The sequence below is a fragment of the Providencia sp. UF-183 genome, assembly GCF_058246155.1.
The window spans coordinates 1-57,671 of record NZ_JBSICD010000010.1 but is presented as its reverse complement, the minus strand read 5'-3'; the positions used below and the strand labels follow the sequence as shown (position 1 = coordinate 57,671).

Here is a 57,671-nt window from a genome sequence, read left to right as displayed (position 1 = left end):
ACCGTTTCCCAGAAGATCAACTCAAAAAAATGAGCGGGCAAGAGGATGATGACTGTTATGACAGCTCCATTGCCTATACCGATGCATTTATTGAAAAACTATTGCAGAAAATAGACGGTAAACCCGCCACACTGATGTTTTTTGCTGATCACGCCCTTCAGCGTTTAGACAGTGATGGTGATATTCATTACCACCATGGTGTGAATAATCCGAGAAAAGAAGCTTATGAAATCCCATTATTTATTTGGTACAGCCGAAGTACGCCAGAATATACATTAACGGAAAAAGCGTTAAATAGTCCCTACTCAACGGCGAATAACTATTGGTTAATCAGTGATTGGTTAGGTATACGCCATCAAGCCTCGCAAGGCTGTTTATCGCCCCTACGTGAATGTTATCAACTGGATAAAGACATTCACGTAATTGATGGTAACCGAAACTTATTATCCATAAATCAATTACCAACAGAAGCGATAGACCCACAATAAAACTCGATATTTTGCTAATCTTTGCCCATAGTTAACGCATTGAGTTTCATCTAAATATCGAGGCTTTTATGTTTGAGTTAACTTTTTTACGTGAATTATTAGGCTCTAGTGTTCACGTGCTTCAATTGCTATTAGAAGCTATTTCGGTTATCTGTGTGATTATTGGTTTAATCAAAACATTGATTGTGTGGTTCCGTGTCAAAATCGCGCGAACTGCACGTTATTGTTTTGGTGACTGGCTAGCTACTGCGTTGGAATTTCAGTTAGCCGCAGATATTTTAGCGACCACGGTTGACCCTGATTTAGACAGCCTGATCAAATTAGGTATCATCGCCGTGATCAGAACGTTCCTGAACTATTTTTTAGCAAAAGAATTAGAGCACCAGCCACAACAACATCCCCACAAAACACAATAAATTACCGAGCCCCTTTAACGAAAAAAGCCTGCACAACATTCATGTGCAGGCTTGATAAAGCTCGGTATTCGTTTGTAATTACAGTAAAATTCTCAACATACGACGCAGCGGTTCAGCCGCACCCCATAACAGTTGGTCACCAACTGTAAAGGCAGACAAATACTCTGGGCCCATGTTCAATTTACGCAGGCGCCCTACAGGCGTGCTTAGTGTGCCAGTGACTGCCGCGGGTGTTAGCTCGCGCATAGTAATTTCACGGTCATTCGGCACTACTTTCACCCAGTCATTATGAGAAGCCAGCAGCTGCTCAACCTCTTTTAATGGGATATCTTTTTTCAGTTTTAAGGTGAAAGCTTGGCTATGACAACGCAGTGCGCCAACACGAACACATAAACCATCTACTGGAATGATGTTATTACCTGTTGCTAAGATTTTGTTGGTTTCCGCTTGGCCTTTCCACTCTTCACGGCTTTGGCCGTTTTCCAGCGCTTTATCAATCCACGGAATTAAACTGCCCGCTAATGGCACACCAAAAGCATCCGTTGGCATTGTGCCGCTACGGGTAAAGTCGGTCACTTTTTTCTCGATATCTAAAATTGCGGATGCTGGGTCTTGCAGTTCTTTTGCCACTTGCGTGTGTAATGAACCCATTTGCGCTAACAATTCACGCATATTACGTGCACCTGCACCTGATGCCGCTTGGTAGGTGGCAACAGATGCCCATTCAACCAAATTATTGGTGAATAAACCGCCCAGAGACATTAACATCAAGCTCACCGTACAGTTACCGCCAACAAAGGTCTTAACGCCTTTATTTAATCCATCTTGGATGTGTTGGTTATTCACTGGGTCTAAAATAATAATCGCATCATCTTTCATACGTAATGAAGATGCCGCATCAATCCAATAGCCATTCCAGCCAGATTCACGCAGTTTCGGATAAACATCATTGGTATAGTCACCACCTTGACAGCTAATGATAATATCCAATGCCTTTAGTGCGTCAATATCAAACGCATCTTGTAACGTACTGCGGTGGCCGCCGTAAGTGGGTGCTTCTGCACCATGTTGTGAGGTCGTAAAGAACACAGGACGAATTCCATCAAAATCACGCTCTTCAACCATTCTCTGCATCAGTACAGAGCCAACCATTCCTCGCCAGCCAACAAATCCTACATTTTTCATTTCTATTCACCCTGTTTGTTTAATATTTTACCAAGAAATTTCCAGTTCCGACTCAAGCCCTCTTAGATGCTGCCATTTTTATCATTCATCGGGCATTCTCATAAGTTGAAGCTAGAAATTTTTCGGATGTATTAAACCTGACAAAATATGCCCCAGTGTGCAAGTGAATTTCATCACTATTAACTGAATGATTAGTAACAAAACTAATGATCGACGAAATATCTGAATATTTTTTCCAAATTGGAAAATTGCCTTTCACCATTTATCCCTACATAGAGCCTACTCAGATAAGTAAAATCAAGCTAATTATCATAGAAATGGGTCTTGCACGATGAACAAATATGTCCTTTTTAGTTTTTGGATAGTGTTAATTTATCCAATTGGCGTTGACCTGCACCTACCAGGCCTTCCCCTTATTGCTGCGGACCTAAAAGCCAGTGAAAACCAACTACACACGGCATTTTCCATTTATCTAGCGGGTATGGCATCAACCATGCTCATCGCCGGCTGGTGTGCCGATCATATAGGTAGAAAACCCGTTCTCTTGATTGGAACACTGCTGTTTACCATTGCATCCGTAATGGTGGGCACGGCATCAACCGTTTCTGTCTTTCTAGGCGCTCGTTTTTTGCAAGGGATTGGGGCAGGTTTCTGTTATGTCGTCACCTTCGCATTATTACGTGACGTCTTGCCGGCTCAGGCAAGAACTCAGATTTTATCTGCAATGAATGGTATCACGTGCATTGCTCCTGTCCTTGCCCCAGTTATCGGTTTTATTCTTTTACTGTTCTATCACTGGTCCGCAATGTTCTATTTCATGGCAGCTTATGCAGCACTCAGCTTTGTTTTCTGCTTGGTTTCTATTAAAGAGACTAAACCTGTAATTTCCACAATGGAAAAGTTACCACAATCAAATGAGCAATTATTTAATCAATTATTTCTTTCTCGTTTAGTTATATCCTGCCTCGGAATGGCTGTTATTCTAACCTATGTCAATGTTGCACCTATCATCTTAATGACTAACATTGGTTTTACGGCAGGGGAATTTTCAACGTCAATGGCGTTACTGGCTGTAGTCAGTATGGTGACATCATTCTCAATGCCTAAATTAATTTCCTTATTTAAAAATCAATCCATCCTATATACTGCACTCAGTTTATTTTTACTTAATGCATTAATACTATTGGTTTTTATCAATTATCTTAACCATATAGCTCTGTTATTTATCGTATTTGCATTCTGTGGTGCTGGGTTTTCAATGTTATTTGGGATCATTATGAGCCAAGCCTTATCTCCCTTTACTCAGCGTGCTGGATTGGCCAGCTCAGTATTAGCTATAGGGCAATTAAGCTTTGCGTCATTGTATATTTGGATAATGGGTTGGGTTGGCATATCGTCTTTAAATATGCTTTTAATTATCTTATTAGCGACAGGTATGATTGGGTTCACATTACTCAAAATACCTGTTTCCCAAGCGAAGAGTGAGGTTGCTATCTATGAATAAGATATTGCATCGATTAGACTTAAACTTACTGATTATTTTGCAATATCTTCTTGAAGAACGTAGTGTTAGCTTAGTGGCGAACCGCTTATCTGTTACGCCTTCTTCAGTGAGTAAGTCATTGGCAAAACTACGTGATTGGTTTGGTGACCCCTTATTTATTCGAAGTCCGCAAGGGTTAGTTCCAACCCCGCTAATGCACCAAATTGAAAAGTCACTACCTGAATTTTTAAATTTATCAAACTATATAGCCAATATTCGCGATACAGAAAAACCCAAAGGGATCAACTTCCGTCTAATGATGGAAGCGCCTCTTAATCTCATCATGCTACACGACTTATCATTAAAAATATTGAATCAATACCCTGAATCAAGTGTAAGAGTCCATGATTGGGATTATAACTCCCTTGCAAGTATCATTGCTGGTGATGCTGATATCGGTGTTTTAGGTCGGGAAAGTCATCACAAATCAAAAGAGTCCATTAAATTAATTCCAGATATTCTTAATTTTGAAATACTCTTCACTGACAGGCCTCTCGCTTTTGTGCGGCGGGACCATCCACTTCTAAAGGAAGAATGGAATTTAACTAACCTTCTGAAATACCCACATATTAGCACTGAATACAGCAACCGCATTCCTTGGGCTTTAGATGACCTACTGCAAAGTATACAGCTCGCTCGTCATATTCATTTATCATACTCATCATTTGAACAATCATTATTAATGGCATCTCATTCAGGGCATTCATTGGTCACCTGTGCGCCAAGTTATTGCCAACATTATGTCAATCAATTCAAACTCAATTTAGTATGCCTTCCGATCCCTATCGACGAAAGTTTGTACCAACAACTCGATATTCCTTTTTTAATGTTGTGGCATAAACGAAATGCCTATAACTCCAAGACATTATGGTTAAGAGAGCAAATTAGAACCGGTGTTTCTGCTTTTATGAATGGAATATAACGGATTGTTATTTAAAAGACTGAGATGTACGAAATATATCCATACATCCCAGATTTATCAAAATACAGGGAATTGAAGCGCAGATTTAACGTTTTTTCTTACAGCCTTGTACTGCTTTAAAACGCGGATTGGTTTTACAAATCACATACACACGCCCACGGCGGCGAACCACTTGGCAATCTGGGTGGCGTGTTTTTGCTGTTTTTAATGAACTCAACACTTTCACGTTTACTTATCCTCTGTTTGCAGAAAACGCCCAAAACGCTTCTGAAATTGTGCAGTTTTCCCTTCTTGGGAGATTAATTTCTGTTTTCCGGTATAGAATGGATGGGATTGAGAAGAGACGTCCAGTGTGACATACGGGAAAATTTCGCCTTCAAATTCAATCGTTTTTTCAGTTTTAATCGTTGAACCCACTTTGAAATAGGCATCCGCACTGGTGTCATGGAAAACCACTGTGCGATATTGAGGATGGATCCCTTGTTTCATAATAACCACCTAAATGTAATGTTATAATATAACAATACACCGTTTAGAAATGGCGTGCAATTATTTTCTTTATCTAAAGAGAAAAGAGAAAAAGACTGGCGTTATTTTTCTAATAACGCCAGTGAGTTGAGGTGAAAATCAAAAACCTTAACGATAACCTTGTGATAGCGGAACTTCAGGATCTGGCTCACCGGTGATACGGTTTCTTAAATCGCGACGAATAATCTCAATTGACCAAAACCAAATTAAATGGCCAAAAATTTCAGAGACATTTTCGTACCAAGGTAAGTCTAAAAGTGGTGGTGTTAAGCCCATTAAAGGGAATGAAATCATATGGACAAACAACTGAGCTAATGCCCCAGCTAACAAGCCTTGCCATAATTTAATTTTTGGAAAAATCTCAGCAACGATGCAATAACCTATCGCAAAGACTAATGAAAATAGAATATGCGTCACGCCAACCCAATTAAAGACATGCCCCGCAAAGGTGTACACAGCGGCATTGGGATCCACCATCCCCAACCAGTCCCTTAAAAAAACATACGGTGGATTGAGGAAATTACGCGAGCAATCAACTTGCTCTGCAACGCGGATCAGCGTTTCAGGTGAACAAGCCACATTAAACATATCAGTTGGGCTGCGTGGAGGCAAAGGCACTTCAGCTCCCCATTTCACAAATGCAGAAACAATCCCACTGATAATACCGACAAAGAAAGCAACACCATAACGGCGACGTTTTTTTTCTGTGATATAAAAGAATCCCCGAGCCATAGAACCTCTTTATTTGACTTAAGTTTTTGAGATCCATTTATTCTCTTTTTATGAACATCCGTAAATGATGTAAATCAATAAAATAATAATCACTGATAGAAATAATTACCGCCCTAATTGCACCTCTAGTTCACTGAACAAAAATAAAAACCAAAACGATAATTTCTCTAGCCATAATCTTTTGTATAATTAAACCATCACATACGATCATTTAATTGTTTATCAAGTGGATACGTCATTACCGGTGATAAACACACCATTTGGGGAAGATGAAAATGTATTACGGCTTTGACATGGGCGGAACCAAAATTGAACTGGCAGTCTTTGATAATGAACTTAATCAAGTCTGGCAAAAACGCGTTCCTACCCCCAAAAATGACTATCAAGCGCTGCTGGATGTCTTTCTTTCACTCACCCAAGAAGCCGATGAAAAATTCAATTGCCAAGGGAAAATTGGCGTTGGTGTTCCCGGCATTGTGAATCACGCAGAAGGCACCGTATTTACCACTAACGTCCCTGCTGCACAGTACAAGCCGCTGATCCATGACTTAGCCAATACTTTACAACGCCCGGTAAAAGTAGAAAACGATGCCAATTGCTTTGCCTTATCCGAGGCTTGGGATCCTGAATTTAAGCGCTATCCAACCGTGCTAGGGTTGATTTTAGGTACCGGAGTTGGTGGTGGATTTGTCATTAATGGCAAAGTGCTATCAGGGAAAAATGGTATTGCAGGCGAGATTGGTCATATGAATCTCAGTATTCGAGCCGCAAAATTATTAGGTGACACGGTTCCTGAAATAACCTGTGGCTGCGAACAGACAGGTTGTTTCGAGACTTACCTTTCAGGGCCTGGGTTTGAACGTATTTATGCCGCATTTACTGGGGAAAAACGCTCTGCGATTGAAATTATTGAGCGATACCATCAACAAAGCCCTGAAGCGGTTGAACACGTTGAGCGCTATATGTCTGTGCTCGCGATGTTTATGGGGCAGGTCATTACAGTTTTTGACCCTGATTTAGTCGTCTTCGGCGGTGGGTTGTCGCAATTTGAAGAGATTTACCAACGTTTGCCTGAAGTACTTCCTCAATACCTATATGGCATTGCCACTTTACCTGCCATTGAAAAAGCCCGCTATGGTGATTCTGGCGGGGCTCGTGGCGCGGCTTTCCTCAACTTAATCGACTAGTTTTCCTTTCTGACTCCTTGGCAATTGTCTGCCAAGGAGTATATTTACCTTTATTTTTAGATGATAATCATTATCATCCATTTACGAATGGTGATAAAATAAACCAATATCAGTAGGTTTGGTTATCGTTACCATTTTAAGAATAACCTCAGAAAATTATAACGAGAAAACAGCAAGATATTATTAAATATCGGCGATAAAGACTTGTCTGATACAGCTTTTGGCTAAAAACGCTATTATTGCGTTACATACAATGAGGCCACAAACAAAGCATCTGCCATTAACCCGAAACAACAATAAAGAGAATACCTTATGGGATTGTTTTTCCAGAGTAGTTTGATGTTTCCCACCATTATTTTTAGTGGTTTGCTCATTATTGTTCTTTTTTATTGGCTATGTGCCGCGTTCGGCTTACTTGATATTGATGTCTTCAACATCGATACTGAATTTGATGCAGGGCTCGACGCTACGGGCTTTGCTGGCTGGCTCACTAAACTGGGCTTAGCCGGAATTCCGGTCACCATTATTCTAACCTTATTTACGCTATTTGGCTGGGTAATCAGCTACTTCTGCGTTTATGGTTTTATCCGTTTTATTGATTCAACTTTATTACGCTATCTTGTTGGCTTTGCTGTATTTGCCATCACACTGTTTATTTCCCTTCACCTCACCGCCTTGTGCTTAAAACCCGTTCGTAAAAAACTCGTTAGCCTTAATAAGCCGAAAACTGTACATCAGCTTATTGGCAAATTAGCAACCGTGCGTTCAGGGTCAGTGAGTGAACAAAATGGGGAAGCGACGCTGGAAGACGGCGGTGCAGGGTTAATTTTACAGATACGCGCACCGTCAGACGAGAATTTAAAACGGGGCGATCGGGTTGTCATTATTAGTTATGACGCGCAGTCCCACAGTTACCAAGTCGTGACGGAAGATGAATTTCGTCATTAATTTTCACGATATAGACAATAAACCTTTGCTTGCCTATTTAAAATAACGACCACGTCGGAACCTATGGAGAAGAAATATGGATTTGGCTGCATTAATGCCCTTTTTAACCATTATTGGCGGGATCATCGTCATTATTTTAGGCTTCTTTGGATTATTTAAAGCCTTCTATATCAAAGTCCCACAAGGTACCGCGTTGATTGTGAACGATATGTCGTCACAACCCAAAGTGCATTTCACCGGAGCGCTGGTTTACCCTGTTATCTACAAAAAAGAATTTATGCGCATTTCCCTTCTCACGTTAGAAGTGGATCGCCGTGGTAAGGACGGTTTGATTTGCCATGATAACTTGCGTGCAGATATCACCGTTGCCTTCTACTTACGTGTAAATGAAACCACCGAAGACGTCCTAAAAGTGGCAAAAGCCATTGGGGTCGACCGCGCTTCTGACCACCAAGCTGTCAGCACCTTATTTAGTGCAAAATTCTCTGAGGCGCTAAAAACAGTCGGTAAGCAGTTTGATTTAGCAAAACTTTTCGAAGACCGCCAAAACTTCCGTGACCGTATCGTTGACGTGATTGGTAAAGACCTTAATGGCTATGCATTAGAAGACGTTGCCATTGACTACTTAGAGCAAACACCAAAATCTGCCCTTGATCCAAACAATATCTTTGACTCCGAAGGTATTCGTAAAATCACTGAAATTACCGCTATCCATAACATTGAAACTAACCAAAAAGAACGTGACCAAGAGTTAGCGATTCAAAAGAAAAATGTGGAAACGCGTGAAGCGAGCTTAGCCTTAGAGCGCCAACAAGCCGATGCAGAAGCACGTCAAAAACGTGAAATTGACAATATTCGTTCTCGTGAACAAGCAGAAACACTGCGTGTTCAAGAAGAAGAGCGCCTAAAATCGGAACAAGCACGTATTCAAACTCAGCAAGAAATTGAAATTCGTGAAGAAAACCGTATGCGTGAAGTTGAAGTTGCTCAACAAAACCGCACCCGTGCTGTTGCCATTGAAGAAGAGCGCGTTAGCCGTGCACGTGAGCTGGAAATCGTTGCTCGTGAACGCGAAGTTGAACTGCAACGCATTGAAAAAGAAAAAGCCTTAGAAGAAGAACGCAAAAATATCTCGAATGTGATCCGCGAACGTGTTGCCGTTGAAAAAACCGTGGCACAAGAAGAAGAGCGCATTAAAGAAGTCCGTGAAGTTTCTGAAGCTGAACGTATGCGCCAAGTCACGGTCATCAATGCACAAGCAGAAGCAGAAGAGTTATTAGTTCGCCAAGTGAAAAGAGCTGAAGCCGATGAAGCCAGCGCAAAACACAAAGCGGAAGAAATCAGCACCATGGCACAAGCCGAATTAGAAGCCTCCGCCAAACAAGCGGAAGCGAAAAAACGCTTAGCAGAAGGGATTGAGGCAGAACACGCTGCGTTAGGTTTAGCCGAAGCACGCGTTCGCCAAGCAACTGCTGAAGCCGAAGAAAAAGAAGGTTTAGTGCTTGCCAATATCACCGCTGAGAAACTGTTAGCCGAAGCCCGTGGTTTGAAAGAAAAAGGTTTAACCGAAGCGCAAGTGATGGAAGCCAAAGCGAAAGCAGAACAGCAACAAGGCCTTGCGGAAGCGAAAATTCTCGAAGAGAAATTAGCGGCACAAGCGCGTGGTGAAGAGCAACAAGCTAACGCGAAAGAAAAATTAGGTTTAGCAGACGCGAAAGTCCTTGAAGAGAAACTGGCGGCACAAGCACGCGGTGAAGGCCAATTAGGTTCAGCACAAGCAGAAGTTATCCGCCAGCGCCTGAAAGCCGAAGCTGACGGTTTAACCGACAAATTCAAATCTATGGATCACCTCAGCGACACCGCACGTTCCCATGAAGAATTCCGTATGCGCCTTGAAAAAGAATTTGAGCAATCCATGGCCTCTATTGATGCAAACAAAGAAATTGCCCGTGAGCAGGCAGATGTCTTGGCCGCAGCGCTTAGCAAAACTAACATCGAAATTGTCGGTGGCGATGGCAGCTTCTTCAATACCTTCTCTAAAGCACTTAGCCTAGGTAAGGCTGTTGATGGCTTCATGGATAAAAGCAGCTTCGCTAAAGAAAATGTCGAAAAGCTGATTAACCGCAGCAAAGAAGATAAAAAAATCGATGTAGCGGCTTTACTGAAAAACCCTGAAGTTCAAGACCTTATCAATGGTTTTATGGCTGCTAAAGGCGCAGGCCAATTAGCAAAAACGGTAACGGCGAAACCCGTTCCACCCACTGATGACCAACTTTAGTTAATCAAAATCTGAGGGGGCCTTTTTGCCCCCTATTGCCTTTGTTTTTTAATCCATCTTAAGGGAATTCGCTGCACCATGTCAGATTTTCAGGAAACGGATCGCGAGCAAGAAATACTCGATAGCGCTGTTGCAGAAGGGGGCGCTTATGAAATATTACGTAAGCGACTGACCGAACAAGGCCAGCAACTTCATCAAAAAGCGACACAGCTCAATGAAAAACGCTTAGAAGAATTTGGCCAAAGCCAAATGGATATTATTGGGCGTATTCGTATTCGTACTGAAAATAACTGCCAAGCCCGAGATATTATTCGCGTGGGTGAATGGTTGTTATTTGGTTATAACGTTTTCCTTGGATTAAAAAAAGAAACGCACCTTGATGATGTGTTTTCATTGTATCGTTTGATTGAAAATGACGGTGAATTTGACGTTGAAACCGTCGACAATGAAGATACCTTTTTAAATGACACCCGCTTTGTTCAGGATTTTACTGAGCTCTATACCTATTATAAAAACACCCAATTACTGCAACTTGTTGAGCGTGATGGCAAGCTGTTAGCGAGCTTCCAAATAGGCGAGCGCATTACCGATGTACGCGTTTTTCGTTGGTCGATTTCAAGCGATAAACAGCGTATTGAATACATTGATAATCGAGGGGAGCGTGATATCGCCCTCCCTCCTGCTTATGACTTTGAGTGGCAAAAAACCACTCGCGAAGATACCGTAAATGGCCGTTACCCGCACATTAATATCCTCGATACCGTATTCGTTGAAACCATCGGTGGCGACTTAACAATCAAGTGTGAAAATAACACAGAAGATGGTTTAGGAATTTACCGTGAAGTGGTGCTGGATAAAAACCAGTCCCTCGATGATGCGCAAATTGAATATGCCCAAACGGGCAGTTTGATTATTTTAAAGATTTTGCCTTATCGGGAAGAAAGCTGGCGTTATCTGGTTTACAACACTCTGACCCAGTCTGTGCAGCGCATTGACGCCATTGGGCAGGCTTGCGTTCAACTCCCTGAAGATCACGGTATTATTTTCCCCGGTGGCTATTACCTGCAAAATGGTGAATACAAAACCTTTGAGCAACCAATGGATGGTATGCGTTTTCGCCGTTTACGTCGCTCACCCAATGGGGAAGACGTTTTATACGTTTTTTATTCGCCGAACCAAGGCCGTATCGCACTTTTCAACTATAACCTGATTGAACGTACCCTGTCCGTTCCATTGATTGGGCACGGCTATGCCATGCTTGAAGATGGTAAAATGGTGCTGTTTGAAGGCGAAGGGGAAGAAGCCACCCGCGTACACCCAATGCAAGTATGGCAAACGCCTTTTTACTCCGATGAGTTTGCGGACAAACAGCCTGCTCGAGGGGGCTTTTTTGGCCGAATTGGTAATGCAGATTTAGTACGCGGTATTTCTGAAATATTGCATGTTGCCAAAGAGATTGAAGGCAATCAGGTCTCTATCACCCGCTATGAGCAACTCAGCCAGCAACCTAAAAACTTGTTGGATTTGTACTACTGGTTTAGCGATGAGCAATGTTTAGAAATTGGTAAGTTACTCAAAGAAATCACGCAAACCAGTGAATTAGTCCTCGATGAGTATGAAAAGGTGGAGAGCATCCGCCAGCAGTCAGCTAAATCGATGAATGAGGCCGTTAGCCGGCAAAAATCGCTCTTAGCACTCACATTACCCGACAGCTGGAATGATATTCAGCAATTTGTAGATGGTTTAAATGCCCTAAACGCACAGCGTGGGCACTTGATTTCGCTGCGTGAATTTCGCTATATGGATTTAGAAAAACTCAGCGAAATGGAAGGCGAAATTGAAAAAAATCAACAATATGTCTCCCAAGAAACCGCCGTTTTTCTCGCTAGCGATAAAGCACTACAACCTTTCAAAGCACAATTAACGGTTTTTGAAGAACAAACCGAAAAAGCGCAAAACAGCGCCCAATTAGATATCCCAATGAACGACATGGAAAAAATGTCAGCTGATTTGGATATGTTATCGAATTTAATGGCATCACTGTCATTCAATGATGTGACGCAGCAAACCCATATCATTGATTCTATTTCACAAATTTATGCGCAGTTGAATCAGTCACGGGCTCGCTTACAACAAAAGCGTAAGTCCCAAACCAGCGTTGAAACTGTGGCGCAATTTGGCGCACAATTCCGCTTATTTAGCCAAGGGATCACCAACGCATTGTCCCTTGCGACAGACCCAGAGCGTTGTGATGATCAGCTATCAAGATTACTGGTTCAATTAGAAGAGTTGGAAAGCCAGTTTAGTGGCCACGATGAGTTTCTTGATGATATCTTAGCCAAGCGCGAAGAATTACTCGAAACCTTTGAATCCCATAAACAAATTCTCATTGATGACCGCCAGCGCCGCGCACAAAACCTATTAACGGCCGCCGATCGCCTACTCGATAGCTTGCAACGCAGAACAACCCGTCTGCAATCTCAAGATGAGCTAAATGCCTTCTTTGCCTCAGACCCGCTTGCGTTAAAAACGCGAGAAATCATCGAAAAACTGCGGGAAATTAACGACAACGTTAAAGCTGATGATATTGATGCACGCTTAAAAGCGTCTCGCGACCAAGCGATCCGCATTTTGCGTGATAAAACCGATATTTTTGAAGATGGCGGTAACGTCATCAAATTGGGTCGCCACCGCTTTAGCGTCAACACGCAAGAGTTAGACCTGACTATTTTGCCTAAAAATAACCAACTTTGGGTATACCTCACAGGCACCGATTTTCAAGAACCAATTGAAAATGCAGAACTCGCGCAGTTACAGCCCTATTGGACAGCAACATTAGAATCTGAGTCAGAGACGGTTTATCGCGCTGAATACCTTGCTTATTCAATTATTTACTCAGCCGCTAAGCGCCAAGATGAACTCAGCATGGCGTTGTTAACCAGTGCGTTAACGTCCCCTGAGAAGCTGGAAAAAATCGTGCGCGATTTTGCAGGCCCGCGCTATAAAGAAGGCTATGAAAAGGGTATTCACGACCACGATGCCATTGCTATCTTAAAAAAATTAATTCCAATTGGTGAGAGCGCCGATCTCCTGCGTTATAGTCCTACTGCGCGGGCAATTGCCGCTATTTACTGGGAAACCGCTCAAAACGAAGAGTTTCCCGCACTTTGGCCTGAACGCGCCAGAACCGCGATGAATATTCATCAGCTGTTCCATAATGATAATGCCTTACTTGACCTACAAGCGGAAATTGAAGCCAATATCAGTTTGTTTTTACAAGATAATCCAATCCAGTGCCAAAGTTATGAACAAACACAAGCTGCGGAATACCTCAGCTTTGCATTAGCACGGACACCGATTGAATTGGTCTACAGCAAATATGCAAAAGAACTGGTTTTAGCATTACAAGACCGCTTAGAAGAAGCCCACATGTGGCTTGATTTCAATCGTTCCCAGCAAAATTTAGGTACGCGCTACGCTCAACGTTGGTCATTGATTCAAAATTGGCTGCAAGGGCTGTGCTCAACCCCTGAATTTGCACATCTGGTGCCTTATATACCGGGTGCAATTGCCATTATCATCTTAGATAAAGTGGCTTCAGCCCGTTACAGTGAAGCAGACCTTTACTTTAAAGTCAGTGGCTTACTGGGGGAACACCCAACCATTGAAAACCAAACACTGTCACTCAGTTTGGATAATTATTTTAGTCGGATGCGCGGGCAGCGAAAACGCTTTATCCCTGAGTTCCGTCAATACCAAGCTTTGCGCCAACGTATCGTCACAGAGGAACGTAGTCGCTTAAAACTGCATGAATTTAAAGCGAAGCCATTAAGTTCATTCGTCCGTAACAAGCTAATTAATGACGTCTATTTACCAATTATTGGCGATAACATGGCGAAGCAAATTGGCGCACTCGGTGAAGGGAAACGTACCGACCTCATGGGGCTCTTGTTAATGATTTCCCCACCAGGTTACGGTAAAACCACCTTAATGGAGTACGCAGCCGATCGCTTAGGGCTGATTTTCATGAAAGTGAATGGCCCTGCTCTGGGTCATGATGTGCTTTCCCTTGACCCTGCACAGGCACCGAATGCCACCGCAAGGCAAGAGCTGGAAAAACTCAATTTAGCCCTCGAAATGGGAAATAACGTCATGCTGTATGTGGATGATATCCAACATACACACCCTGAATTCTTACAGAAATTTATTTCCCTGTGTGATGGAACACGGCGTATTGAAGGGGTTTGGAAAGACAAAACCAAAACCTACGATATGCGAGGTAAGAAATTCTGTGTTGTGATGGCAGGGAACCCCTATACCGAATCAGGTGAAGTGTTCCGTATCCCTGATATGTTAGCCAACCGTGCCGATATCTATAACCTCGGGGAGGTATTAGGCGGGATGGACGATGCTTTTGCATTAAGTTATATCGAAAATAGCCTGACTTCGAACCCCGTTTTAGCCCCTTTGGCACTAAGAGATCTCAATGACTTGTATCTTCTTGTGGATAAGGCCATGGGTAAATCGGTTTCAACCAATACACTGAGCTACCCTTACTCCGATGCTGAAATTAATGAAATCACTTTAGTCATCAAACAATTAATTAAGCTTCGTGACATTGTATTGAAGGTTAATCAACAATACATTGCCAGCGCCGCTCAGTCGGATAAATACCGCACTGAGCCTGCATTTCGTTTGCAGGGCAGTTACCGAAATATGAATAAACTCAGCGAAAAAGTCTCTTCTGTTATGAATGATGAAGAGCTAGAGCGGCTATTAGATGACCACTACCTCGGTGAAGCCCAATTGCTGACTACGGGTGCAGAGGAAAATTTACTCAAACTCGCAGAGTTACGAGGAACACTGACCGAAAAAGAAGCCGCACGTTGGCAGCAAATCAAGAAAGACTTTATGCGCCATAAAGCCCTTGGTGGTGATAATGCAGATATTGGTGATCGGGTGGTTGTCCAGCTCGCCTCTTTAGTCGAAAGCGTTCAAGCATTAGGTAAAGTGGAATGAAATACCCCCGCGTGACGCTATTAGTGGCTTTAGTTGCCCTATTAGTTGGCATTCAGCTGGTTAATAGCTTAACCGCGGGTGGGCTAATTCATTTTGGTATTATCCCTCGCACTGTCAACGGGCTGGTGGGTATTCTGTTTGCCCCTTTTATTCACGGAAGTTGGGATCACTTACTCAGTAACCTTCCCCCACTGATTATACTCAGCGCTCTATTACTCCACCACACCGTCAAATTTTATCTCGTTGCATCGCTCTTTATTATTGTTGTGGGAGGTTTGCTGGTGTGGCTAGTGGGTCGCAATGCCGTGCATGTCGGTGCAAGTGGCTGGGTTTTTGGCTTATGGGGGCTGTTGATTGCCCAAGGTTTTTTACGCCGAAAATTCGCTGACATCGCCATCGCATTGTTAGTGCTATTTTATTTTGGTGCAATGGCGAGCGGCTTATTACCCGTTCATCAATATATTTCGACAGAATCCCATATTGCTGGCGCGTTATCAGGTATTTTGTTTGCTTGGATAATCACTAAAAGGGAAAAAAGCCGTCAGCGCACTGAAATACGGTAAACACAGCGCCCTGCTCCCTCTAACAAATACTGTTCACGTTCAATACTTACCTCTTTACCTATCACTTCTTGAAAGAGCGCTAATTCCGAGCGGCAAAAATTTTGGCAAGCCGTTGCGGCGGCGCAAATCGGGCAATGGTTTTCAATAAAAAGCCAATCTTCTCCCTCTTGCTCCACTTTTGCCATGTAGCCTTCTTCGCTGCGTACTTCAGCTAATGCGGCAAGGCGCTCTGCTAACGGTAAGTTTAGGCAGCGGGTGATATATTTTTCACGGCTTTCAATCTCTCGTTGGTGAATAAGTTTTTCCAAGCCATCATCACCAAAAATAGTCCGAACAGAATCAATCAGCTGCAACGCAAGCTGAGCATGGGTGTCAGGGAAACGCTGATGCCCCAATTCGGTTAACACCCAATTTTGCCGCGGCCGACCAGCGCCTGTTTGTGATAAACACTGGGCGCCTTCAACTAACCCCATCGATGTCAGTTTTTGAATATGTTGCCTTGCGGCTTCCCCTGTCATATTTAAATCGTTGGCTATCACTGACGTCGAAATCGGCCCTTTGGTTTTAATACAAAACAGCACTTTATCGACGGCTTGTGTTAGATTTAAATTATCAAAGTAATTACTTGCATTAATCATTATGCGACTCTATTATCCAAGCTGTTACTTGGATAATACCTCTTTTTTCCCTATTCCGTCTAGCGGGTCTCTTTATGAGCAATGAAACATCGACCTTACCACAGGCTAAGTGGGCTGATTTACTCAGCGGTACCAATGCATTACTGACTATCGCCCTTACCGGGGGCGTTGCCTTACATGCTATCAATATTTATATCGTCACCACAATCTTACCCAGTGTCGTTAATGATATTGGTGGTCTCGAATATTATGCATGGAATACGACCTTATTTGTAGCCACCTCAATTGTCGGATCTGCGCTTTCAAGCAAAGTACTCAATAGCTTTGGGCCCAAGTTGGCGTATTTAATCGCCCTCACCCTCTTTTCACTAGGCTCCATTTGGTGTGCAACCTCCCCCTCAATGTTGGTGTTATTGGGAGGACGTGCATTGCAAGGGCTCGGCGGGGGGATTTTATTTGCGCTCAGTTATGCCTTAATCCGCATCGTCTTTACCGAAAATTTATGGTCTCGAGCCATGGGCGTTGTGTCTGGAATGTGGGGAATCGCCACATTATGCGGCCCAGCTATTGGGGGAATTTTCGCACAAGGCGGTCACTGGCGCTGGGCATTTTGGGCGTTACTTCCTGTTGCGGTATTTCTTTCCGTTATTGTGATTAACCAATTACCTAAAAAACAATCTCAAACACCACAAAATAACAAGATACCGTTCTTGGCAATTTCATTATTGGTCATTTCAGTGCTCGCCATTTCCATTGGTAGCCTGTCCGATAAGCTGTTGATAAATATTATCGGTTTAATTATTGGTATTGCCTTGCTAGTTACGATGGCACGTTTAGATGGTAAAAATGGAAAACGGCTTTTACCCACAGGCAGTTATTCGCTGAAAAGCCCACTTGGCGTCATTTTCTTAACCATGTGTTTGCTTGTTGGCGGCATGACAACTGAAATCTATGTGCCTTATTTCTTACAAACAATCCATCACTTCTCACCACTGTCTGCTGGGTATTTAACCGCAATCATGGCGGCAGGCTGGACTATTGGTGCACTATTTAGCGCCAATAAAACAGGGGCAATTGTTCTGAAGATAATCCGAACCGGTCCGGTCATCATATTTGTCTCTCTGATTGTGTTAGCCGTTTTAACCCATAATCAGCAGCTTATCGAGTCATTACCGCTATTTATTGTGTATTTAGTCGCAATGATGGGGGTCGGCCTTGGGATAGGCGTTTGCTGGCCTCACCTTGTTCTACGTGTTTTTAATGCAGCTCCAGAAGGTGAAGAAAACTTAGCATCTTCATCCATTATTACAATCCAACTGTATGCGACAGCCCTTTCTGCTGCTTTGGTTGGCGTGGTCGTGAACAATAGCGGGTTAATGAATCCAGGAGGAATTGTAGGCGCACAACAAGCCTCAATTTGGCTGTTTGCGTTATTCGCTCTTAGTCCATTATTAGCTATCTTTTTGATCCGTAAAGTGAAGTAAAAAAAGGGAGCTAATTGCTCCCTCTTTCTAATAAACTGATGACGTCTTTTTTGACCGCAAGAAAGCAGGCAAAACGATAATGCTGATTAACAAAACAAATATCGTTGCGACCATGACCGCTAAAAATGCATGGTCAAAAGCAATATTTGCCTGATTAACTAATAAATTAGCTTTATCTTGTGGTAATTTTTCCGCGACTAATAATGCCTCATCAATGCTGTCATAGGCTTTATCGCTAACCGTTATACCTTCTGGTAGAGAGAGCTTTAACGTATAAATCGCGCTCATCAACCCACCCATAAAAGTGACGCCAAGTACGCTGCCAATTTCATAGGCAATTTCTTCGATTGAGGCTGCCATCCCCGCTTTTTCATCTGGCGCGTTTAACATCACCGTCGTGGAAGCCGTTGTAAAAATGGCGCCCAAACCAAAACCAATCAAAAAGAGGAATGAAAGTAACAATATTCCTGTCGAGGTTTGATAGACCATCGTTAAACCGGCAACACCAACTAACGTACAAATAAAGCCAAAAAGGGTTAGTTTTACCTCACCAAATTTATGCAAATACATACCCGCCAATGGTGCTGCTATCACAGAAGCCAATGGAATAGGGATGATATACAACGCCGCGACAAATGGGCTATAACCTAAAACAAGCTGCAAACGTTGGCTAAGCAATAACTCAACACCAACAATGACCACGATAGATAAAATCGCCATCATAATGCCCGCACTAAATTTCGGTTGTTTTAACAAGGCAAAATCAATCATTGGTGATTCAGACGCTATCTGCCGGCGTTTAAATGCCACCAAAAAGAAAACCCCAATCGCCCCTGAAATCACTACATGCATCCAATCGATATAAGGTTTACCGAGCTCTTTTAATGCGTAAATTGAACCAATTAAGCCAACTAGCACTAAAACTGAACCTAAAATATCGATTTTTTTATGACTTTTCCCACCACATTGTGGGATCAGGAAATACGCAAAAGGGATAACTAATAATACGACAGGGACATTTATCAGAAAAACTGACCCCCACCAAAAGTGGTTAAGTAAAATTCCGCCAACTAAAGGGCCAATTGCCGCGCCGCCTGATGCGACAGCAGACCATATCCCAATTGCCAGCGCCCTTTCTTTTGGGTCTAAAAAAACGTGCCTAACAATGGCAAGTGTCGCAGGCATACTCACCGCCGCACCAACGGCAAGGAAACCTCGTGATAAAATTAAGCTGGTTGCTGTGGGTGAAAATGCCGCACACAAAGAAGCGATACCAAATAATGGCAGCCCCAATAGAAACATCCGCTTATGGCCAACTTTGTCACTCAACATCCCAGCCGCGGGTAATAGGCCAGCCACCACCAGCGGGTACGCATTCATAATCCACAGTTTTTCGGATGATGTCGCCCCTAAATCGTGCGTTAATTTAGGTAATGCGGTATAAAGCACCGTGACATCAATAACGATAAGAAACAACACACTTGAAACTAATAGAAGCACTATCCAGCGCTTATAATCGGTCAACATAACATTCTCTCAATGAGTCTATTTGATCATCATTTATTGGTGATCGTGCTATAATATAAATCCATACGTACGTATTGAAAAGAGGTTTTCCTAAATGGGACGTCAACGAACTATCGACAGAGAAAAGCTGCTTGATGCTGCTGAAGATATTGTTATTCATCAAGGTGCTGCGGCTCTGACGATTGATGCCGTTGCAAAAGCAATGGGTATCTCAAAAGGGGGCGTCCAATACTGTTTTGGCAACAAAGATGCCTTAATTGATGCGATGTTTGAGCGATGGGGCCAGTCCTACGATACGATTTTTAATCAAGCCGTTGAACAAGATAACTCCCCAGAAGGGCAAGTTTTGGCGCATATGCAAGCCACCCACCAGCACGATAAAATCGCCATGGCAAAAGGCGCTTCATTGATGGCTTCGCTATTGCAAACCCCTGAATACCTCGAAAGCACGCGTATTTGGTATCGGGAACGCATCGCAAACCTCGACACATCAACAGAAAGAGGAAAATTAGCCCGCATGGTATTTTTAGCAACTGAAGGGGCTTTTATGTTGCGCTATATGGGGTTAATGGAAATCGATGATAGTGAATGGCAATCTATATTTAGTGATATGGAAAGTTTATTGAAAAATCACTAATACTATCCTTTTTTTAAATTAATAATCTCCTAATTCAATATTATTAAGTAACATATTAAAAAGGAGATTATTATGAGACCAATCATTCCCCCTGTTACCACAAACCTTCGTTATGATTACCAACCAAAGAAGACTAATAAAAATTTTATTGTTGATTATATAAAAAGTATAAATTCAAATAATGATAACGTGAAAATTAAAGATTATAGCTGTAAAAAACAGTATAAATTCAATGTAAATATTCCTTACCTTCCATCAAAAGAAAGTAAAATCACCAAAAAAATTGAAAAACAAAAACCAATTACCTCCATAAATAGAACCAAACTAGAAGATATTAAAACTATCGACTCTTTCGTTAGAAGAATAAAAGAAGAAAATATTCAATATATAACAAAAGATAATAGAGGCTATATCCATCAAGGTTTCCTGAACACGGCAACTAAAGGAAAACCCTCAACGTTATACCTTGATAGTACCAATTGTCTAGGTCATGGTTTTTATGGAACAGCCTATCGAGTTGGAAATTTTGTGATTAAAGTTCCTTTTTATGATATCTATGAAATAAATCCGCAAAGTGATGTAAATCGTTGTTCCTCTTTACTCAATAAATTAAATAAAAATATTAATTTTTCAAGAGCCATAACTTTGGATAATGGAAAAGATATTTTAATTTCAAGGTATGTTTCTGGAAAAAATATTATTGATGATGATGCTTATAATTTTGTTAAACAAAAAGGTCTTATCATTTTTGATTATGGTTCCAATGGCAATGTCAAAGTGGATGACAATGGGAAAAAATATGTGATTGATGCCGACCTTATAGCGCAGCCTACTGAATTAAAACGTTATCCCTCATTAGGGACACTAAATATACAAAAAGTCTATAAAAATATATTTATTGAAAAGCCACTTGGCGCTAACGAAAAAAAACCGCTCTATTATTCTGAAATAGAAGACCTGTTACCGAGTAAGTAAGATTGTTTCACAGGTATTCTCGATGAGAATACCTGTGAAATACCATGATAAAATTGAAAAAAATGAACAGGTGAAATAATATCCTCAAATAAAAGCTCTGACACAGTGAAATCAACAAGGTGATAAGGCATGGATAATAACCAGATAACGGCACTATTACCTGATACAGGGTCATTTTTTTTGCGGGGAAAAATGACCCCAGAAGCAGGGAAATGGGTCAGTGAGCCTTTATGGAAAGGGGTAAAACTCATCTTAATGATGAATGGCGAACTTGAATGCCAACCTGATAATAAAAAAACGGTTTCGTTGTCGGGCGCATCATTATGCGTGATTGTAAACCAACACGAGCAAGAAAGCCAGCAACGCTTTTTACAAGCGGATGACGTGCGTTATGTCTCCGTGTGCTTATCTGAACACTTACTCGATTCCTTTCACATTAAACAACCTGAGTTGCTACTCGCTGCAAAACATCAAGGGCCCCAATTACTTTCTAAACACGCAGGTAATGTCCTCACTGCATTAGGAAATCAAATACTGAACTGCCCTCTCAGTGGCGCACTTGGAAACATGTATTTAACAGGTAAAGTACTCGAACTTTGTGCTCATTCATTTGAACATATCCAACAAAGCCACCAATCTATTCATCATCCAAAACTTAGCAGCCATGACATAAGCAAACTCAATGAAGCCAAAGCGTTGATTTTAGCCGATTTAGCACAACCGCCAAGTTTGTACCAACTTAGCCGACTATCCGGGCTCAACATTCGTAAACTCAATTTTGGATTTAAACAGCTGTTTGGCTCTTCCATTGCACCATTTATTCAAGAACAACGCCTCCAGTTGGCTTATCGTCTATTATCAACCGGTGCAGAACAAGTTTCGACAATTGCATGGAAAGTGGGTTATTCCCCAGCACACCTTTCAACAGCCTTTCGTAAACGATTTGGATTTTCACCTAAAACATTGTGTTGATTATTAATCAATCCAATCAATAAGATGTTTATATTCATAAACAAATAGTCTGAATACCCAAAGCGACGTGAATAGCGAAAAAGTGTAAATGAGATACATTCTCGTTTTATCTTTCTTGCTAGGGTTCGCGTCTCAATGAAAAATTATCCGTACTCATCTATTTATCTTACTGTTATTTCATTAATTTTTTCGTCTGCTGCCTATTCAAAAGAAAACAATCAAGCCAAACACGAAAAAATTATTGTCACCGTCTCCCCTATACAATCCCCAACAGGAAAAGTAGAGGGATATGTGGCAACTCGCAGTACTAGCGCAACAAAAACCAATACCGCGTTAATTGAAACACCACAAGCCATCAGTGTTGTCACACGCGACGAAATGAGCGCTCACAATGCGCAATCTGTGGGTGAAGCGCTGCGCTATACCTCTGGTGTGTTACAAACCAACGGCGCAGCATCATCGCGCTTTGATAGCTTAAATATCCGTGGTTTTAATGCATCCAGCACGGGAATGTTAAGAGATGGCTTACGCAGCACCACCGCGCAGGCATGGCCTAAAGTAGAACCTTATGGCTTAGAGCGCGTTGATGTCATTCGTGGTCCTTCGTCCGTTTTATACGGACAAAACTCGCCAGGTGGGATCGTTAACCAAATCACTAAGCGGCCTTTGTATCAGCCTCTTCATGAAATTGAAGTACAAGGTGGTAACTTTGACCGCCGCCAACTACAAGGGGACTTTAGTGGCCCAATTGATGGCAGCGAAAAATACTTTTATCGTCTAACGGGGCTAGTACGTAAAAGTGATACGCAAATCAAACACATCAAAGACGATAAAGTCTATATCGCCCCTGCCTTTACATGGTTACCGAATGACAATGCAGCATTTACCGTATTAGCCGATTACAGCCATGATAAGTTTGGTGCTCCGCGTCCTTTCTTACCCTTAAACGGCACTTTATTACCAAATCCCAATGGCAAGGTAAACCCCAATGTTTTCCTCGATGAGCCAGGGTTAAAAAATGACAGAACACAAGCTTCTCTGGGTTATCAATTAGATACCGATTTTAACGAAACCTTTTCGGCTCACTCAGGCGCACGTTTTAGCCATACCGATTTAAATACGAATATTGCGCAGGGAATGTACCTTTCTCCCGATATGAAAACCTTAAACCGTGTGGCTTACCATTTTCGCATTAAAGGCGATGTGCTGAGTTTAGACAACAACTTACAGGCTAACTGGTGGGTAGATAACGTCGAAATGACCTCACTTGCAGGTGTGGATTATCGTCATACTCGCGAAGACTATATTTTGATGACCGGAAAGGCGAGCTCAATCGATATTTATAACCCGAGCTACGGCGGTGATTACGGCCCTGTCAATAATATGATGTCAAACACGCTACAAACTAGCGACCAAGTGGGCGTTTATGCACAGCAGCAAGCGAAATTTGATAACGGCGTGATCTTGGTTTTAAGCGGGAGAGAAGATTGGTCGAATAGCAAAACACGCAATCGAAAGAGTGAAACATCTACCGAACAGCGGGACAGTAAATTTACCTACCGCACCGCCGCTATGTATGTCACTGACTTTGGATTAGCTCCCTATGTAAGCTATTCCACGTCATTTAACCCGCAACTCGGGGTGAACTTTTATGGCAATAACTATAAGCCGATTACTGCCAAACAAATGGAAGCTGGGCTGAAATATCAGCCAGAAGGCAGCAACACCAATCTCACTTTAGCGGTGTTTGAATTGAAGCAACAAAACATGCTCACCGCCGATCCTAAAAATAATTTAAATAGCTTACAAACAGGGGAAGTTCGCTCAAGAGGCGTTGAATTACAAGGTGTTTACTCGCCATTTGATGGCCTAAATTTAACCGCTGCGTATACCTATAACCAATTGGAAAACACCAAAACTAACAATGCCTCAGAAAAAGGTAAACGCCCTACAGGGTTACCTGAGCACACCGCGTCAGCATGGGCAGATTACACCTTGCAAAGCGGGCAGTTACAAGGCTTAGGGCTTGGTGCGGGTGTTCGTTATACAGGTTCATCCCCTGTGAATAATGATGACACTATTTCGAACCCATCAAATACCCTGTTTGATGCTGCTGCACATTATGATTTAGGTGGGATCAATGCCAACTTGAATAACTGGCGAGTGGGTGTAAACGTCAACAATATTACCAATAAACAATACTATACCAGTTGTTCAATGGGTGGATGTTCTGTTGGCTTTGATAGAACCGTGATTGCCTCATTACGGTACCGCTGGTGATCGTGATGGCTAAGCATTCTTCACGTCAATATTGGCTAAAAATCCATTTATGGCTCGGTTTAGTGATCGGTTTTTTCATTGCTATTTTAGGCATTTCTGGGTCGCTGCTATTACTGAAGAAACCCATTTTAGAATGGGAAATTGGCCAACAGGTGTTGTATGCCACGCCGCATACACAAGGGACATTGCTGTCGTCAGACATTTGGCGACAGCAAGCGACAAATAGCTATCCACAGCTCAATAAAGTAATGGGAGTTGCACCACCGAACAGTGGCTTTATTCCTGCAACGAATGCGATGGTGTTTGGCTCTGTTACCCCATCGAATAAACTGGGCATCGCCTTTATTGACCCAATCAATGCCGATGCAAAAGGGTTTGTTATTTTTGATGATTTACTCTTTGCCAAAGTGGTTTCATTACATCGTTTGCTGCTATTACCTCCTGACATAGGAAGCTGGTTGGTATTGACTTGTGGCGTGGTGTTGATCGTATCAATAGTGAGTGGTGCCCTATTATGGTGGCCAAGGAAAAATGTGTTTTCCATGTTAGTGCATTGGAAAAAAGGCCTAAAAAATGGGGCAAAATGGCGCCAATGGCACTATTTCTTTGCTATCTATTTTACTCTCCCACTTTTTATTATTGCCTTCAGCGGTGTGCTGCTAGCTCGCCCCAATTTATTCACTTCATTAATTTCAGCCCAAGAAATCAAAGGTTTGGTTTCAACTCTCCATAGCGAAATTGGACTGGGTTTCTTTGGGCTGCTTATTGTGTTTTTTTCCGGCTTTTTATTACCCTTCTTGTACATCAGTGGCGTGGTGATTTGGTGGAAAAAACGGCGCTCTTTTGCGCTATCTGATAACAGGATAAAACAATGAAATTATTACGTTCTTTACTCTCATTCGGTCTCTTTTCATTTTCCATCTACAGCCAAGCAGTTACCGTGACCGATATTACCGGCCGACAAGTGCAAGTCCCTGACCACGTTCAACGCATTTTGCTGGGGGAAGGACGGATGATTTACCCACTTTCCATCTTAGAAAAAGAGGCGCCATTTCAACGCATCGTTGGGTGGCAAGGGGATTTTCGTGATTTAGATGTGCAAGGTTATGCCGCTTACAAGGCGGTGTTTAAACACATTGATGATATTCCAACTGTTGGCGGTGGCTCAGAAGATACATTCAGTATCGAAAAAGCCTTAGCCCTGCAACCTGATCTCGTCATTTTACCCTTAACAGGTGGCCATGGCCCCGGCGCTGGCAGTGAAGCGGCTCGTTTACTCGAATCAGCTGGAATTGCGGTAATTCACGTGGATTTTAGTCAGCACCCAATCAAACACACTCAATTAAGTATGAAGATACTTGGTCAAGCTATTGGTAAAGAGGCTAAAGCCAACGAATTTAATGCCTATTACCAGCAAAAGATGGATGAAATTATTGCGCGTATTCCAACCAATATAGAAACTAAAAATAAGCCAACGATTTTTGTGGATTATCTTCCCGGCTTGCAAGAATGTTGCGGGTCACCGGGGAAAGGCAGCATGACGGATATGATAAACCTTGCTGATGGCATCGCAATTGGTGAAAAAATTATTCCCGGGGCAATTGGCAAGCTTAACCCAGAATTTATTTTGGCAAGTCAGCCCGATGTCTATGTGGCTACAGGGGTTTTCCCTGAAGGTAAAGCAGGGGTCACTGTTGGCTATTCCGCCACAGAACAAGCTGCACAATCGAGTTTAAAAGCCATTTCGATGCGCAAGCCGATAGGTCAATTGCGCGCGGTCGAACAAGGGCGAGTGCATGGTTTGTGGCATATTTTCTATGATTCACCCGAAAATATTATCGCCTTTCAGTCATTAGCTAAATGGTTGCACCCAGAGTTGTTTAACGATATTGACCCTGAAGCTACCCGCAAAGAAATGTACCAGCGATTTATGCCAATCCCTGCGACAGGGATATTTTCATTGACGTTGAAATAACGTTTTATCTTGGTGGGTCAGTTATGGAAACCAATAGCCGACTCACCATTTCAAAATAAACGATTTACCGCGTCAAAAAAACACCTCTTTCATCCTCAATTATTATTTGTTTTAACGGCTTATGAATTCCGCCATCATCCGTATGCAGAATAAACACAAATAAAACCTGACAAATGACTGATTGAGGATAATCACGAGGCCGATATTTTGAATATATCTGCCATCCATTTGCAAAGTACCTTTCATGCATTCTTTTCATTGCATCAACAACAGAATTCGCGGCTTGCCCCTTATTGATTTTAGTCGATTTTTTTTGGTGATAGATAAAGGCATCCGCAACCGTCTTAGCGATAATATGAAAAACTTGCCCAACAGATAAACTCTCTAATAAATTAGCAATGTTTTTTGTCGTTTTTTCACCAATTTGAAAAGAAGTAAAGCCATATTCAGACATTTCATTATTAAGATAAAAAAAGCACTCAAATAAATTATTCTTTTTACATAACATGATGAGTTCTTCTTTGTTTTCGTTTAAAAACTGCATATTTGATAACTTATCTTCTAACAAATCAATAATAACTGATAAGTTATCTGTTTCTGCAATAACAACCTCCCAGCACATCAAAATTGTATTGAAATTAATATATTCATCATTCATATACAATCGATCTAAATTAGTCACTGAGCTAATAACCAGTACACCTGCTGTATAGAGTTGTTCGATAATAAATCTGTCAAATTCATCACTCGGCGTCAGTTTTTTACACTTCTGACTTTCAAGGTTTTCTAAATACATTAGGTCTTCATCGGCACTATGGCGTATCAGTGCAAGTAAAAAAACACTATTTTCAAAGGAAAGGTCATTGATACTTATAGCGGTTTCTTTTTTATAAAGCCTCATCATATCAATGTATTCTACCTTCTCTAACCGCTCTTTTTCATTTTCAATACGAATACAATCAATACATATATGTTCTAAATTATCTAAATGACTAAAATGACTTCTATCTTTTAATGGTTCTATTTCACCACAGGAAACGCATTTTAGCTTTAAACAATAAGCTTTACAGCTTTGAGCAACGATTGCTTTTATTTCTTTAGTTTTTAACTGTGTTTTTTCTTCTAATTTAAGCATTGAATATGAAAAACGACTATTTTCCTCAACCTGCCAATATAATTGACACAAAGATTCATACTCTTTATTAATTACATCAATAAATATAATTTCCATATTTTATTTCCTTGTTTTTTTCATTTTATATTAAAAAAAACAAAAAATAGAAACTATATTTTTTAGATAATAAAAAAGGCCCATTACGATAAAATAATGAGCCGTTGGTTAACGCAAAATGGTAAGAAAACCGTTGAAAACAAAATCGCCTCTTTTGATGAAACTAAGAGGGGATCACGCCCAGCAATCTAAACCAAAAATAATCCAGAGGAACTAACAAAAGGAAAGTCAGTATAAATAATATAATACATAACCTAACGCCATCCATTAATGGCACTTTGCCCATCCCCATAGCCACAACAATGGGGGATGCCTGATAAGGCAACAATGGCGTTGAATAACCAATAACCTGTATCATCAATACGGCAATCATGGGTAACCCAGTTGCACTGGAGAGCGATTCTGCCAACGGTGTATATAATGCAGGGACACCATTAGCCGTTACGACAAAGTTTAGCCCGCTGGTCAACCCAACTAAGCTACCAAAATCCACAAATGGGCTATTAGGGTCCAATGGCAATAATTTTTGAAGGTAAGTACCTACTACCATTCCGACATTGGAATAACTCACTAATGTTGCTAGGCTTAAGATCCCCGCTACATAAATACAGGTACGGATATTTACCGCTTGAACAAATTCATCATTGGTCACAAACCCCACTTTCGGTAGCAAACATAAACATGCCGCCACTAAACCAACCCATGCAGGGGAAATACCATGGGTGGTATCCGTAATCCAAAAAAGTAAGGTTATCGCCAAAAGAAGACCCAGTTTTTTCTCATTACGGCTCATCGGTGGTAATTTTTTTTGTTCAGCTATCGCCTGTAATTTGGCAGGAAATAGGAAATAAATACACAGAACGACTAAAAGACCTTTGATTAGCCCCAGAATAGGCATATGGAGAAATAGGTAGTTTAGATAAGATAGCTTTATCCCGTAGGTGGTTTCTATTGCACCAGCCATCACTAAATTCGGTACGTTGGCAGGTAATATCGTGGCTGAAAGTTGGAATGTACCAAACCCGACGGCTAACGCTAACCCTATACGCCCTCGGCTGCCACTTTCTAATCCGACTTTATCCGCAATCGCCATCACAATAGGCATCAATAGTGCAATCCGCCCCATGTTCGATGGCATGATAAAAGCCAACCCATAAGCGAGGATCACCACTCCGATAATTAATTTCAACCATGAATTAGTAAATCGCCCTGAGATATGTTGAGCAATACGCTCCGCCAGCCCAACTTTATTAATCGCAAAACCAAGGATAAAGCCGCTTAACACAAGCCAAAAAGCTTCTGAAGTGAATCCTGAAAAAATTACATTAGTCGGCGCTAAATGCAAACATGCTGCCGCGGCTAGAAACAGTAACGCCACCAAATATTCAGGGAGTTTCCCTGTCGCCCAAAAACCGATTGTGATTGCAATGACTATCGCACTAACCCATTCTATCTCTGCCATCTAGCTCGCCTTATATTGGTTTTTATTATTTTCTATTATCGTTTCAAAGCCACATCAAGAAAATTAAGTATACACAAAATTAATACCCTACGAATGCACATATAACCAGCTAAATACCACCGCTTTGTTATAGTTCAGAACGGTGATTTTATATACATTCAACCTTATTTTTAACACTATAATGAATAAGGTAAACAGTATGGTTATAGCGATTACTTACTCAAAATATGTAGGTCACCCGATCACTCAAAATAAAGTCATCAGTGATGAATTAACTAAATCACAATGCCATATATTGTCAGTCAACAATACGCCATCTCAATTACTACAGAATAAGCCAATTGAAATGATTGATAGATTTTCAGCTCAAATTAGACGCGGTAATATTTCAATTAAAAATTTAAGAAAAATTGGAGAGGGTAGCTATGGAATTGCATATCGTTTTGAAAATTACGTTGTAAAAGTTCCCAAAAAGCCAGATCAGTCAGTGCCTGAGTATGCAACTTGCAAAAGAACGTCCCGTATATTAAATGAAATCAATGGCGATGATTTTTCCAGAGAATCTAGCTTACCCGATACTGGTCAACGTGTATTAATTACTAAGTTTGTCAATGGAGCGGATGCTTCACCGCTAGAAGCCTTTGATTTTATAAAATCTCACCAGCGTATTCTTCATGATTTCTATGTGCTGGGTAATGTGAAGAAAGATAAGAATGATAAATTATATTTAATCGATGCCGATCAAGTCACTTTATCTTATCAAGACCGACGAAATTCAATAGCAAGTGAGAAATTTTATGAAGATTTTTCGTGCTTTCGTGGCGAGGAGTTGGTGGTGCCTAAAAAAATGAAAACACCTGAAAATTACAGTTTAGATTAAGATTTTTATTGAGAGTAAAGCCGATATAACGCAATGAAATACCTTCATTGACGTTATACCAGCCGCAATTCTAAATTAATGGATACTGATTACTCAACCGTTACTGATTTTGCCAAGTTACGTGGTTGGTCAACGTCCGTTCCTTTGATTAATGCAACATGGTAAGACAACAGTTGCAGGGGAACAGTGTAGAAAATTGGTGCAATCAACTCTTCAACATGTGGCAGAGAAACTATTTTCATGTTTTCGCTTGCAATAAATCCCGCATCTTGATCAGCAAATACATACAACAAACCACCACGTGCGCGCACTTCTTCAATATTGGACTTCAGTTTTTCCAATAATTCATTGTTAGGTGCGATGATGATAACAGGCATATCGGCATCGATTAACGCTAATGGGCCATGTTTTAATTCGCCCGCGGCATAAGCCTCAGCGTGAATGTACGAAATCTCTTTTAATTTCAATGCCCCTTCAACAGCAATAGGGAATTGGTCTCCACGACCTAAGAATAAGGCATGGTGTTTGTCAGAGAAATCTTCGGCTAACGCTTCGATAACTTTATCTTGCGACAGCATGCTTTCAATACGTGCAGGAAGTGCATGTAACGCATGAGAAATACGTTCTTCTAACTCAGGGTTTGCGCCTTTTAAGCGGCCCATATACGCCACTAACATCAGTAAAACGGTTAATTGGGTCGTAAAGGCTTTGGTAGATGCCACACCAATCTCAGCACCCGCTTTTGTCATCAATGCAAATTCAGATTCACGCACCAATGAGGAGCCTGCAACGTTACAAACCGCTAATGAGGTCAGATAGCCTAACTCTTTTGATAAACGCAGCGCAGCCAGTGTATCCGCCGTTTCCCCTGATTGAGAAAGGGTGATCATCAAGCTATTTTTGCGATGCGCAGGGTTACGGTAACGATACTCAGAGGCAATTTCCACATCGCATGGAATACCCGCTAAAGATTCAAACCAGTAACGAGCGACCATCCCTGCGTTGTAAGAAGTTCCGCAAGCAACGATTTGGATATGTTCAACTTGGGAGAGAATTTCGTTCGCTTTCGGGCCTAACTCGCTTAAATCGATACCGTTATCTTTATCAAAACGCCCTTCAAGGGTGTTTTTAATGGCCATCGGCTGTTCATAAATTTCTTTTTGCATGTAATGGCGATACACGCCTTTATCACCTGCATCATATTGAACATTCGATTCAATTTGTTCGCGCTCAACTAGGGCACCGCTGTTATCAAAGATACGAACAGTACGGCGAGTAACTTCAGCAACATCCCCTTCCTCAAGGTAAATGAAACGACGAGTCACAGGTAACAATGCCAGTTGGTCAGACGCTAAGAAGTTTTCGCCCACACCTAGGCCGATAACCAATGGGCTACCAGAGCGTGCAGCGACTAATAACTCAGGAATACGGCTATCCATAACCACAGTGCCGTAAGCGCCGCGTAATTGTGGAATAACACGTTGAACCACTTCCACCAGCGAGCCGCCTTTTTGTTGTTCATGATGAACAAGGTGCGCAATCACTTCAGTATCAGTTTCTGAACTAAAGACATAACCAAGCTTTTTCAGTTCATCTTTGAGTTCTAAATAGTTTTCAATAATACCGTTGTGAACAACCGCAATATAACCCGATGTATGTGGGTGAGCATTACGTTCACTTGGCACGCCATGCGTCGCCCAACGAGTATGTGCAATCCCCGTTCCGCCTGATACTGGGTTTTTCTCTGCCTCTTCCGCCAGCATTTGCACTTTGCCCACTTCACGTAAGCGTTGCAAATGACCTTCGTGATCAACCACAGCCATACCCGCTGAGTCATAACCACGATATTCAAGACGACGAAGACCTTCTAACAGAATTTCTGCGATATCACGTTGTGCAACAGCACCTACAATTCCACACATATTTTATTGATTCCTAGACAAAAGGTTTCTTTCTTTAGAAACCTTCATTTGTCGTAACCTAATTGTTTTTCAGCTTTCGCTGTTCCCCAGCCTTGTAGAAAATGGGGAGATATTTTTATGCCACCTTGGGTAGCTATTTTATAATTTACTGCTTTTTATATTCAAAGGGGCAATCGGCCCCTTATCAAAATTCACTTATTTTTTCTTGACCGGGCGCTGCCAGTTTTTAATATGCATTTGCTTAACGCGGCTGACGACTAATTCGTCTTCGTTAACATCACGAGTCACCGTCGTGCCAGCACCAATAGTGGCGCCTTTCGCGACCGAAACAGGGGCGACTAATTGAGTATCTGAACCCACAAAAACATCATCACCGATAATGGTTTTATGCTTATTCGCACCATCATAGTTACAAGTGATGGTCCCTGCGCCGATATTCACGTTATCGCCAATTTGCGCATCACCAAGGTAACTTAAATGCCCCGCTTTTGAACCTAAACCTAAAGAGGCATTTTTCATTTCAACGAAATTACCCACATGCGCTTTAGCCGCTAATTTAGCACCCGGACGCAAACGAGCAAAAGGACCAACCGTACATTCTGATGATAATTCAGAGTTTTCTATGACTGAATATGGGCTAATAATTGAGTTATCGCCAATCACGCAATCCCTTAAGATACAGCCAGATTGAATTTGTACGTTGTTACCCAGCGTCACATTCCCTTCAATAATGACGTTGGTATCGATAATAATGTCACGTCCATGGGTTAAGGTACCGCGAATATCAAAACGCTCTGGGTCGATTAGCATCACACCCGCCAGCAATAGTTTTTCTGCTTGTTCTTTCTGGTAAACACGCTCAAGTGCAGCCAGTTGCAAACGGTTGTTAACCCCTTCCATCTCACTTAAACGGCTTGGGTGAACAGTTGCTACCTTGTTACCTTCTTTATGTGCAAGGGCAATAATATCCGTGATGTAGTATTCACCTTGCGCATTATCGTTGTTCAGCTGAGCCAACCAACGTTTGAAATCTTTACCGCTTGCAACCATGATCCCCGTGTTAATCTCTTGGATTTTACGTTGCTCTTCAGTCGCATCTTTTTGCTCAATAATACCGACAACTTCATTATTTTCGCGAATGATACGACCATAACCTGTTGGGTTATCTAAAATCACGGTCAGTAAGCCAATCCCGCCTTGGGGTTTGACTTCAATCAGGCGGTCTAACGTATCTTTAGCAATTAGAGGTACATCACCGTACAACATGACAATATCTTCATCGTCTTGGAAGCTTGGTGCTGCCTGTTGCATTGCATGACCTGTACCGAGTTGCTCTGCTTGCAGAACCCAATTTAAATTCTGCTCACCCAGTTTTTCTTTCAGTAAATCACCGCCATGCCCGTATACCAGATGGATATCTGATGCACCGATTGATTTTGCAGTATCAATTACGTGCTGAACCATTGGTTTGCCCGCAAGTAAATGCAAAACTTTAGGCAAATCTGAATACATCCGTGTGCCTTTACCGGCAGCTAAAATTACGACACTTTTTCTTTGCACAGTCATTTTTCCTGAAACTCCAACTTTGGGATGAAAGTAAACCTATTTCCTATCTAAAATACTACATATTTCGCTCAAATAAAAAAGCCAGTTAGGATTAACCAACTGGCTTTTTTTACTATACCGCTATCATTACATTAGCTTTTTAGTTAACTCGATGACTCGAAGTTTCGCTATTGCTTTTGCAAGTTCTGCCGATGCCTGAGCATAATCAACATCGCCGTGTGCTTTACGGACGTGTTCTTCCGCTTTGCGTTTAGATTCCACTGCACGAGCTTCGTCTAAATCTTTACCACGGATCGCTGTATCAGCGAGTACGATAACACCGTTTGGTTGCACTTCTAAAATACCGCCAGAGAGGTAAATTAGTTCTTCTTCACCAAACTGCTTGGTAATACGTACCATGCCCGGTTTTATGGCAGTCAGCAGCGGGGTATGCTGTGGATAAATCCCCAGCTCACCTTCACTACCTGTCACCTGAATTTTCTGTACTAGGCCTTCAAACATTTGTTTTTCAGCACTCACTACAGTCAGGTGGTATGTCATTGCAGCTACCATATCAACCTCCTGTCAGCTGGATTAAAGCTTTTTCGCTTTTTCCACAGCTTCTTCAATGGTACCAACCATATAGAACGCTTGTTCTGGCAGGTGGTCGTAATCACCGTTCAGGATACCACCGAAGCCACGGATAGTGTCTTTCAGGGAAACGAACTTACCTGGTGAACCGGTAAATACTTCAGCAACGAAGAATGGTTGAGACAGGAAGCGCTGGATCTTACGAGCACGAGCAACAACCAGTTTGTCTTCTTCAGACAGTTCATCCATACCCAGAATTGCAATGATATCTTTCAGTTCTTGGTAACGTTGCAGAATAGACTGAACGCCACGTGCAACATCATAGTGCTCTTGACCAACGACGAGTGGGTCTAACTGACGGCTAGTAGAGTCCAGAGGGTCAACCGCTGGGTAGATACCCAGAGATGCGATTTGACGGCTCAGAACTACCGTTGCGTCTAAGTGAGCAAAGGTTGTTGCTGGTGATGGGTCAGTCAAGTCATCCGCAGGAACGTAAACCGCTTGTACGGAAGTGATAGAGCCCGTTTGAGTTGAGGTAATACGTTCTTGTAGAACACCCATCTCTTCCGCCAGCGTTGGCTGATAACCTACCGCTGATGGCATACGACCTAACAGTGCTGATACTTCAGTACCTGCTAAGGTGTAACGATAAATGTTGTCAACGAACAGCAGTACGTCACGACCTTCGTCACGGAATTTCTCAGCCATAGTCAGACCAGTCAACGCAACGCGCAGACGGTTTCCTGGTGGCTCATTCATCTGGCCATAAACCAGTGATACTTTATCCAGAACGTTTGAGTCGGTCATTTCATGATAGAAGTCGTTCCCTTCACGAGTACGCTCACCAACACCTGCGAACACTGAGTAACCTGAGTGCTCAATCGCGATGTTACGGATCAGTTCCATCATGTTTACTGTTTTACCAACACCCGCACCACCGAACAGACCAACTTTACCACCTTTCGCGAATGGACAGATTAAGTCCATTACTTTGATACCGGTTTCCAGCAGTTCTGTTGAGTTAGCTAACTCTTCGTAGCTTGGTGCTGCACGGTGAATTGACCAGCGCTCTTCTTCGCCGATATCACCTTTCATATCAATAGGTTCACCCAGAACGTTCATGATACGTCCTAAAGTTGCTTTACCTACTGGTACTTCGATTGGGTGCTCTAAGTTTACTACTTGTAAACCACGGCTCAGGCCATCAGATGTACCCATTGCGATACAACGGACAACACCACCGCCTAACTGTTGTTGAACTTCCAACACCAGTTTTTCTTTACCGTTAACAACCTCAAGAGCGTCGTACACTTTTGGTACGTCATCTTGAGGGAACTCGACGTCCACAACGGCGCCGATTACCTGGATAATCTTTCCAGTAGCCATCTTGAATCCTCTACGTAATTCGTAAACCTAGCTGTTAAACCGCGGAAGCACCCGAAACGATTTCGGTAAGCTCCTGAGTAATGCTGGCCTGACGAGCTTTGTTGTAAACCAACTGCAACTCTTTGATCAGGTTTCCACCATTATCAGTAGCGGCTTTCATCGCTACCATTCGTGCGGCCTGCTCACTAGCCAGGTTTTCAACGACGCCCTGATAAACCTGCGACTCGATATAACGACGTAGCAGGGTATCCAGCAACGCCTTAGGATCGGGTTCGTATATATAATCCCAAGACTTCTTCTTCAATGTTTCGTCATTGCTTGCAGGCAATGGCAGCAATTGAAGAATAGTTGGCTCCTGAGACATTGTATTGATGAACTTATTCGTCACCACATACAGTTTATCCAAACGCCCTTCATCATAGGCTTGTAGCATAGTTTTAACTGGACCAATCAAGTCCGAAAGCGTTGGGTTATCCCCCATTCCGGTAACTTGTGTTACGACGTTACCGCCCACAGAACCGAAGAATGAAACCGCTTTAGAACCGATTAAAGCCAAATCAACCTGAACGTTTTTCTCAGACCATGACTTCATGTCCGCGAGAAGTTTTTTGAACAAGTTAATGTTCAAACCACCACACAGACCACGGTCTGTTGAAACAACCAGATACCCGACACGCTTAACTTCACGCTCTTCGAGATATGGATGTTTATATTCCAGATTACCTAACGCTAGGTGACCAATCACACTGCGCATGGTTTCTGCATAAGGACGGCTGGCCGCCATGCGTTCCTGCGTTTTACGCATTTTGGACGCAGCGACCATTTCCATCGCTTTAGTGATCTTTTGTGTATTTTGTACACTTCCGATCTTGGAACGTATCTCTTTTGCGCCGGCCATTTCTGCTTCTCCTTATTAACCAGACGGCCCTAAAAATTCGGGCCGAATAGTATTACCAGGACTGAGTTGCTTTAAATGATTCGAGCAGTTTTTTCAACTTGCCTTCGATATCATCGTTATAGCTACCAGCCGGGCCAATTTCGTTCATAAGGTCAGCATGCTCGCGCTGTGCAAAAGAAACTAAAGCAGCTTCAAACGCACCAATCTTCGCTAACTCAACATCATCCAAGAATCCACGTTCTGCCGCGAACAGAGACAGTGCCTGCTCTGCTACTGACATCGGTGCATACTGTTTCTGTTTCAGCAGTTCAGTTACTTTTTGACCATGACTTAACTGTTTACGAGTCGCGTCATCGAGGTCGGAAGCAAACTGAGCAAACGCTGCAAGTTCACGATACTGAGCAAGTGCAGTACGGATACCACCAGACAGTTTCTTAATGATTTTAGTCTGAGCAGCACCACCAACACGAGATACTGAAATACCTGGGTTAACCGCTGGACGAATACCAGAGTTAAACAAGTTAGATTCCAGGAAGATCTGACCATCTGTAATCGAAATTACGTTTGTCGGTACGAATGCAGAAACGTCACCAGCTTGGGTTTCAATGATAGGCAGAGCTGTCAGTGAACCAGTTTGGCCTTTAACTTCACCTTTAGTAAAGTTTTCTACGTATTCAGCGTTAACGCGAGCAGCACGCTCAAGCAGACGTGAGTGCAGATAGAAAACGTCACCTGGGTAAGCTTCACGTCCTGGTGGACGACGCAGCAACAGTGAAATTTGACGGTATGCAACAGCCTGTTTAGACAGGTCATCGTATACGATCAGTGCATCTTCACCGCGGTCACGGAAATATTCACCCATCGCGCAACCAGCATATGGTGCTAAGTATTGCAGAGCAGCTGATTCAGATGCTGTAGCAACAACAACGATAGTGTTTTGCAGTGCACCGTGCTCTTCCAGTTTACGAACTACGTTAGAAACGGTAGACGCTTTCTGGCCGATTGCCACGTACACACATTTGATACCTGAGTCGCGTTGGTTGATGATTGCATCGATTGCCAAAGCAGTTTTACCTGTTTGACGGTCACCGATAACAAGCTCACGCTGTCCACGACCAATTGGAATCATTGCATCGACTGATTTATAACCAGTCTGTACAGGTTGATCAACTGATTGACGATCGATAACGCCCGGTGCGATAACTTCTACAGGTGAGAAACCATCGTTATCAACAGGACCTTTACCATCAATTGGCTGACCCAGTGTATTCACGACACGTCCTAACAGGCCACGGCCTACTGGAACTTCAAGAATACGACCAGTACATTTAACTTTCATGCCTTCTGCCAAGTCGGCATAAGGACCCATGACAACCGCACCAACGGAGTCACGCTCTAAGTTCAATGCGATAGCGTAACGGTTGCCAGGCAGTGCGATCATCTCACCCTGCATGACTTCGGCTAAACCGTGAATACGAATGATACCGTCATTAACGGATACAATCGTACCTTCATTGTGAGCTTCACTCACAACATCGAACTGAGCAATACGCTGTTTGATCAGTTCGCTGATTTCGGTGGAATTCAGTTGCATATGCTCCAGTCCCCTTAAGACTGCAAGACGTCAGTTAAACGCTCTAAGCGACCGCGGATACTCCCGTCAATAACGAGGTCTCCAGCACGAATGATCACTCCAGCAATAACAGACTTATCAATTTTGCAATTCAGCTTAACTTTGCGTGACAGACGTTTTTCCATCGCTGCAGAAATTTTAGCTGACTGCTGTTCACTCAGTTCGTTAGCAGAGATGACATCAACCTCGATGGTTGATTCCAGAGCATCGCGCAATTGAATAAATTGAGCTAATACTTCTGGCAGCGTCGTTAAACGCCCGTTGTCTGCCATAACACGAATCAGATTCTGAACATGCTCGTCAATTTCATCTCCACAAACAGAGATAAACGTTTTAGCTAATGTTTCTGGTGCAATAGAACCAGAAAGCAGCTCACCAACCTGTTCGTTGCGCGTCACCAGTGAGGTGAAGGCCAGCATATTCTGCCATTTTTCGACAGCTTGGTTTTCCACAGCAAAGTCAAAAGCTGCTTTGGCGTAGGGGCGAGCTACAGTAGCGATTTCAGACATGCCCCTCCCTCCTTACAGTTCAGCGACTAGTTTATCAACGATGTCGCTGTTAGCAGCTTCATCCACGGAACGTTCGATGATCTTCTCGGCACCTGCGATAGCAAGCATCGCAACCTGTTTACGTAACTCTTCACGTGCACGTTTACGCTCAGCATCAATTTCAGCTTGCGCTTGCGCGACGATTTTTGCACGTTCTGCTTCCGCTTCTGCTTTTGCTTCATCAATCATTTGAACGCGTTGTTTATTCGCTTGTTCAATGATGACTTGTGCTTCAGCTTTCGCTTTTTTCAGTCGGTCGGTTGCGTCGGTTTGCGCCAGTTCCAGGTTCTTTTTAGCACGTTCTGCAGAAGATAAACCGTCAGCAATTTCTTTTTGACGTTTTTCAATGGCCGCCATAATCGGTGGCCATACATACTTCATACAGAACCAAACAAACAGGACAAACGCGATAGCCTGGCCGAGGATTGTTGCATTTAGATTCACAGACAATACCTCTTATTCATTAGTGAATTAATGTTCTTACAGTGTTCCGTAACGTTAATTAGGCAACAGCGAACATTACATACAGGCCCAGACCAACAGCAATCATCGGAATAGCATCGACCAGACCCATTACGATAAAGAACTGTGTACGCAGCAGAGGAATTAAATCTGGCTGACGAGCAGCACCTTCTAAAAATTTACCACCTAGGATGCCGATACCGATCGCAGCACCGATCGCCGCTAAGCCCATCATCACAGCGGCAGCCATGTACAGCAGATCCATACTCAGGTTTTCCATGACAGTCTCCAGTTTGTTTCAGTTAATACAATTATTGATTAATTAAATTAGTGCTCTTCAGATGCCATCGACAGATAGACAACAGTCAGAACCATAAAAATAAAGGCTTGTAGCGTAATAATCAGTATGTGGAAGATAGCCCAAGGTAGGCTTAACAACCACTGTGACCACCACGGAAGCAGAGCCGCGATAAGAATAAAGATCAATTCACCTGCATACATGTTACCAAACAGTCGCAGACCGAGTGATACAGGTTTTGACAGCAGGCTTACCCCTTCAAGAATCAAGTTGACTGGAATGAAGACAGGATGGTTAAAAGGCTGCATTGTGAGCTCTTTTGTAAATCCGCCAATTCCTTTCATCTTGATGCTGTAAAAGAGGATTAGGATAAACACACCAATCGCCATCGATAGAGTGACACTAACATCTGCGGTTGGTACTGCACGTAATGCAGGTAACCCGAGATAATGCTCAGCAATATACGGAAGGAAATCAATTGGGAGTAAATCCATCAGGTTCATTAAGAATACCCAGACGAACACCGTTAATGCTAAAGGAGCAATAACTTTGCTCTTACCGTGATACATATCACGGACTGAGTTATCAACGAAACCAATGATCAGTTCTATTGCAGTCTGTAACTTACCGGGTACGCCACTAGTCGCATTGGCTGCAACTCTTCTAAATAGCCACAGGAACAGAGCCCCGAGAACTACTGAGAAAAAAAGCGAGTCAATGTTCAACGTCCAAAATGTTGGACTAGCGTGGGGATCGACCAACTTAAAGGTACTCAGGTCCAACTGAAGGTTTCTCAGATGGTGGCCTATGTAATCCTCTGTAGTCATCACTTCTCCTGATGCAGACATGATGCCTCTTACCCTTTTGTAGTTTAAAAATACTTACCGTTTAAAAACGGCTGGTGCAACAATCTGAACAATTAGCACCGCTAAATAGGTCAAACCCAGTGGTGTTAATGACGCTTTGAACACACCGAAAGCAACAACTAAAACAACGATAGTTGTAACAACCTTTAGCCCTGCTCCTAATGCTAAGAACCAGGCAATGCGGACAGGTTCATCCTCTTCCTTTGCTTTCTGAAATTGTGCTAGCAGCATAAATACGATATTTGGTAACCAGCATGCTAACCCACCAGCAAGAGCAGAGGCCCCCCATTCTATACTATTTGCACAGAAAGCCCCACTGAGGATCACTAAAGTTATAAACTGAACAGACAACTGCTTTGCAGCATGCTTGTTGTCATAAAGGGATACAGACATAACTTTTCGTATACTCCCAGCTCTTCTCAGCCTCAGAAACGCTAAGTGTTGTATAAAACTGCCTTTGCGTAAATGTGTCAAGAGACAAAAACGAGCAAATTATACGGGCAGGCGAAATGAATTCAATCAGTAAGTAGCGAAAAGGTGAATAAATATTTAATTTTTTCGAGATAGCGCAGAATTGTCGATGTAATAATTAATAAATAGTTAATGAATTGCTACATATGTTCACTTAAATGTGACATTAATCACATTTAGCTTTGTTCGCTTTATTTATTCCTTCAACTTTCTTCATAAGAAAAATTAGATTTAATCTGTAAATCAAATAATTAAGAAAGACAATTTTTAAGCTAAATAATGAATCTATAAATCAAATATTTCACTGTTAACTATTTTATTAGCTAAATCGATTAAGTCAAAATAGCCAATTACATTCACTTTTTCCCTTCAACTTATTATTTTTGAAACTTATTCGTTATTGCCGTGTAAATAACACGTAAAATTCGAGTTTTTGTTATTCGGTCAAAAACAAAAATAGCCGTCTGTTTTTCAACATTCGGCTATCGCTCTAAAAGATAAAATTATTTGATAGAAAGCAACTTTATTTCAGCGAAATTTTAACTAAATGGCGTTGCTCATCAAGTTCTGGTACTTGAAGCTCAGTGATAGACTCAATCACAAACCCTTCTGGTAGAGCCATTTCATCATCACGAATGACACCTTTTAGAGCGTAAAAACGCCCTTCAGGTGAAGGTAAGTGATGGCACCAACTCAACATATCATTTAACGATGCAAACGCACGGCTAATAACGCCATCAAAACCATTTTCAACGGGATATTCTTCAACTCGTGACTGAACAGGTTCTATGTTAGTTAGCCCTAACTCATGTTGAACCTGTTTTAAAAAGCGTACACGCTTCCCTAAGCTGTCCAATAGAACAAAATGGGAATCAGGTCGAACAATGGCTAAAGGAACGCCTGGTAACCCAGGGCCCGTTCCAACATCGATAAACCGTTGTCCGTTGAGTTGACCGTTCACCACTATGCTATCCATGATATGGCGGATTAACATCTGTTGCGGGTCACGTACGGACGTCAAGTTATAGGCTTTGTTCCATTTAACTAATAACCCAACGTAATCAACTAACTGTTGTTTTTGCTTTTCCGTTAAATCGATATCGGTTTTGGCAAGTAATTGATTAAGTTTTGATAATAAATCCATGTTAAGCGCTCCGGCGTAGCATGCCTTGCTTTTTCAACCAAACAAGTAAAATAGAAATCGCGGCAGGAGTGATCCCTGAAATACGTGAAGCTTGGCCGATAGACGTTGGCTTGTGATCATTCAGCTTTGCCATTACCTCGTTGGATAATCCTTTCACTTGTTTATAATCAAGATCTACAGGTAACAAGGTGTTTTCATTACGTAATTGTCTTTCGATCTCTTCTTTCTGACGTGCGATGTAACCTTCGTATTTAACTTGAATCTCAACTTGATCAGCAGCTTGTTGATCTTCAATTGCAGGTGCAAACAAATTTAACGAGGTCAGCATTTGATAAGTCATTTCAGGACGACGTAATAAATCTTCACCATTCGCTTCTTTGGATAACGGAACGGTTAATATTCCATCAATCTCAGTATGGTTATCAGATTTAGGGTGAACCCAGATATCTTTTAAGCGCTGACGCTCTTTTTCAATCAGTTCCACTTTTTTGTTGAAGTGTGCCCAGCGCACATCATCAACGAGACCAAGTTCACGGCCTTTTTCTGTTAAACGTAGATCAGCGTTATCTTCACGTAGCATCAAGCGGTATTCTGCACGTGAGGTAAACATACGGTACGGTTCTTTGGTACCAAGTGTGCAAAGGTCGTCAACGAGAACACCGATGTAAGCTTCGTCACGACGAGGGAACCAACCTTCTAAGCCAAAGGCATGTTGTGCAGCATTCAAGCCAGCAAGTAAGCCTTGAGCACCCGCTTCTTCATAACCCGTTGTGCCGTTGATTTGACCAGCAAAAAACAAGCCATTAATAAACTTGCTTTCTAGTGTTTGTTTGAGATCGCGCGGGTCAAAGAAATCATACTCAATCGCATAACCAGGACGAATGATCCTTGCGTTTTCCATCCCTTTCATTGAGTGCACAATTTGCATTTGCACATCAAATGGCAGGCTGGTGGAAATCCCGTTAGGGTAGATTTCATTGCTCGTTAAGCCTTCTGGCTCTAAGAAAATTTGATGTGAGTCTTTATCAGCAAAGCGCATCACTTTGTCTTCGATCGACGGACAATAACGAGGGCCGATCCCTTCGATGATCCCTGCATACATAGGGCTACGATCAAGGTTATTTCTGATCACATCATGGGTTTTTTCATTGGTATAGGTGATATGGCAAGGCATCTGTTGTGGATGTTGATCTTGCGAACCTAAGAATGAAAATACAGGCATTGGGTCGTCACCTAGCTGTTGAGCTAACTGACTGAAATCAATTGTTCTTGCATCAATACGTGGGGGAGTTCCCGTTTTTAAACGGTTAACACGTAGTGGTAATTCTCTTAGACGTTGAGAAAGGGAGATTGATGGTGGATCACCTGCACGACCCCCACTGTAATTTTCTAACCCAATATGAATTTTTCCATCAAGGAAAGTCCCAACGGTTAATACCACAGCTTTGGCTTTAAATTTTAAGCCCATGCGGGTAATAGCCCCTGTGACTTGATTGTTTTCAACAATCAGATCTTCAACAGGTTGCTGAAAAATCATTAAGTTAGGCTGATTTTCTAAAGCTGTTCTAACTGCTTGGCGATAAAGAACGCGGTCTGCTTGTGCACGAGTTGCACGAACCGCTGGGCCTTTGCTGGCATTTAATGTTCTAAATTGAATACCCGCCTTGTCTGTTGCAGTGGCCATTAAACCACCGAGGGCATCAATTTCTCTGACCAGATGCCCCTTACCGATCCCACCGATGGCTGGGTTGCAAGACATCTGGCCCAATGTATCAATATTGTGAGTCAGTAATAGGGTTTGACGCCCCATACGTGCAGCTGCCATTGCTGCTTCAGTACCGGCATGACCACCACCAATTATGATGACGTCAAATTGCTCTGGATAAAACATGTGTGAACCTTAAACGTTAGAAAATGCGAACTGTGCATTTGAGGAGAGAATTCTACTCAAGTTTGAAAGAGAGACAACCCCTAGGCTTCTCCCCTTATAATATATAAGATCTTTTTATTTAAAGATCTCTTTATTAGATCTTTTATTAGGATCACCTGTTTCTGTGGATAAGTGGATTTTCACTTTAAAGATCATAAAAGTGTAAAGGATCATATACTGTGAATGATCCGTGATCCGATTGCGTATAAGCTGGGATCAAAATGGGTACTTATGCACAGGCCTTGGTGGCCCTAAAACTTATACTCTGGATAACTACCGGTTAATACCGGGATCTTCCCTGAGTTATCCACAGTTGATTGCTTCTATTTTAACCAAATTAGAGTTCGTTTGCCCAATTTTTAACCCATTCTCCTGCGGGATCTTCAGGGATTTCGTGTTTTTGGATGTCTATTTCAAAACATTCGCCGATCCGTTTAGCCCCTTTTTCACTTAATAGGGCATCTAATTTGTGGATCGCACCGCAGAAAGTGTCATATTCTGAGCTACCGATCCCAACGGCACCAAATTTCACTTGGCTGAGATCGGGGGAGCTTTCTTCTATAGCATCAAAGAACGGCTGAATACTTTCAGGTAGATCACCTGCTCCGTGAGTCGAACTCACCACCAGCCAAATGCCCTCAAGTGTTAAATCATCAAGCTCTGGACCATGTTGAACGTCTGTTTCATAGCCGAGTTCTTCTAAAATCTCCGCCATGTGCTCAGCAACATATTCCGCACTGCCCATTGTACTGCCACTTATTAAGGTTACTTTTGTCATGGTGATTCTCTTTCACAATAATAGGGCGCTATTGTACGCTGTGAATGAGCTGGGATCTACCTGTGGATAATGTGGTTATATCATTTTTTTTTCTAAGGGTTGATTGTACGTAAGATCGGGTTCTGTAAGGAGATCAAGGTTTCTGTAGATTGAATCTCATCAATCGTTTGAATTTTGTTGATAAGTACGTCTTGTAGGGCATCAATTGATTTGCACATGACCTTAATAAAAATGCTGTATTGACCTGTCGTATAATAAACTTCGACTACTTCTTCTAAGGCATCCAACTTCTTTAATGCTGTCGGGTAATCTTTTGCACTTTTTAAAATAATGCCAATAAAGCAGCAGACATCAAAGCCTAACTGTTTTGGATTGATATCAATACGTGTGCCTTTAATGATCCCCGCTTGCTTCATTTTTTCAACGCGAACGTGAATTGTTCCTGGGCTTACTGCAAATTTTTTGGCTAATTCTGCGTAAGGCGTACGCGCATTTCCCATTAATTCGTGAAGTATGTCACGATCGAGATTATCGATTTGATAATTTTCTGGCATTATTTTGCCTCCATTTTAACGATTATTCATTTTTATACCCATTTTTTTAATCAAAATAAACAGTAAAGGCTTTTTTTAATGATGGATATTGAATTTATGCCTCATTTTGTTGCTTAATCTATACATCGGCTAATACAGCAAACAAATTATGGGTAATAAATTATGGACAAGTCATTCATCGAACATCAGCAACAAATTAGTTTTGTAAAATCCTATTTCTCACGTTTACTTGAAAAAGAACTCGGTCTAATTGAAGTTCAAGGGCCAATCCTTAGCCGTCTTGGTGATGGTACGCAAGATAACTTATCAGGCAGCGAAAAAGCAGTTCAAGTGAAAGTGAAATCAATCCCAGGTGCGACCTTTGAAGTGGTGCACTCATTGGCTAAATGGAAACGTAAAACGTTAGGTCGTTTTGGTTTCAGCGAAGGCCAAGGACTCTATACGCACATGAAAGCGTTGCGTCCGGACGAAGATCGCTTAACCCCAATCCACTCCGTCTATGTCGATCAGTGGGATTGGGAAAAAGTGATGGCAGATGAGGAACGTACACTTCCTTATCTGAAACAGACAGTGGGTAAAATCTACAAGGCAATAAAAGAAACAGAAGCTGCCGTAAGTAAAGAGTTTGGACTGGCACCGTTCCTGCCAGACCAAATTCACTTTATCCACAGTGAAGAGCTGTTACAGCGCTACCCAGACCTTGATGCAAAAGGCCGTGAGCGCGCAATCGCGAAAGAACTTGGCGCCGTTTTCCTTATTGGTATCGGTGGTAAGTTATCCAGCGGTGAATCACACGATGTCCGTGCACCAGACTACGACGATTGGACAACAGAAAACGAAGACGGTTTTTGTGGTTTAAACGGTGACATCCTTGTGTGGAACCCTGTATTACAAGATGCATTTGAGCTGTCTTCCATGGGGATCCGTGTTAGCCCTGAATGCTTAACACGTCAATTAAGCTTGACGCAAGATGAAAAACGCATGGAATTAGAATGGCACCAAGCGCTAGTTAAAGGTGAAATGCCACAAACTATCGGCGGTGGTATCGGCCAATCCCGTTTAGTGATGTTACTTCTGCAACGCCAACACATTGGCCAAGTCCAATGCGGTGTATGGGCGCCAGAAACGCAAGAATCTGTTGAAGGTATGCTGTAATTAGCGACTAAAGCGGCGTAATAGCCTGCTTTTTAACCCGGTGTCAAAGCGCCAAATATGGTCGAAGATTTTCATGATGCCGGGTTTCCCATAATTTGACACTGATACCGCATGGAAGCGGTATTTTCCTTTCTTTTGCATGGTTTTGATTTTTTGAATGAGTTCATCGGGTAAACGCTGAGCCACAAAATCAGAAATAACCACTGCATCTGCATCCATCCATTGTTTTGATTCTAATTTGACGGTTGTTTCTTGCAAGCAAGCAGCAAGGTCTGTTCCGCCTTTAAATGTTTGATGTAAAAACCGAACGCACTGCTCCAACCCATCCGCAGATAATAAATCGTAATGCACAATATCGGTGGAAAACAGCATCACATGGCATGCGCGGTTATCGGCTAACGCAATTTTCATTAGCGCAAGGCAAAATGCCTTTGCACAGCGCTCATTTAATCCCCCCATTGATCCCGAAGTATCAATACATACTACAAATGGCCCTCGAGGCTGTTCTTCATCATGGTGATGTGTAATGGGGCGCAGCACTTTTCTTTCTTGCCAGCTATCCCCTTGCAATCGATAAGTTAATAGCTGTTTTTCCAGTAATTTTCGATAAAACTCAAATTCAATTTCTTCGATACCCAGCATAGCGAGCTCAGCGGGTAATAAACGCAAAATATCATCACTTTGGTTTAAGCCATTAACTTGTTCAGGTACTGTTTCTGGCACTTTCTCCATGATAGTCATTGCTTCTAAAACCACGCTATCATCGGGAATAGCTTGCGCTGTTTGGCTGCGCCCTAATAGTTGGGCTATTTTTTCAAGCTCAGGCTGTTGGCGTAAAAATTCACTGTAGCGATTTAATAGCTGGTCATTATAAACAGAGGTCATATTCACCCCTTTGCTTAAATCCCACAAACGACCAGCCGCTCGTTCATTTTCACCCAGAATATCTTCTAAATTTCCACTCAAGGCTAACCTGCGTTGTAATTCCGCCAGCAACTGCTCTTTCTCTTGCTCTAACAGCTCTTTATGCAGGGTTGTGACTTGCAAAATTAAGCTGACTCGCCACTTTTGGACAAACAAAGCTTGCCTTGCACTGCGGTTGTCAATTTTACCGCTTTGTAGCTGGTTTGCTTCTCGGTAAAACGGCGAGTCGATTTGGTTAAGCCTTTCTATTACAGAAGGAAGTCGCGTAAAAAAAGCGTCTGTTGATATCCCAAGGGATTGCCTATACAGCTCAAACTCTTCAGAAAGTTGCGCGGGAACTAACGCATCTTGCAGGCGCTGTTTTAGGTCTTTTTTCCAGCTAGATAAGTCTTTTAATAATGCCTTTTTTAAACGGGGATGTTTTTCAAAAAATACCGCCAATTGCGGCGTAGCAAGGAGAGAGATAATAATCTCTTCTATTAACTGGCTTTCATTAACCGAAAGCAACATCTCCAGAGTGGCTAAACTCATCATAATTATTCAGCCACTTTTCCTGTGATTTGGTTGCGTAATTGCGTTAATTTCTCTGCAAGTTGTAGAAAACTTTGCTCAATATCCGCCAGCCAATGGGCTTCAATAAAAAGGTTGGGTTGTTGTTTTTCAAATTGATAACGAGCAGTTTGGATATCTGATTGAATTTTATCCAGCTTATCTAACCATTCTTGATTATTTGATGTGGGGGTTTGTGTGGCTGTTTTATCTTGGATATATAAGGTTGATGATTGATGGCTGATATCCAATAACTGTATCTGATTTAAATTATTTACCTCAGCGGCAATTTCTTGTGCAAAACCAATACCATTTAAATGAGCGGATAATGTCGTGCCTTTATTTAAAAATAAAGTGAGTGCTTTTTTGTCTGTGGTAACAAACGTCACTTTCATATTATGCAATTGTAATGGACGATGTAAAAACAGCGTGATCCGACCTTCATGAAGATGCTCAGGTAACACATACGAGGCCTTACGAGCAAACATCGCATTGTTTTTATTTACTTTAAATGCATCTTGGCTATTTTGATCTTGCGTGGATGACATCCATTGCTGGTAAATTTGCTCAATTTCACGGGTAAATTTACGCTGCTGCCAACCCTCTTCTTGTAAAAGGGATTGAATTAATCGCGGTAATGCATTCATCGATTGCATATCGTGCCACAGGCAATCTTTCAAAAGTACAATATCAAGGGGAGAGACGCTGCTGCGACCATTAAAAAATGCACTCGCTTGTAATAAATACACCGCTTTTTTCCAACGTCTATCTGAGACATAAACCTGCTTATCCGCGGCATCTAATTGTTGGCGTAGTTGGTAGACTAGCTCAAAACAGTGATCGGGCAGCGTAATTTTTGGAATTTCTTGTTGCCACTGCAGGTACTCTTCATCACTGATTTTTAAATGCTCAGGGACTTGGGATCCTTCTAACGACGATTTTCCCGTCAATAATGCACGGAAGTTTTGTTTTTCCTGTACTTTATCAAGCCAAATACGCACCAACATACGGTCAAAAAGGGCTTCTAAACTATTATCAGCATCAGGTAATTCGTTTGAAGCCGTGACAAGCAAACGCATGGGAATGGCTTTTTCTTCATCGCCATTACGGAATTTGCGTTCATTAATAGCCGTTAATAGCGTATTGAGAATCGCGGGGCCTGCTTTCCAGATTTCATCTAAAAAAACCACTTCAGCATCAGGCAAATAACCTTTCGTTAAGCGTTCATAGCGCCCTTCATCTTTTAAGGCTTGAATGGATAAAGGGCCAAAAATTTCTTCAGGCGTCGAAAAGCGCGTCATTAAGTATTCAAATGCATGGGCATGACGAAAAGCATATTTCATTCTCCGCGCGATTAAGCTTTTCGCAATACCTGGAGGGCCTAATAGAAAGACACTTTCACCACTGAGTGTGGCTAATAAACACAAGCGTATTGCCTGTTGGCGTTCATACAAACCGCTTTCCAGGTAATTACTCAGTTGGGCGATACGCTCAGCAAGTTGCATAACAGTTCCTTTCTATTGGAGAGTTCTTGATAAAGGCTATCAATTCCTTTTATTACATACTGCGGCCATTTTTTCCATTTTTCTTTGATGTACCCCAAAAAACAAGAAAAAACGATTCAGCTATAAGTGATTCAATAAGTTATTGTTTTTAAGCTTATCCCACACTAACGAAACGTTTCGATGATGATCACAAATATCGACTATCAATATTGAGTTGTGACTTATCTAAACTATGATTGTATAAGCGAAACGTTTCGCTTATCAGAAATGGCGGTGAAAAAATGAAAAAAGGTGTTCTGCTTAATGCCAATATTACTTCAGTGATTGCAAAGTTAGGTCATACCGACCAAATCACACTGGCGGATGCAGGCTTACCCATTTCAGCGGGGCCTGAGCGGATTGATTTAGCGATAACGCAAGGGTTACCTGATTTCATGGCTGTTTTGCGAGTGGTTACGCAAGAAATGCAGGTCGAAAAAGCGATTATTGCAGAAGAAATTAGTGCAATGAATCCCACCATGGAAACGGCTATTTTAACGCATTTGAATAACCTACAAACTGAACAAGGCAATCAAATCGAAATCATCTATTGCAGTCATGAACGTTTTAAACAGCTAACTCATGACAGCAAAGCAGTCATTAGAACAGGGGAATGCTCGCCATTTGCGAATGTAATCCTATGTTCTGGTGTGACTTTCTGAGGTGACTATGCAACCTTTATTAGAACTTATCGGTATCGATAAATCATTTCCGGGCGTGAAAGCGCTCAGCGGTGCGACATTAAATGTCTACCCCGGAAAAGTCATGGCGCTGGTGGGGGAAAATGGGGCTGGCAAATCAACCATGATGAAAGTGCTCACCGGTATCTATCAAAAAGATGCAGGTAAAATTCGTTTTCTGGGTAAAGAAGTGGCGTTTAATGGGCCAAAAAGCTCCCAAGAAGCGGGTATTGGTATTATTCACCAAGAATTAAACCTGATCCCTGAGCTGACGATTGCAGAAAATATTTTCCTTGGGCGTGAGTTTGTTAGTGCGTTTGGCAAAATTGACTGGAAAAAAATGTTCAGTGAGTCAGACAAACTGCTCAAACGCCTCAACCTTGATTATGACAGCCATCAAACCATTGCTGAACTTTCGATTGGGGAACAGCAAATGGTGGAAATTGCTAAAGTCCTCAGCTTTCAATCCCAAGTGATCATCATGGACGAACCAACGGATGCGCTTACTGATACAGAAACGGAATCATTATTCCGCGTTATCGAAGACTTAAAAGCACAAGGCTGCGGTATTGTTTATATCTCTCACCGGTTAAAAGAAATCTTTGAAATTTGCGACGATGTCACCGTGTTTCGTGATGGCCAGTTTATTGGCGAAAAACCCGTTAGCGAATTAGAAGAAGAAAAACTGATTGAAATGATGGTGGGAAGAAAGCTTGAAGACCAATATCCACGCATTGATGTTCAAGCGGGTGATACCCGTTTACAGCTTGAAAATGTTTCAGGCCCCGGTGTAAGCAATGCCAGTTTCACGTTGAAAAGCGGTGAAATTTTAGGGGTTTCAGGGTTAATGGGCGCAGGTCGAACTGAATTGATGAAAATCATCTACGGCGCAGCGACTAAGAAATCAGGCACAATTAAGCTGGAAGGCAAATCTGTCAATCTGAAAACCCCGCAAGAAGGCCTAAATAGCGGCATTGTGTATATTTCAGAAGACCGTAAACGTGATGGATTAGTATTAGGCATGTCAGTTAAAGAAAACATGTCGTTGACGGCTTTGCGTTATTTCAGCCGTGCGGGTGGCTCACTTAAACACGGCGAAGAGCAACAAACGGTCAGCGACTTTATTCGCCTTTTCAATATCAAAACTCCATCGATGAACCAAATTATTGGTAACCTTTCTGGCGGAAATCAACAAAAAGTGGCTATCGCACGAGGGTTAATGACCAGACCCAAAGTGTTGATCCTTGATGAGCCAACGCGTGGTGTCGATGTTGGGGCAAAAAAAGAAATTTATCAGCTAATTAACCAGTTTAAGAAAGAAGGGCTGAGCATCATTTTAGTCTCTTCAGAAATGCCTGAAGTGATTGGAATGAGTGACCGCATTTTGGTGATGCACGAAGGTCATATCAGCGGCGAATTTACCGCCAAAGACGCGACTCAGGAAGCCTTAATGGCTGCCGCAGTGGGTAAAAATTACGGCTCAGTTCAGGAGTTATCAGTATGAGTTCAACAACTGCATCATCAAAACGCTGGTTCAGCAAAGCTTGGCTGATGGAGCAAAAATCATTAATTGCACTATTAGTCTTAATTGCCATCGTATCAACATTAAGCCCTAATTTTTTTACGGTGAATAACCTATTCAATATTTTGCAGCAAACGTCGGTAAACGCCATCATGGCGGTAGGTATGACGTTGGTTATCTTAACGTCAGGGATTGATCTGTCGGTAGGCTCATTACTTGCATTGACGGGCGCGGTTGCTGCATCGATGGTTGGGGCGGAAGTCAACGCCTTGGTTGCTGTTGCAGGGGCATTAGCACTGGGAGCCGCAATTGGCGCATGTACTGGGGTTATCGTCGCGAAAGGGAAAGTCCAAGCCTTTATCGCAACATTGGTGATGATGCTTTTATTGCGCGGGGTGACTCGTGTGTATACCGATGGTAGCCCGATAAACACGGGCTTTAGTGATAATGCTGATTTATTTGGCTGGTTTGGTATTGGTCGCCCATTAGGTATTCCTACCCCGGTTTGGTTAATGATCATTGTTTTTGCGGCGGCATGGTACATGTTGCACCACACTCGATTAGGCCGTTATATCTACGCGTTAGGGGGCAATGAAGCGGCAACTCGTTTATCAGGCATTAACGTCGATCGCATCAAAATTATTGTGTATGCCTTATGTGGTTTGCTGGCGGCACTGGCCAGTGTGATTGAAGTTGCACGTTTGTCATCGGCGCAACCTATGGCAGGTAATGGGTATGAGCTAGATGCTATCGCCGCTGTTGTACTGGGTGGCACAAGCCTTGCAGGCGGGAAAGGGCGTATTGTCGGTACGTTGATTGGTGCTCTGATCCTTGGTTTCTTAAACAATGGCTTAAACTTATTAGGTATTTCGTCGAACTATCAGATGATTGTCAAAGCGGTCGTCATCTTACTTGCGGTACTTGTTGATAATAAAAAATAACCCTACAGGAAACGATTATGAAACTGAATAAATTAGCGACATTGTTATCAGCTGTTGCACTGAGTGCAACCGTTAGCGTCAATGCGATGGCAAAAGACAGCATTGCGTTAGTGATTTCAACATTAAACAACCCTTTCTTTGTGACGATGAAAGATAGCGCACAAAAAGAGGCAGACAGACTGGGCTATGAATTGATCGTTCTAGACTCACAAGATAACCCAGCAAAAGAATTGGCAAACGTGCAGGACTTAACGGTTCGTGGAACAAAACTGATGTTAATCAACCCAACAGACTCTGATGCGGTGGGTAACTCTATCCTAATGGCAAACAAAGCAAAAATTCCTGTTATTACCTTAGACAGAGCCGCTAATAAAGGTGAAGTCGTCAGCCACGTTGCTTCGGATAACCGTATGGGCGGTAAAATGGCGGCCGATTATATTGCACAAAAAACAGGTAATGAAGCCAAAGTTATCCAATTAGAAGGTATTTCAGGTACTTCAGCAGCACGTGAGCGTGGTGAGGGCTTTAATACAGGTGCTAAAGAGCACAAATTTAATTTACTGGCGAGCCAGCCTGCTGACTTTGATAGAACAAAAGGCCTTAACGTTATGCAAAACCTGCTAACTGCGCACCCAACGGTTCAAGCGGTCTTCGCACAAAATGACGAAATGGCGCTAGGTGCATTAAGAGCACTACAAACAGCCGGTCGTACTGATGTTTTAGTGGTCGGTTTCGATGGCACTAATGATGGCATTAAAGCGGTAGAGGGCGGGAAATTAGGTGCAACAATCGCACAGCGCCCTGATCAAATTGGTATTGTTGGTGTACAAATTGCCGATAAAGTCTTAAAAGGTGAAAAAGTTGATGCTACCGTTCCTGTTGAATTGGAATTAGTGGTAAAACAATAAGATAAAATAACCGCCGCAGCAGCTTTGCGGCGGTTTATGGGTTTGTGGTTAAGCAGTCACAATAAAAAGGATATAAATGTTATGGGTACAGCAAAGCTGGTGGTACTGGGTAGTATTAATGCTGATCATATTTTGAATGTTAAGCAATTTCCACAACCGGGTGAAACCGTTCGTGGTGACAGCTATCAAGTTGCCTTTGGTGGAAAAGGTGCAAACCAAGCTGTGGCGGCAGGCCGTAGTGGCGCTGACATAACATTTATAGCTTGTGTAGGTGATGATGATATTGGTGCAAGTATTAAAAAACAGCTTCATCTCGATAATATCAAAACAGAATGTATTGATGCGATTAAAGATGAAACGACGGGTGTGGCACTGATTTATGTGAATCAACAAGGCGAAAACATTATTGGTATCAATGCGGGTGCCAATGCGCAACTAACAACGCAGAGACTCACTCAATATCAGCAAAAAATTATTGAAGCGGATGCCGTCTTAATGCAGCTTGAATCACCGATTGAAACTGTTCAGATGGCCGCTGAAATTGCGAAGAAAAACAATACTCAAGTCATTTTAAATCCAGCTCCAGCACAATCATTACCAGACTCATTATTAACGCTGGTGGATATTATCACGCCGAATGAAACCGAAGCGGAGCATCTAACGGGTATTGCCGTTAATGATGACCAAGGCGCCCAAGCGGCGGCAGAAGCATTACATCAAAAAGGGATCAGCAAAGTGATGATTACCTTGGGTGCTCGTGGGGTTTGGTACAGTGAAAAAGGTGCACAAGGTAAAATAATTGCTGGGTTTCGCGTAAAAGCAGTGGATACTATTGCGGCAGGTGATACATTCAATGGGGCGTACGTTACCGCTTTACTGGAAGGTAAGTCTGACGAAGACGCGATTATTTTTGCCCATGCAGCGGCGGCGATAGCGGTTACTCGCCCAGGTGCTCAACCTTCGGTTCCATGGCGTAAAGAAATTGACCAATTTTTAGCTCAATAGGATTAACTTGTGGCAACAATGAAAGATGTGGCTCGCCTTGCGGGTGTGTCGACATCCACCGTCTCTCACGTTATTAATCAAAATCGCTACGTCAGCGAGAGTATTACTCTGCGTGTTAAAAATGCTATTGAAGAGCTAAATTACGCCCCTTCGGCATTGGCGAGAAGCTTAAAAATGAATCGCACGAATACCATTGGAATGTTACTGACAACCAGTAACAACCCATTTTATGCGGAAGTGGTGCGAGGCGTAGAACGGAGTTGCTACGAGCGCGGTTATAGTTTGATTTTGTGCAACACTGAGGGCGATCTTCAACGGATGAATCATAGCTTAGAAACCTTGTTACAAAAGCGGGTTGATGGGCTATTGATCATGTGTACTGAAGTCCAAGGGCCCTCAAAAGAAGTATTGGCTCGCTATCCTGCTGTACCGACGGTGATGATGGACTGGTCGCCATTTGAATCTGGCGGCGATGTTATTCAAGATAACTCATTTTTAGGCGGCGAAATTGCGACTCGCTATTTAATTGATGCTGGGTTCACTCGCATTGCTTGCATTGCTGGGCCGCAAGATAAATCACCTGCAAGAGCCCGTCATCAAGGATTTATTCAAGCCATGAATGATGCGGGTATTAAAATTAATGAAGAGTATTTGATTTTCAGTGATTTTGAATTTGCTGGTGGTTTTGAGTCAATGAATGCATTGCTTGAGTTACCCGTCCCGCCTCAAGCCATTTTCGCGGGTAATGATGCGATGGCAGTTGGGGCTTATCAGGCAATATTCCAAAAAGGGATGAAAGTTCCCGATGATATTTCGATTGTCGGTTACGATGATATCGATCTTTCTTCTTATATGATCCCACCCTTAACAACCATTCATCAACCAAAAGATGAGTTAGGGCAGCAAGCAGTTAGCCAACTGATTTATCGAATGGATAACCCAGAGGCAGAGACTGGCGTGTTAGTGCTTACCCCTGAGCTTAAAGAGCGCCAGTCTGTTAAGAAGGTGAGTTCTTAGTTTTTTTTGTTTTTCCTTTTATTAAGTTATCACCATCTGTTTTACTTAATAATAAGAAGACAAAAGCAGAAACTAGTGTAATCACACCAATAGTAATAAAGGTATAGTGGAAATTATCCACGGTATTACTATTGGGCTGTCCATCATAGAAACTTAATATCGCTGCACTTACGGCAATACCAAAGCTAATCGATAGCTGTTGGGTTACGGCTAACATGCTATTTCCGGCACTGGCATTATTGTCGGTTAAATCTGCCAAGCAAATCGTATTCATCGCAGTAAATTGTACTGACATCACCATTCCTAAAATGAATAGCGGTACAACCAACAGATAAATCGACATATTCGGGGATTGTAATGAGAATTGGGCAATCATTAACCCAATAATTACCGTGATCACAAATAACGTATTACGGTAGCCATACTTAGTGAGGATTTTTGTTACACCTGATTTTGCTGTTATTGAGCCAATCGCCAATGGCGCCATCATCATCCCCGCGACAACCGCTTCATAGCCAAATCCAACTTGCAGCATTAATGGCATTAAAAATGGAATACTGCCCGTCCCTAAACGTGTTGCAATATTGCCACTGATGCCAATTGAAAACGTACGAGTTTTAAATAAATTTAATGGGATGATGGCATGCTTAATACGTCTTGCATGAAATACGTACAATAATAAGAAAAGAAAACCGCCAACAACAATTGCAGCAGGAATAGATGTTGGTAATGCTTTATCGCCAAACAAATCTAAGCTAACGGAAAGCATGACTAAACCAAAACCAAATAGTAAAAAGCCGAGCGTATCAAATTTACGTTTTGGCATCTTAAAATCAGGCATATGCTTTAACGCATAAAAAATACCCAAAATACCAATAGGAATATTAATAATAAATATCCAATGCCATGTGGCATAAGTAACCAATATACCACCTAACAGAGGGCCTAATATTGGCCCGACTAATCCAGGGATGGTCACAAAGTTTAATATTGGCAATAACTCACTACGTGGATAAGCTCTGATTAATGCTAATCGAGCAACAGGCATCATCATTGCCCCACCAATCCCTTGAATAACCCGAGATGTCACTAAAAAATTCAGTGATGGGGAAAGGGCGCAAAGCAAAGAACCGAAAGAAAATAATGAAACGGCTAAAATAAAGATACGGCGAGTACCAAACCGATCAGCAAACCATCCACTTATTGGGATCAATAGTGCAACCGTCAAAGTATAACTAACAACGGCTGATTGCATTGCAAGGGGAGAATGATGCAGGCTTTTTGCAATATCAGGTAAAGCCGTATTCAAAATAGTGGCATCGAGCGCCTGCATGAAAAAGGCCATTGCCGCAATCCATGGAAGGCCTGACATATTTTTGGCTGTCTTGAACATCGGTTACCTATCTAAAAAGTTAAAGCGCCAAGGGGAAGTTATCTTGTTAGGTTATTTTTCGTTTACTGTTAATAGTTTATAGCAAAAATCGAGAGCTTTGGTACTGTGACCTTGGATAATGGCATCCGCTAATTGCTGGTGGATATCAACTTCTATAACTTCATTGTCAGTAATAACATCAAAGTAGCGCTGGTAAATAGAACGAAATAAATTAGCGAAAGAAATTAAAAACGGGTTTGCACAGGCTTTATAAATGGTTAAATGAAAATAGTAATCCACCTTTACCCAACGTTCTCTATCAAACTCTTTTGCGAGTAACAGCATTTCATTCGTTAAAATCTGTAAAGATTGTTTTTGTTCGGGTGTTGCATGTATGGCTGCAAGATAACAAGCTTGCGGCTCAATGGCGAGGCGAACAATTTTGAAATGTTTAATCACAACGGATTGTTCTTCACTATTGGCCCACCACGTTAATAAATCTTGATCTAAAAAATTCCAATTTGATGAGGGCATAACACGAGTGCCTATTTTAGGGCGTGCTAATACCATGCCTTTAGCGGCTAATATTTTAATGGCTTCTCTTATTGCCGTTCGGCTGGCTTGGAACTTTTCTGATAACTCTAATTCACTGGGTAAAATGGAATCAGGCAAATAGGCGCTTGTTAAAATCTGTTGGCCCAGATTTTCTGCAATAATATAAGAACGATTTTTTTGCGAAGCCGTTTGTTGCTTACTTAATTCCATAATTCATCTCAAATCTTATTTCTTGGATGCCTATATTACGTGAGTAAAGGGCAAATTGCTGCTGAAATAGTCAATTACTGGGTGCGATTTAGCTTAGAACTCCATTTTTGGCTAAAAAAAACGCGAACAAAATAAAAATGCAAAAAAACACTTGCGAGATTTTTTCGTCTCCCTATAATGCGCATCCGTTGTCACGGCAAACCGCTTCGGTGGTGAGGTTAGAAAAAGAAAGCCTTAAGCCAAACTTGAAAAAGTAAGTGATAACACGGTGTGAAGAAAGAAAAAGTTGAAAATAAACACTTGACTTTCTAAAAGAAAAACGTATTATACGTCACCTCGCAGCAACGACCCAGAAGGTCAAATTTCAATACGAAATGCTGCAACGCTCTTTAA

51 protein-coding genes (1 of these 51 running past the window's edge) are annotated in these 57,671 nt (G+C 42.1%); 24 read left to right on the top strand and 27 right to left on the bottom strand.

Going from position 1 to position 57,671, the window contains the following annotated elements; translation table 11 throughout:
* Positions 1-488, top strand: partial view of a phosphoethanolamine transferase gene (locus AC4IFT_RS11355; protein WP_490751364.1) — the final stretch only. 1,093 nt of this gene lie to the left of the window's left edge; only the last 488 of its 1,581 coding nucleotides appear in the window; its start codon lies off the left edge, out of view; it ends in the stop codon at positions 486-488.
* A gap of 68 nt (positions 489-556) precedes the next feature.
* A complete protein-coding gene (locus tag AC4IFT_RS11350; protein ID WP_490751363.1) occupies positions 557-904 on the top strand; it encodes a DUF1622 domain-containing protein in 348 nt (115 codons plus the stop codon).
* Positions 905-982: 78 nt separating this feature from the next.
* On the opposite strand, the gene asd is transcribed toward AC4IFT_RS11350, so the two are convergent.
* Positions 983-2,089, bottom strand: a complete 1,107-nt coding sequence (gene asd / locus AC4IFT_RS11345; protein WP_490735413.1) for an aspartate-semialdehyde dehydrogenase — start codon at positions 2,087-2,089, stop codon at positions 983-985.
* Positions 2,090-2,420: 331 nt separating this feature from the next.
* Between asd and AC4IFT_RS11340 the strand changes: the two genes are divergently transcribed.
* Both AC4IFT_RS11340 and yidZ read left to right on the top strand, forming a co-directional pair.
* Entirely contained in the window at positions 2,421-3,593 is a 1,173-nt protein-coding gene (locus tag AC4IFT_RS11340; RefSeq protein ID WP_490751362.1) for an MdtL family multidrug efflux MFS transporter, read from the top strand.
* Positions 3,586-4,554 carry an HTH-type transcriptional regulator YidZ gene (gene yidZ, locus AC4IFT_RS11335; protein ID WP_490751361.1) on the top strand — a complete coding sequence of 323 codons (969 nt, stop codon included), beginning with the start codon at positions 3,586-3,588 and terminating at the stop codon, positions 4,552-4,554. Before AC4IFT_RS11340 ends, yidZ begins: the two co-directional genes overlap by 8 nt.
* Positions 4,555-4,639: 85 nt before the next feature.
* Here the strand turns inward: yidZ and ykgO are convergent, their stop codons facing one another.
* The 3 genes from ykgO to AC4IFT_RS11320 all read right to left on the bottom strand — a co-directional run bounded on the left by ykgO (position 4,640) and on the right by AC4IFT_RS11320 (position 5,814).
* Entirely contained in the window at positions 4,640-4,780 is a 141-nt protein-coding gene (gene ykgO, locus AC4IFT_RS11330) for a type B 50S ribosomal protein L36 (protein ID WP_004906789.1), read from the bottom strand.
* Positions 4,781-4,782: 2 nt separating this feature from the next.
* Complete coding sequence (locus tag AC4IFT_RS11325; protein WP_273804101.1) at positions 4,783-5,043, bottom strand: type B 50S ribosomal protein L31; 261 nt, start codon at positions 5,041-5,043, stop codon at positions 4,783-4,785.
* A gap of 147 nt (positions 5,044-5,190) precedes the next feature.
* Positions 5,191-5,814: a YagU family protein gene (locus tag AC4IFT_RS11320; protein ID WP_219245180.1), complete on the bottom strand. Its 624-nt coding sequence runs from the start codon at positions 5,812-5,814 to the stop codon at positions 5,191-5,193.
* 275 nt (positions 5,815-6,089) lie between these two features.
* Between AC4IFT_RS11320 and nagK the strand changes: the two genes are divergently transcribed.
* From nagK to AC4IFT_RS11295, 5 genes are all read left to right on the top strand, one after another.
* Entirely contained in the window at positions 6,090-7,001 is a 912-nt protein-coding gene (gene nagK / locus AC4IFT_RS11315) for an N-acetylglucosamine kinase (protein WP_490751395.1), read from the top strand.
* Between the two features lie 312 nt (positions 7,002-7,313).
* Positions 7,314-7,949 (top strand): ubiquinone biosynthesis protein UbiH, encoded by a 636-nt coding sequence (locus tag AC4IFT_RS11310; protein WP_490735422.1) that lies wholly within the window; start codon positions 7,314-7,316, stop codon positions 7,947-7,949.
* 76 nt (positions 7,950-8,025) lie between these two features.
* Positions 8,026-10,227 (top strand): hypothetical protein, encoded by a 2,202-nt coding sequence (locus AC4IFT_RS11305; protein WP_490735424.1) that lies wholly within the window; start codon positions 8,026-8,028, stop codon positions 10,225-10,227.
* 78 nt (positions 10,228-10,305) lie between these two features.
* Positions 10,306-15,246 carry a DNA repair ATPase gene (locus AC4IFT_RS11300; RefSeq protein ID WP_490751360.1) on the top strand — a complete coding sequence of 1,647 codons (4,941 nt, stop codon included), beginning with the start codon at positions 10,306-10,308 and terminating at the stop codon, positions 15,244-15,246.
* A complete protein-coding gene (locus AC4IFT_RS11295; protein WP_490751359.1) occupies positions 15,243-15,809 on the top strand; it encodes a rhomboid family intramembrane serine protease in 567 nt (188 codons plus the stop codon). Before AC4IFT_RS11300 ends, AC4IFT_RS11295 begins: the two co-directional genes overlap by 4 nt.
* Here AC4IFT_RS11295 and AC4IFT_RS11290 read toward each other — a convergent pair.
* Positions 15,788-16,447, bottom strand: a complete 660-nt coding sequence (locus AC4IFT_RS11290) for a helix-turn-helix transcriptional regulator (RefSeq protein WP_490735430.1) — start codon at positions 16,445-16,447, stop codon at positions 15,788-15,790. The genes AC4IFT_RS11295 and AC4IFT_RS11290 overlap by 22 nt on opposite strands.
* A 74-nt stretch (positions 16,448-16,521) precedes the next feature.
* Here AC4IFT_RS11290 and AC4IFT_RS11285 point away from each other — a divergent pair, with 74 nt between their 5' ends.
* Positions 16,522-17,931 carry an MFS transporter gene (locus AC4IFT_RS11285; RefSeq protein WP_490735432.1) on the top strand — a complete coding sequence of 470 codons (1,410 nt, stop codon included), beginning with the start codon at positions 16,522-16,524 and terminating at the stop codon, positions 17,929-17,931.
* Positions 17,932-17,958: 27 nt separating this feature from the next.
* Here the strand turns inward: AC4IFT_RS11285 and AC4IFT_RS11280 are convergent, their stop codons facing one another.
* Positions 17,959-19,458, bottom strand: coding sequence for an MFS transporter (locus tag AC4IFT_RS11280; RefSeq protein WP_490735434.1), 1,500 nt, complete (start codon positions 19,456-19,458; stop codon positions 17,959-17,961).
* A gap of 94 nt (positions 19,459-19,552) precedes the next feature.
* Between AC4IFT_RS11280 and AC4IFT_RS11275 the strand changes: the two genes are divergently transcribed.
* The 6 genes from AC4IFT_RS11275 (at position 19,553) to AC4IFT_RS11250 (ending at position 26,297) form a co-directional block, all read left to right on the top strand.
* Positions 19,553-20,095 (top strand): TetR/AcrR family transcriptional regulator, encoded by a 543-nt coding sequence (locus tag AC4IFT_RS11275; RefSeq protein WP_490751358.1) that lies wholly within the window; start codon positions 19,553-19,555, stop codon positions 20,093-20,095.
* Positions 20,096-20,167: 72 nt separating this feature from the next.
* Positions 20,168-21,070 carry a hypothetical protein gene (locus tag AC4IFT_RS11270; RefSeq protein WP_490751357.1) on the top strand — a complete coding sequence of 301 codons (903 nt, stop codon included), beginning with the start codon at positions 20,168-20,170 and terminating at the stop codon, positions 21,068-21,070.
* Positions 21,071-21,199: 129 nt separating this feature from the next.
* Complete coding sequence (locus AC4IFT_RS11265) at positions 21,200-22,042, top strand: helix-turn-helix domain-containing protein (protein WP_490751356.1); 843 nt, start codon at positions 21,200-21,202, stop codon at positions 22,040-22,042.
* A 135-nt stretch (positions 22,043-22,177) separates the two neighbouring features.
* A complete protein-coding gene (locus AC4IFT_RS11260) occupies positions 22,178-24,322 on the top strand; it encodes a TonB-dependent siderophore receptor (protein ID WP_490751355.1) in 2,145 nt (714 codons plus the stop codon).
* A gap of 5 nt (positions 24,323-24,327) precedes the next feature.
* A complete protein-coding gene (locus AC4IFT_RS11255; RefSeq protein WP_490735444.1) occupies positions 24,328-25,197 on the top strand; it encodes a PepSY domain-containing protein in 870 nt (289 codons plus the stop codon).
* The gene (locus tag AC4IFT_RS11250) at positions 25,194-26,297 is read left to right on the top strand and encodes an ABC transporter substrate-binding protein (RefSeq protein ID WP_490751354.1); all 1,104 of its coding nucleotides are present in this window, start codon (positions 25,194-25,196) and stop codon (positions 26,295-26,297) included. Before AC4IFT_RS11255 ends, AC4IFT_RS11250 begins: the two co-directional genes overlap by 4 nt.
* 64 nt (positions 26,298-26,361) lie before the next feature.
* Here the strand turns inward: AC4IFT_RS11250 and AC4IFT_RS11245 are convergent, their stop codons facing one another.
* Both AC4IFT_RS11245 and AC4IFT_RS11240 read right to left on the bottom strand, forming a co-directional pair.
* Entirely contained in the window at positions 26,362-27,528 is a 1,167-nt protein-coding gene (locus AC4IFT_RS11245; protein WP_490751353.1) for a hypothetical protein, read from the bottom strand.
* 163 nt (positions 27,529-27,691) lie between these two features.
* Positions 27,692-28,990, bottom strand: coding sequence for an SLC13 family permease (locus AC4IFT_RS11240; protein WP_273804116.1), 1,299 nt, complete (start codon positions 28,988-28,990; stop codon positions 27,692-27,694).
* 199 nt (positions 28,991-29,189) lie between these two features.
* Between AC4IFT_RS11240 and AC4IFT_RS11235 the strand changes: the two genes are divergently transcribed.
* Positions 29,190-29,870 (top strand): hypothetical protein, encoded by a 681-nt coding sequence (locus AC4IFT_RS11235; protein WP_490735452.1) that lies wholly within the window; start codon positions 29,190-29,192, stop codon positions 29,868-29,870.
* 89 nt (positions 29,871-29,959) lie between these two features.
* Here AC4IFT_RS11235 and glmS read toward each other — a convergent pair whose 3' ends face one another.
* The 15 genes from glmS to asnC form a co-directional block, all read right to left on the bottom strand.
* Positions 29,960-31,792, bottom strand: a complete 1,833-nt coding sequence (gene glmS, locus AC4IFT_RS11230; protein ID WP_490751352.1) for a glutamine--fructose-6-phosphate transaminase (isomerizing) — start codon at positions 31,790-31,792, stop codon at positions 29,960-29,962.
* A 195-nt stretch (positions 31,793-31,987) separates the two neighbouring features.
* The gene (glmU, locus tag AC4IFT_RS11225) at positions 31,988-33,358 is read right to left on the bottom strand and encodes a bifunctional UDP-N-acetylglucosamine diphosphorylase/glucosamine-1-phosphate N-acetyltransferase GlmU (RefSeq protein WP_219245197.1); all 1,371 of its coding nucleotides are present in this window, start codon (positions 33,356-33,358) and stop codon (positions 31,988-31,990) included.
* A gap of 126 nt (positions 33,359-33,484) precedes the next feature.
* A complete protein-coding gene (locus AC4IFT_RS11220) occupies positions 33,485-33,910 on the bottom strand; it encodes a F0F1 ATP synthase subunit epsilon (RefSeq protein WP_042846797.1) in 426 nt (141 codons plus the stop codon).
* A gap of 21 nt (positions 33,911-33,931) precedes the next feature.
* Positions 33,932-35,314, bottom strand: a complete 1,383-nt coding sequence (atpD, locus tag AC4IFT_RS11215; RefSeq protein ID WP_273804117.1) for a F0F1 ATP synthase subunit beta — start codon at positions 35,312-35,314, stop codon at positions 33,932-33,934.
* Positions 35,315-35,348: 34 nt separating this feature from the next.
* Positions 35,349-36,212: a F0F1 ATP synthase subunit gamma gene (atpG, locus tag AC4IFT_RS11210; RefSeq protein WP_273804118.1), complete on the bottom strand. Its 864-nt coding sequence runs from the start codon at positions 36,210-36,212 to the stop codon at positions 35,349-35,351.
* A gap of 52 nt (positions 36,213-36,264) precedes the next feature.
* Positions 36,265-37,806, bottom strand: coding sequence for a F0F1 ATP synthase subunit alpha (atpA, locus tag AC4IFT_RS11205; RefSeq protein ID WP_206085531.1), 1,542 nt, complete (start codon positions 37,804-37,806; stop codon positions 36,265-36,267).
* A gap of 14 nt (positions 37,807-37,820) precedes the next feature.
* Positions 37,821-38,354, bottom strand: a complete 534-nt coding sequence (gene atpH / locus AC4IFT_RS11200) for a F0F1 ATP synthase subunit delta (protein WP_206085529.1) — start codon at positions 38,352-38,354, stop codon at positions 37,821-37,823.
* Positions 38,355-38,366: 12 nt separating this feature from the next.
* Positions 38,367-38,837, bottom strand: coding sequence for a F0F1 ATP synthase subunit B (atpF, locus tag AC4IFT_RS11195; RefSeq protein ID WP_004906301.1), 471 nt, complete (start codon positions 38,835-38,837; stop codon positions 38,367-38,369).
* Positions 38,838-38,895: 58 nt separating this feature from the next.
* Positions 38,896-39,135 carry a F0F1 ATP synthase subunit C gene (atpE, locus tag AC4IFT_RS11190; protein ID WP_004093904.1) on the bottom strand — a complete coding sequence of 80 codons (240 nt, stop codon included), beginning with the start codon at positions 39,133-39,135 and terminating at the stop codon, positions 38,896-38,898.
* A 47-nt stretch (positions 39,136-39,182) separates the two neighbouring features.
* The gene (gene atpB, locus AC4IFT_RS11185; RefSeq protein WP_042846803.1) at positions 39,183-40,001 is read right to left on the bottom strand and encodes a F0F1 ATP synthase subunit A; all 819 of its coding nucleotides are present in this window, start codon (positions 39,999-40,001) and stop codon (positions 39,183-39,185) included.
* Between the two features lie 33 nt (positions 40,002-40,034).
* The gene (gene atpI / locus AC4IFT_RS11180) at positions 40,035-40,412 is read right to left on the bottom strand and encodes a F0F1 ATP synthase subunit I (protein ID WP_042846804.1); all 378 of its coding nucleotides are present in this window, start codon (positions 40,410-40,412) and stop codon (positions 40,035-40,037) included.
* 601 nt (positions 40,413-41,013) lie between these two features.
* The gene (gene rsmG / locus AC4IFT_RS11175; protein WP_490751351.1) at positions 41,014-41,634 is read right to left on the bottom strand and encodes a 16S rRNA (guanine(527)-N(7))-methyltransferase RsmG; all 621 of its coding nucleotides are present in this window, start codon (positions 41,632-41,634) and stop codon (positions 41,014-41,016) included.
* Position 41,635: 1 nt separating this feature from the next.
* A complete protein-coding gene (mnmG, locus tag AC4IFT_RS11170; RefSeq protein WP_490751350.1) occupies positions 41,636-43,525 on the bottom strand; it encodes a tRNA uridine-5-carboxymethylaminomethyl(34) synthesis enzyme MnmG in 1,890 nt (629 codons plus the stop codon).
* Positions 43,526-43,901: 376 nt separating this feature from the next.
* Positions 43,902-44,342 carry an FMN-binding protein MioC gene (gene mioC / locus AC4IFT_RS11165; protein ID WP_490735463.1) on the bottom strand — a complete coding sequence of 147 codons (441 nt, stop codon included), beginning with the start codon at positions 44,340-44,342 and terminating at the stop codon, positions 43,902-43,904.
* Positions 44,343-44,434: 92 nt separating this feature from the next.
* Positions 44,435-44,896, bottom strand: coding sequence for a transcriptional regulator AsnC (gene asnC / locus AC4IFT_RS11160; protein WP_219245205.1), 462 nt, complete (start codon positions 44,894-44,896; stop codon positions 44,435-44,437).
* Positions 44,897-45,058: 162 nt separating this feature from the next.
* Here asnC and asnA point away from each other — a divergent pair, with 162 nt between their 5' ends.
* The gene (gene asnA, locus AC4IFT_RS11155; protein WP_490735466.1) at positions 45,059-46,051 is read left to right on the top strand and encodes an aspartate--ammonia ligase; all 993 of its coding nucleotides are present in this window, start codon (positions 45,059-45,061) and stop codon (positions 46,049-46,051) included.
* Here asnA and viaA read toward each other — a convergent pair whose 3' ends face one another.
* Together viaA and ravA are read right to left on the bottom strand one after the other, a co-directional pair.
* The gene (viaA, locus tag AC4IFT_RS11150) at positions 46,052-47,509 is read right to left on the bottom strand and encodes an ATPase RavA stimulator ViaA (RefSeq protein WP_490735468.1); all 1,458 of its coding nucleotides are present in this window, start codon (positions 47,507-47,509) and stop codon (positions 46,052-46,054) included.
* A 2-nt stretch (positions 47,510-47,511) separates the two neighbouring features.
* Positions 47,512-49,029 (bottom strand): ATPase RavA, encoded by a 1,518-nt coding sequence (ravA, locus tag AC4IFT_RS11145; RefSeq protein ID WP_490735470.1) that lies wholly within the window; start codon positions 49,027-49,029, stop codon positions 47,512-47,514.
* 281 nt (positions 49,030-49,310) lie between these two features.
* Here ravA and rbsD point away from each other — a divergent pair, with 281 nt between their 5' ends.
* The 6 genes from rbsD (at position 49,311) to rbsR (ending at position 55,141) form a co-directional block, all read left to right on the top strand.
* On the top strand, positions 49,311-49,730 hold the full coding sequence (gene rbsD / locus AC4IFT_RS11140; protein ID WP_490735472.1) for a D-ribose pyranase: 420 nt from the start codon (positions 49,311-49,313) through the stop codon (positions 49,728-49,730).
* Positions 49,731-49,737: 7 nt separating this feature from the next.
* Entirely contained in the window at positions 49,738-51,252 is a 1,515-nt protein-coding gene (gene rbsA / locus AC4IFT_RS11135; RefSeq protein WP_490735474.1) for a ribose ABC transporter ATP-binding protein RbsA, read from the top strand.
* Positions 51,249-52,211 (top strand): ribose ABC transporter permease, encoded by a 963-nt coding sequence (gene rbsC / locus AC4IFT_RS11130; RefSeq protein ID WP_047756542.1) that lies wholly within the window; start codon positions 51,249-51,251, stop codon positions 52,209-52,211. Before rbsA ends, rbsC begins: the two co-directional genes overlap by 4 nt.
* A gap of 17 nt (positions 52,212-52,228) precedes the next feature.
* Positions 52,229-53,119 (top strand): ribose ABC transporter substrate-binding protein RbsB, encoded by an 891-nt coding sequence (gene rbsB / locus AC4IFT_RS11125; RefSeq protein WP_490751349.1) that lies wholly within the window; start codon positions 52,229-52,231, stop codon positions 53,117-53,119.
* 81 nt (positions 53,120-53,200) lie between these two features.
* Positions 53,201-54,124: a ribokinase gene (gene rbsK / locus AC4IFT_RS11120; protein WP_490735478.1), complete on the top strand. Its 924-nt coding sequence runs from the start codon at positions 53,201-53,203 to the stop codon at positions 54,122-54,124.
* Positions 54,125-54,133: 9 nt separating this feature from the next.
* Positions 54,134-55,141 (top strand): ribose operon transcriptional repressor RbsR, encoded by a 1,008-nt coding sequence (rbsR, locus tag AC4IFT_RS11115; protein ID WP_490751348.1) that lies wholly within the window; start codon positions 54,134-54,136, stop codon positions 55,139-55,141.
* Here the strand turns inward: rbsR and mdtD are convergent.
* Together mdtD and AC4IFT_RS11105 are read right to left on the bottom strand one after the other, a co-directional pair.
* Positions 55,122-56,534 carry a multidrug transporter subunit MdtD gene (gene mdtD, locus AC4IFT_RS11110; protein ID WP_490735482.1) on the bottom strand — a complete coding sequence of 471 codons (1,413 nt, stop codon included), beginning with the start codon at positions 56,532-56,534 and terminating at the stop codon, positions 55,122-55,124. The two genes, rbsR and mdtD, sit on opposite strands and share 20 nt — an antisense overlap.
* A 51-nt stretch (positions 56,535-56,585) precedes the next feature.
* Positions 56,586-57,278 carry a FadR/GntR family transcriptional regulator gene (locus tag AC4IFT_RS11105; protein WP_490735484.1) on the bottom strand — a complete coding sequence of 231 codons (693 nt, stop codon included), beginning with the start codon at positions 57,276-57,278 and terminating at the stop codon, positions 56,586-56,588.
* Between the last annotated feature and the right edge of the window lie 393 nt (positions 57,279-57,671).

What these genes read in the sequence shown, in the direction of transcription:
- rbsB (WP_490751349.1), top strand. Translation starts at nt 52,229, where the DNA reads ATGAAACTGAATAAATTAGCGACATTGTTATCAGCTGTTGCACTGAGT.
- AC4IFT_RS11350 (WP_490751363.1), top strand. Translation starts at nt 557, where the DNA reads ATGTTTGAGTTAACTTTTTTACGTGAATTATTAGGCTCTAGTGTTCAC.
- atpB (WP_042846803.1), bottom strand. Translation starts at nt 40,001, where the DNA reads ATGTCTGCATCAGGAGAAGTGATGACTACAGAGGATTACATAGGCCAC.
- AC4IFT_RS11220 (WP_042846797.1), bottom strand. Translation starts at nt 33,910, where the DNA reads ATGGTAGCTGCAATGACATACCACCTGACTGTAGTGAGTGCTGAAAAA.
- rbsD (WP_490735472.1), top strand. Translation starts at nt 49,311, where the DNA reads ATGAAAAAAGGTGTTCTGCTTAATGCCAATATTACTTCAGTGATTGCA.
- AC4IFT_RS11255 (WP_490735444.1), top strand. Translation starts at nt 24,328, where the DNA reads ATGGCTAAGCATTCTTCACGTCAATATTGGCTAAAAATCCATTTATGG.
- AC4IFT_RS11250 (WP_490751354.1), top strand. Translation starts at nt 25,194, where the DNA reads ATGAAATTATTACGTTCTTTACTCTCATTCGGTCTCTTTTCATTTTCC.
- mdtD (WP_490735482.1), bottom strand. Translation starts at nt 56,534, where the DNA reads ATGTTCAAGACAGCCAAAAATATGTCAGGCCTTCCATGGATTGCGGCA.
- atpG (WP_273804118.1), bottom strand. Translation starts at nt 36,212, where the DNA reads ATGGCCGGCGCAAAAGAGATACGTTCCAAGATCGGAAGTGTACAAAAT.
- asd (WP_490735413.1), bottom strand. Translation starts at nt 2,089, where the DNA reads ATGAAAAATGTAGGATTTGTTGGCTGGCGAGGAATGGTTGGCTCTGTA.
- atpI (WP_042846804.1), bottom strand. Translation starts at nt 40,412, where the DNA reads ATGTCTGTATCCCTTTATGACAACAAGCATGCTGCAAAGCAGTTGTCT.
- atpD (WP_273804117.1), bottom strand. Translation starts at nt 35,314, where the DNA reads ATGGCTACTGGAAAGATTATCCAGGTAATCGGCGCCGTTGTGGACGTC.
- asnC (WP_219245205.1), bottom strand. Translation starts at nt 44,896, where the DNA reads ATGCCAGAAAATTATCAAATCGATAATCTCGATCGTGACATACTTCAC.
- rbsA (WP_490735474.1), top strand. Translation starts at nt 49,738, where the DNA reads ATGCAACCTTTATTAGAACTTATCGGTATCGATAAATCATTTCCGGGC.
- atpE (WP_004093904.1), bottom strand. Translation starts at nt 39,135, where the DNA reads ATGGAAAACCTGAGTATGGATCTGCTGTACATGGCTGCCGCTGTGATG.
- atpH (WP_206085529.1), bottom strand. Translation starts at nt 38,354, where the DNA reads ATGTCTGAAATCGCTACTGTAGCTCGCCCCTACGCCAAAGCAGCTTTT.
- AC4IFT_RS11290 (WP_490735430.1), bottom strand. Translation starts at nt 16,447, where the DNA reads ATGATTAATGCAAGTAATTACTTTGATAATTTAAATCTAACACAAGCC.
- AC4IFT_RS11235 (WP_490735452.1), top strand. Translation starts at nt 29,190, where the DNA reads ATGGTTATAGCGATTACTTACTCAAAATATGTAGGTCACCCGATCACT.
- atpA (WP_206085531.1), bottom strand. Translation starts at nt 37,806, where the DNA reads ATGCAACTGAATTCCACCGAAATCAGCGAACTGATCAAACAGCGTATT.
- rsmG (WP_490751351.1), bottom strand. Translation starts at nt 41,634, where the DNA reads ATGGATTTATTATCAAAACTTAATCAATTACTTGCCAAAACCGATATC.
- AC4IFT_RS11105 (WP_490735484.1), bottom strand. Translation starts at nt 57,278, where the DNA reads ATGGAATTAAGTAAGCAACAAACGGCTTCGCAAAAAAATCGTTCTTAT.
- yidZ (WP_490751361.1), top strand. Translation starts at nt 3,586, where the DNA reads ATGAATAAGATATTGCATCGATTAGACTTAAACTTACTGATTATTTTG.
- AC4IFT_RS11285 (WP_490735432.1), top strand. Translation starts at nt 16,522, where the DNA reads ATGAGCAATGAAACATCGACCTTACCACAGGCTAAGTGGGCTGATTTA.
- asnA (WP_490735466.1), top strand. Translation starts at nt 45,059, where the DNA reads ATGGACAAGTCATTCATCGAACATCAGCAACAAATTAGTTTTGTAAAA.
- nagK (WP_490751395.1), top strand. Translation starts at nt 6,090, where the DNA reads ATGTATTACGGCTTTGACATGGGCGGAACCAAAATTGAACTGGCAGTC.
- rbsC (WP_047756542.1), top strand. Translation starts at nt 51,249, where the DNA reads ATGAGTTCAACAACTGCATCATCAAAACGCTGGTTCAGCAAAGCTTGG.
- AC4IFT_RS11260 (WP_490751355.1), top strand. Translation starts at nt 22,178, where the DNA reads ATGAAAAATTATCCGTACTCATCTATTTATCTTACTGTTATTTCATTA.
- viaA (WP_490735468.1), bottom strand. Translation starts at nt 47,509, where the DNA reads ATGATGAGTTTAGCCACTCTGGAGATGTTGCTTTCGGTTAATGAAAGC.
- AC4IFT_RS11265 (WP_490751356.1), top strand. Translation starts at nt 21,200, where the DNA reads ATGGATAATAACCAGATAACGGCACTATTACCTGATACAGGGTCATTT.
- AC4IFT_RS11340 (WP_490751362.1), top strand. Translation starts at nt 2,421, where the DNA reads ATGAACAAATATGTCCTTTTTAGTTTTTGGATAGTGTTAATTTATCCA.
- AC4IFT_RS11295 (WP_490751359.1), top strand. Translation starts at nt 15,243, where the DNA reads ATGAAATACCCCCGCGTGACGCTATTAGTGGCTTTAGTTGCCCTATTA.
- AC4IFT_RS11275 (WP_490751358.1), top strand. Translation starts at nt 19,553, where the DNA reads ATGGGACGTCAACGAACTATCGACAGAGAAAAGCTGCTTGATGCTGCT.
- AC4IFT_RS11240 (WP_273804116.1), bottom strand. Translation starts at nt 28,990, where the DNA reads ATGGCAGAGATAGAATGGGTTAGTGCGATAGTCATTGCAATCACAATC.
- ravA (WP_490735470.1), bottom strand. Translation starts at nt 49,029, where the DNA reads ATGCAACTTGCTGAGCGTATCGCCCAACTGAGTAATTACCTGGAAAGC.
- AC4IFT_RS11300 (WP_490751360.1), top strand. Translation starts at nt 10,306, where the DNA reads ATGTCAGATTTTCAGGAAACGGATCGCGAGCAAGAAATACTCGATAGC.
- AC4IFT_RS11280 (WP_490735434.1), bottom strand. Translation starts at nt 19,458, where the DNA reads ATGTTGACCGATTATAAGCGCTGGATAGTGCTTCTATTAGTTTCAAGT.
- AC4IFT_RS11305 (WP_490735424.1), top strand. Translation starts at nt 8,026, where the DNA reads ATGGATTTGGCTGCATTAATGCCCTTTTTAACCATTATTGGCGGGATC.
- glmU (WP_219245197.1), bottom strand. Translation starts at nt 33,358, where the DNA reads ATGACTGTGCAAAGAAAAAGTGTCGTAATTTTAGCTGCCGGTAAAGGC.
- AC4IFT_RS11320 (WP_219245180.1), bottom strand. Translation starts at nt 5,814, where the DNA reads ATGGCTCGGGGATTCTTTTATATCACAGAAAAAAAACGTCGCCGTTAT.
- rbsK (WP_490735478.1), top strand. Translation starts at nt 53,201, where the DNA reads ATGGGTACAGCAAAGCTGGTGGTACTGGGTAGTATTAATGCTGATCAT.
- mnmG (WP_490751350.1), bottom strand. Translation starts at nt 43,525, where the DNA reads ATGTTTTATCCAGAGCAATTTGACGTCATCATAATTGGTGGTGGTCAT.
- mioC (WP_490735463.1), bottom strand. Translation starts at nt 44,342, where the DNA reads ATGACAAAAGTAACCTTAATAAGTGGCAGTACAATGGGCAGTGCGGAA.
- glmS (WP_490751352.1), bottom strand. Translation starts at nt 31,792, where the DNA reads ATGTGTGGAATTGTAGGTGCTGTTGCACAACGTGATATCGCAGAAATT.
- AC4IFT_RS11270 (WP_490751357.1), top strand. Translation starts at nt 20,168, where the DNA reads ATGAGACCAATCATTCCCCCTGTTACCACAAACCTTCGTTATGATTAC.
- AC4IFT_RS11310 (WP_490735422.1), top strand. Translation starts at nt 7,314, where the DNA reads ATGGGATTGTTTTTCCAGAGTAGTTTGATGTTTCCCACCATTATTTTT.
- AC4IFT_RS11245 (WP_490751353.1), bottom strand. Translation starts at nt 27,528, where the DNA reads ATGGAAATTATATTTATTGATGTAATTAATAAAGAGTATGAATCTTTG.
- AC4IFT_RS11325 (WP_273804101.1), bottom strand. Translation starts at nt 5,043, where the DNA reads ATGAAACAAGGGATCCATCCTCAATATCGCACAGTGGTTTTCCATGAC.